Raw genomic sequence first — 55191 nt, 5'->3', positions numbered from 1 at the left:
TCGCGCTGCAATCTCTCGATGGTGTCGCTCGACAAGGTGCTGACATCCGCCGAGCAGGCCGCGAGCGTGCATCGCAAGGTGTGGCACGACGGCGAGACCGACGAGGCGCAACTCCGGAAGCTGCTGGAAGACCACCACCGCTGGACCGGAAGCAAGCGCGCGCGCGAACTTCTCGACACCTGGGCCGTGTCCCGCACGAAGTTCGTCAAGGTCTTCCCGAACGAGTACAAGCGCGCGCTGGCCGAGATCCACGACCGCGAGGTCGAGCTCACCAGCAGCGGGAACAACGCACATGCGGGCATGGAGCCGCACGCCGCAACGGCCGCCAAGCCGGTGGCAGCCGTCTGATAGCCGCAACGACAAAGAACAGAGGACAGCACGATGGGAAAAATCACCGGCTTCATGGAGCACGAGCGCGTCGAGGAGGGCTACAAGCCCGTCGAGGAGCGGGTCAAGCACTACAAGGAATTCGTCGTCGGTCTCGACGAGGCGCAGGCCAAGGTGCAGGGCGCGCGTTGCATGGACTGCGGCACGCCGTTCTGCAACAGCGGCTGCCCGGTCAACAACATCATTCCGGACTTCAACGACCTGGTTTATCGGAGTGATTGGCAGAGCGCTTTCGTCGTGCTCGACTCGACCAACAACTTCCCGGAGTTCACCGGCCGCATCTGCCCCGCGCCCTGCGAGGCTGCCTGCGTGCTCAACGTGAATGACGATGCAGTCGGCATCAAGTCGATCGAACACGCGATCATCGACCGCGCATGGGACGAAGGCTGGGTGGCAGCGCGGCCCGCGAAGCACAAGACCGGCAAGAAGGTCGCGGTCATCGGCTCCGGCCCGGCCGGCATGGCCGCGGCGCAGCAACTGGCGCGCGTCGGCCATGACGTGACGCTGTTCGAAAAGAACGACCGCATCGGCGGCCTGCTGCGCTACGGCATCCCCGACTTCAAGATGGAGAAGGTGCACATCGACCGCCGTGTGGAGCAGATGAAGGCCGAAGGCGTGACCTTCCGCACCAGCGTGATGGTCGGTGCGGCCAAGGACCCGCTGGGCAAGGGCTCCAAGGTCACGAACTTGGCCAAGGAAATCGTCACGCCCGAGCAACTCGACAAGGAGTTCGATGCAGTGCTGCTGACTGGCGGCGCCGAGCAGTCGCGTGACCTGCCTGTTCCCGGGCGGGATCTCGACGGCATCCATTTCGCGATGGAGTTCCTGCCGCAGCAGAACAAGATCAACGCCGGCGACAAGGTCAAGGGCCAACTCCGGGCCGACGGCAAGCACGTGATCGTGATCGGCGGCGGCGACACCGGCTCCGACTGCGTCGGCACCAGCAACCGCCATGGCGCCGCCAGCGTCACGCAGTTCGAGCTGCTGCCGCAGCCGCCCGAGGAAGAGAACCGCCCGCTCACCTGGCCTTACTGGCCCTACAAGCTGCGTACCAGCTCCAGCCACGAAGAAGGCTGCGAGCGCGAGTTCGCCATCTCCACCAAGGAATTCATCGGCGAGAAGGGCAAGGTCACTGGCCTGAAGACCGTCCGCGTCGAATGGAAGGACGGCAAGATGGTCGAAGTTGCTGGCAGTGAGCAGGTGCTCAAGGCGGATCTCGTGCTGCTGGCGATGGGCTTCGTGAGCCCGGTTGGCAACGTGCTGGACGCTTTCGGTGTCGACAAGGATGCACGCGGCAATGCCAAGGCGACTGTCGACTTCGTCGGCGGCTACGCAACCAACGTGCCCAAGGTTTTTGCCGCAGGCGACATCCGCCGCGGCCAGTCGCTGGTGGTCTGGGCGATCCGCGAAGGGCGCCAGGCTGCACGCTCGGTGGACGAATTCCTGATGGGGTTCAGCGACCTGCCGCGTTGAAAACAGGGAGGGCGCACCAGCCTGCACGCCCGCCGTTTCGGATTTGTCCGAAACGGACGGGGTTCGGGCTTCCCGTATCATTGTGTGTCACCGCAAGCCGGGATGCCTGAGGGCTCCCCGGCTTTTTCATTTCCATGGAACCATCTCCCGCCACTTCCCTCGTCGAATTTCACCATGTCGCCTTCGGGTATGGCGAGCGCGCGATTCTCGATGGTGTCTCCTTCGCCGTGCCGCGTGGCAAGGTGACGGCGCTGATGGGAGCTTCAGGCGGCGGCAAGACCACGGTCCTGCGCCTGATAGGCGGCCAGTTGCGCGCGCGGCGCGGCGAAGTGCTGGTCAACGGCCAGGACATCGGCCAACTGGGCGCGGATGCGCTCTATGCCGCGCGGCGCCGCATGGGCATGCTGTTCCAGTTCGGGGCGCTCTTCACCGACATGAGCGTGTTCGACAACGTCGCCTTTCCGTTGCGGGAGCACACCCAGCTTCCCGACGCGCTGATCCGCGACATCGTGCTCATGAAGCTCGATGCGGTCGGCCTGCGTGGCGCGCGACATCTGATGCCCAGCGAGGTGTCCGGTGGCATGGCGCGCCGCGTGGCGTTGGCTCGGGCGATCGCGCTCGATCCCGACCTCGTGATGTACGACGAGCCCTTTGCCGGGCTCGATCCGATTTCGCTTGGCACGGCGGCGCGGCTGATCCGGCAACTCAACGACACGCTGGGGCTCACCAGCATCGTCGTCTCGCACGACCTCGAGGAGACGTTTCGGATCGCCGATCACGTGATCATCCTCGCCAATGGCGGCATCGCCGCACAGGGCAAGCCGGATGAAGTGCGCAAGAGCACGGATCCGCTGGTGCACCAGTTCGTCAACGCACTGCCCGACGGGCCGGTGCATTTCCATTACCCAGCCGTCGGCGTCGAGGACGATTTCGGCAATGCCGAAGGGGGCCGCGCATGAGCTGGTACAAGCCTTCGGACGTCGGCTTCGCCGTGCGCAGCAAGCTCGCCGATCTCGGACTCGGCGCGCGCCTGTTCCTGCGTCTTGCATTCCGTGGCGCGCAGAGTCTGCGACGCTTCGGGCTGGTAAGGGACCAGATCCATTTCCTCGGCAACTACTCGCTCGCGATCATCGCGGTGTCGGGTCTCTTCGTGGGCTTCGTGCTCGGCCTGCAGGGCTACTACACCTTGCAGCGCTACGGTTCATCGGAAGCGCTCGGCCTGCTGGTGGCCCTGAGCCTCGTGCGCGAACTGGGGCCGGTCGTGGCGGCGCTGCTCTTCGCGGGTCGCGCCGGCACTTCGCTGACGGCGGAGATCGGGCTCATGAAGGCCGGAGAGCAGCTGAGCGCCATGGAAATGATGGCGGTCGATCCCGTCCAGCGCATCCTGGCCCCCCGCTTCTGGGCAGGCGTGATCACCATGCCACTGCTGGCGGCGGTGTTCAGCGCGGTCGGCGTGATCGGCGGCTATGTCGTCGGCGTGCTGATGCTCGGAGTCGATCCAGGCGCGTTCTGGGGTCAGATGCAGGGCGGGGTCGATGTCTGGCGCGACGTCGGCAACGGGGTCGTCAAGAGCATCGTTTTCGGCATCACGGTCACCTTCATTGCGCTGCTGCAAGGCTACGAATCGCAGCCGACGCCTGAAGGGGTGTCGCGTGCCACGACCCGAACCGTCGTCGTCGCCTCACTCGCGGTGCTCGGCCTCGACTTCCTGCTGACCGCCATGATGTTCAGCATCTAAAGAATCGATCAGGAGAGTGCAACACATGCAACGTTCCAACAATGACATCTGGGTCGGCCTGTTCGTGCTGATCGGCGCCGTGGCGCTGCTTTTTCTCGCGCTCCAGTCGGCCAATCTCTTGAGCCTGAACTTCCAGAAGACCTACGCGGTGACCGCGCGCTTCGACAACATCGGCGGGTTGAAGCCGCAGACTGCGGTCAAGAGCGCTGGCGTAGTGGTCGGGCGTGTCGAATCGATCACGTTCGACGACAAGAACTTCCAGGCCAGCGTCACGCTGGGCCTGCAAAGCCGATACAGTTTCCCGAAGGACAGTTCGCTGAAGATCCTGACCAGTGGGCTGCTCGGCGAGCAGTACATCGGCATCGAGGCGGGCGCCGACGACAAGAACCTCCAGGCCGGCGATGTCATCACGGCAACGCAATCCGCCGTCGTGCTGGAGAATCTGATCGGTCAGTTCCTCTACAGCAAGGCGAGCGAGGGCAGTACGCCTTCTGGTAACTCCAACAAGAAATGAAACCACGATCTCTTTTCGCCCCGCCGCTCATGACCATGGGTCTGCGGCGGGTTCTGGCCGTGAGCGCCTTGATCCTGATGACAGGATGCGCGACGGGCCCCAACGCCAATCCGGCAGACCCCTTCGAACCGCTCAATCGCCAGGTGGCTCGCTTCAATGACACGGTCGACGATGCCGTCCTGAAACCGGTCGCGACGGTCTATCAGCGCGTGCTGCCTTCGCCGGTTCGCACTGGCGTGAACAATTTCTTCGGCAACCTGTCGGACGTCTGGAGCTTCGCCAACAGCGTGGCGCAGCTCAAGCTGCAGGACAGCGCGCAGACCTTCATGCGCGTCAACGTCAATACCGTCTTCGGACTCGGCGGTGTCCTCGATGTCGCCACCGAAATGGGCATCGATCGCCACTCCGAAGACTTCGGCCAGACGCTGGGCCGCTGGGGCGTGCCGAGCGGGCCGTACCTGGTCCTTCCGTTGCTCGGACCTTCGACGGTGCGCGACACTGCGGCCCTCGTCGTGGATGTGCAGGGCGACCTCATCAGCGTCATCGGGGACATTCCGGTGCGGAATTCGCTGTATGCGCTTCGACTGGTGGATCTCCGGTCGAACCTTCTGCGTGCGAGTCAATTGCTGGACGATGCCGCCCTGGACAGGTATTCGTTCACGCGAGACGCCTTCCTCCAGAGAAGGCGCAATGAAGTGCACGACGGCAACTTGCCCGACGACGGAAACTAGTATCGGGCTCTTGCATTCGGTTGCAGCGGAACTTGGTATGGTGGAACCCTGCTGACGGGGCCGCCTCCAATCTTTCAAGTTGCCCGATGTGGGAACCAATTCAAGGGATTAATTCAATGAGCCAGATTCTTCAACGCCGCACCTTGGGCCGCTTCGCGCTCGCCGGCCTCTTGCTTGCCGGCGCTGCCGTGTCTTTCGTGCGGCCTGCGCACGCAGCCGATGAAACGCCCGATGCCTTGGTCAAGCGCATCTCGACCGATGTGCTGGAGACCATCAAGTCGGACAAGTCGATCAAGGCCGGTGAAATCGACAAGATCATGGTGCTGGTCGACACCAAGATCATGCCCAACGTGAATTTCCAGCGGATGACGGCATCCGCCGTGGGCCCGGCCTGGCGCCAGGCCACGCCGGAACAGCAGAAGCGCCTGGAGGCGGAGTTCAAGACCTTGCTCGTGCGCACCTATGCGGGTGCGCTGGACCAGGTGAGCGACCAGACCGTGAGCGTGCGCCCGTTCCGTGGCTCGCTCGACGACAAGGAAGTCCTCGTCCGTACCGAAGTCCGGGGCGGCGGCGATCCGGTGCAACTCGACTACCGGCTCGAAAAGACGCCGGGTGAAGCGGCCGGTTGGAAGATCTACAACATCAACGTCCTCGGCGTCTGGCTGGTCGATACCTACCGCACGCAGTTCGCACAGCAGATCAACAGCAAGGGCATCGACGGCCTGATTGCAGCGCTGGCAGCGCGCAACAAGTCCAACGGCAAGAGCTGATCCGATGCTGGTGCTGCCCCCGAAGTTGACGCACGACGAGGCGCCCGCTTGCGTCTACATGCTCCAGCAGGGGCTCGCCGGGCAGACGGATACCTCGACGGTGGTCGACGCCAGCGCGCTGGTCCAGTTCGATTCCTCGGCCCTGGCGGTGCTGCTCGAGTGCCGGCGTGAGTCGAGCGCACTGGGCCGCGGATTTGCCGTGAAGGGCTTGCCGCCTCGCTTGCGGGAACTTGCTTCGCTGTACGGCGTGGCAGGCCTTTTGCCCGCCGCGCCCTGACAAAAACACCGTCCCCGTAAAATCGAGGGTTCCCATGCCCGCGATCTCCTTCCAATCGGTCTCCAAGACCTATCCAGCCTCACGCCAGCAACGGGCCCAGGGAAAACCGGGCCTGCGAGCGGTCGACGAAGTGAGCTTCCAGATCGAAGAGGGCGAGTTTTTCGGCCTCCTCGGACCCAACGGCGCCGGCAAGACCACCCTGATCAGCATGCTCGCGGGCCTGTCGCGACCGAGTTCGGGCTCGATCAGCGTGCATGGCTTCGACGTTCAGAAGGATTACGCCCGGGCTCGCCGACAACTCGGCGTGGTGCCTCAGGAGCTTGTTTTCGATCCTTTCTTCAACGTTCGCGAGGCGTTGCGTATCCAGTCGGGCTACTTCGGCATCAAGAACAACGACGCCTGGATCGACGAATTGCTGCACAGCCTGGGCCTCGCAGACAAGGCGGGCGCCAACATGCGCCAACTCTCCGGCGGGATGAAGCGCCGCGTTCTGGTCGCGCAGGCGTTGGTGCACAAGCCTCCGGTCATCGTGCTCGACGAGCCTACGGCTGGCGTCGACGTCGAACTGCGCCAGACCTTGTGGCAGTTCGTGGCCAAGCTGAACAAGCAGGGCAGCACGGTATTGCTGACCACCCACTACCTGGAAGAAGCCGAAGCTCTTTGCCACCGCATTGCCATGCTCAAGCAGGGGCGAGTGATCGCGCTCGACCGCACGAGCGAACTGCTCCGTTCCGCCGCCAGCAACGTGCTGCGCTTCAAGACCGACGGCATGCTGCCCTGGGCGATCGCACAACATGCGCGCATCACCGGCCGCATCGTGCAACTCCCGGCGCAGAACGCGCACGAGGTCGAGCAATTGCTCGCCGCGATCCGCGAGGCGGGCCTGGACGTGGAGGACGTCGAAATGCGCAAGGCGGATCTGGAGGATGTCTTCATCGACCTGATGGCGGGTGAGCAAACGCCGCTGGAGGTTGCCAGATGATGATCAATGCGTTGGGCTGGCGTGCGCTGCTCTACAAGGAAACACTGCGCTTCTGGAAGGTCGGCTTCCAGACCGTGGGCGCGCCCGTCCTGACGGCCTTGCTCTACCTGATGGTGTTCGGCCACGTGCTCGAGGATCACGTCAAGGTCTACGGCACTGTCAGCTACACCGCGTTCCTCGTGCCCGGCCTCGTGATGATGAGCGTGCTGCAGAACGCATTCGCCAACAGTTCGTCGTCGATCATCCAGAGCAAGATCATGGGCAGCCTCGTGTTCGTGCTGCTCACGCCGCTGTCGCATTGGGGCTGGTTCTTCGCCTACGTCGGCTCGTCGATCGTGCGCGGCCTGGCCGTCGGCCTGGGCGTGTTCGTGGTCACGGCACTGTTCGCGATGCCGGGATTCGTGGCGCCGCTGTGGATCGTGGTGTTCGCATTCCTGGGCGCGGCCATCCTCGGTACGCTGGGGCTCATTGCCGGGCTCTGGGCCGAGAAATTCGACCAGATGGCCGTATTCCAGAACTTCCTGATCATGCCGATGACCTTCCTCTCGGGCGTGTTCTATTCCATCGGCTCGCTGCCGCCCTTCTGGCAGAAGGTCAGCCACCTGAACCCGTTCTTCTACATGATCGACGGCTTCCGCTACGGCTTCTTCGGCGTCAGCGACGTCTCGCCGTGGACGAGCCTTGCGATCGTCGGCAGCGCCTGGCTGGTGGTGAGCGCCATCGCGGTTCACTTGCTCCGCATCGGCTACAAAATCCGCGGGTAACCTTGCTATGACTGCTGAAGAACTTCAATCGATCATCCAGGCGGGCCTCGCCTGCGAACACATCACACTCGAGGGCGATGGCCGCCATTGGTACGCCACCATCGTCTCCGCGGAGTTCGAGGGCAAGCGCGCCATCCAGCGACATCAGCGCGTCTACGCCACCCTGGGTGCGAAAATGCACACCGACGAGGTGCACGCGCTCTCGATGAAAACCTTCACGCCCGCCGAATGGGCAGACCAGACTTCTTCGCCTTCCCGCTAGACCTCCGCTGGATTCCTCATGGACAAACTTCTGATTCGCGGCGGGCGCAAGCTTCGCGGCGAGGTACTCATTTCCGGCGCCAAGAACGCTGCACTTCCCGAGCTTTGCGCGGCGCTTCTGACCGACCAGCCCGTCACGCTGCACAACGTGCCGCGCCTGAAGGATGTGGCGACCATGCTCAAGCTGGTCCACAACATGGGCGTCACCGCGGAGCGCGACGACAACGGCACCGTGCGCATCAATGCGCGCACGCTGGAGGTGCCCGAGGCACCCTATGAACTGGTCAAGACCATGCGAGCTTCGGTGCTGGCTCTGGGCCCGCTACTGGCCCGTTTCGGCAAAGCCAAGGTGTCCTTGCCGGGCGGCTGCGCGATCGGTTCGCGGCCGGTCGATCAGCACATCAAGGGCTTGCAGGCCATGGGCGCCGACATCGTGGTCGAGCACGGCTACATGGTCGCCAGCATCGGCGGAGGACGCCGACGGCTGCACGGCGCGCGCATCACCACCGACATGGTCACCGTCACCGGTACCGAGAACTTCCTGATGGCCGCCGCGCTGGCCGAAGGCGAGACAGTGCTGGAGAACGCCGCGCAGGAGCCCGAGATCGCGGACCTGGCCGAAATGCTGATCGCAATGGGCGCGAAGATCGAAGGACACGGCACCAGCCGCATCCGCATCCATGGCGTGGAAAAGCTGAACGGCTGCACCCACCAGGTGGTGGCCGACCGCATCGAGGCGGGCACGTTCCTGTGCGCCGTGGCAGCCACGGGCGGCGATGTGATGCTGAAGCATGGGCGGGCCGATCATCTGGACGCCGTCATCGAGAAGTTGCTAGCCGCGGGGGCAGGCGTGACGGCGGTGGATGGCGGCATTCGTGTTCAGAGCGAGGGCCGCCTCAAGGCGCAGGGCTTCCGTACCACCGAGTACCCGGGCTTTCCCACGGACATGCAGGCGCAGTTCATGGCGCTCAACGTGATCTCCGAAGGAACCTCGACCGTGACCGAGACCATCTTCGAGAACCGGTTCATGCACGTCGACGAGATGCTTCGTCTGGGCGCGCGGATCCAGACCGACGGCAAGGTGGCGGTGATCGAAGGCGTCTCGCAGCTTTCGGGAGCGACCGTGATGGCAACCGACCTGCGCGCTTCGGCGAGCCTCGTCATTGCCGGCCTCGTGGCCGAGGGCGAGACGCTGGTGGACCGCATCTATCACCTCGATCGCGGCTACGACCGAATGGAAGCCAAGCTGCGCGGCCTCGGTGCCGACGTCGAGCGCGTGGCCGGCCCGGCCGAGGTGCAACCATGATCACGCTGGCACTCTCGAAGGGCCGCATCTTCGAGGAAACGTTGCCCCTGCTGGCCGCGGCGGGCATCGAGGTCACGGAGGATCCGGACAAGTCCCGCAAGCTGATCCTTGCGACCACCAAGCCCGACGTGCGCGTGGTGCTGGTTCGCGCCTCGGATGTGCCCACGTACGTGCAATACGGTGGCGCCGACCTGGGCGTCACGGGGCTCGACGTCCTGCTCGAGCATGGCAATCAGGGCCTCTACCAACCGCTGGACCTTCGCATCGCGGCCTGCCGCCTCAGCGTGGCAGTGCGGGCCGACTACGACTACGCCTCTGCCGTCAAGCAAGGTTCGCGCATCAAGGTCGCGACCAAGTACGTCGGGCTGGCGCGCGATTTCTTCGCCAGCAAGGGCGTGCACGTCGACCTGATCAAGCTCTACGGCAGCATGGAACTCGCGCCGCTGACGGGCTTGGCGGACGCGATCGTCGACCTGGTCTCGACCGGCAACACGCTCAAGGCCAATCACCTCGTCGAAGTCGAACGCATCATGGACATCAGCGCGCGCCTGGTGGTCAACCAGGCTGCGCTCAAGCTCAAGCGCGAGGCGATTCGCCACATCGTTGACGCCTTCTCGTCGGCCATTCCCTCCACGTGATCCGGCAATCACCATGAAACTGAAAGCTGCCCCCGTCCTTCTCTCGACCACCTCGGCGAGTTTCGAGGCCGACTTCAAGGCGCGCCTGCATTGGTCCGCCGAGGCGGACGCAGCGATCGAGCAAGTGGTGGCTGACATTCTGTCGGACGTGCAGCGTCGTGGCGACGCTGCCGTGCTGGAGTACACGCGCCGCTTCGATCGGCTCGACGTCGCCGGCCTGGAGGGGCTCGAACTCACGGCGAACGAACTGCGCGCCGCCTTCGAATCGCTGCCCGCCGCGCAGCGCGATGCGCTCGAAGCCGCCGCGCTCCGGGTCCGCAGCTACCACGAGGCGCAGAAGAAGGCCAGCGGCGAAAGCTGGAGCTACCGCGATGACGACGGCACCTTGCTGGGCCAGAAGGTCACGCCGCTCGACCGCGTCGGCATCTACGTGCCGGGCGGCAAGGCAGCCTATCCGTCCAGCGTGCTCATGAACGCGATCCCCGCACATGTGGCGGGTGTCGGTGAAATCATCATGGTCGTGCCGACGCCGGGCGGCGAAAAGAACCCGCTGGTGCTGGCGGCTGCGCACGTGGCCGGCGTGACGCGCGCCTTCACCATCGGCGGTGCGCAGGCCGTGGCGGCGCTTGCGTATGGCACGGCGACCATCCCGGCGGTCGACAAGATCACCGGCCCCGGCAATGCCTACGTAGCCGCCGCCAAGCGCCGCGTTTTCGGCACCGTGGGCATCGACATGATCGCGGGCCCCAGCGAAATCCTCGTGCTGGCCGACGGCACGACGCCGCCGGAGTGGGTGGCGATGGACCTGTTCAGCCAGGCCGAGCACGACGAATTGGCGCAGAGCATCCTGCTGTGCCCTGACGCCGACTACATCCAGCGCGTCCAGCAGGAAATCGACCGGCTCCTGCCCTCGATGCCGCGCGCCGAGATCATCGCGGCCTCGCTCAATGGCCGTGGCGCATTGATCCACACCCGCAGCATGGAAGAGGCCTGCGCGATCAGCAACCGCATCGCGCCCGAGCATCTGGAAGTCAGCAGCCGCGAGCCGGGCCGCTGGGAGCCGCTGCTCAAGCATGCCGGCGCGATCTTCCTGGGCGCCTACACCAGCGAGAGCCTGGGAGACTACTGCGCGGGCCCCAACCACGTGCTGCCCACGAGCGGCACGGCGCGCTTCAGCTCGCCGCTGGGCGTTTACGACTTCCAGAAGCGATCGAGCCTCATCGAGGTCAGCGAAGCCGGCGCGCAAGTGCTCGGCCGCATCGCGGTGACCCTCGCGGAAGGCGAGGGGCTTTCCGCACACGCCGAGGCCGCCCGCATGAGATTGCGCTGAGGGAATGCGGGATGGGCGCCGTGACGCGAATCCGACTTGACCGGCTCGGGCAGTTGCTGGCCTTGGCCGCGCTCGCCTGTGCCGTGAGCGCCCAGGCGATGACCATCCGCGAGTTGCGTACCCTGGAAGCCAACGAAAAGGAAGGCAAGCTCTACGCCAACTACTATCTCGTCGGTGTGATGGAAGGCCTGCGCGAGGCGAGCGACGCGGCGCAGCGCGCGGGCCAGAAGCCGCCTTTCTGCATCAACGGGCGAAAATTCGAGCCGGTAATGGCTCGCTCCCTCTACCAGTCCGAACTGACGCGCAACGCCGACAGCTACGAGGCCGACATGCCGGTCCAGTTCGTGCTCTCGGCCGCATTGCGCAACAGCTACCGCTGCAATCCTTGAATCGAATGACCTCCAAGACTGTCACCCCCGCTGCGCTCGGCCGGATCCGTGCCGACGTGCAATCCATGCATGCCTACGCGGTGCAGGATGCGCGCGGCCTGCTCAAGCTCGACGCCATGGAGAACCCCTACGGCCTGCCGCCGGAGTTGCAGGCCGCCCTTGGCCGGCGCCTCGGTACGCTCGCGCTGAACCGCTATCCGGGTGAACGCGGGGCCGAACTGCAGCGCGCCCTGGCAAGGCATGCCGCCATGCCGGAAGGCTTTGCGCTCATGCTGGGCAATGGCTCGGACGAGCTGATTTCGCTGCTCGCCATGGCCTGCGATCTCCCAGGCGCGGCGATCCTGGCGCCCGTTCCAGGTTTCGTGATGTACGCGATGAGCGCGCAACTGCAGGGCCTGCGCTTCGTGGGGGTGCCGCTGACCACCGACTTCGAGCTGGACGAAGGCGCCATGCTCGACGCCATCGCGCAGGAAAAGCCGGCCATCGTCTACCTGGCCTATCCGAACAACCCGACCGCCAACCTCTGGGACGATGCCGTGATCGAGAAGATCATCGATGCCCAGGGCGCGCAAGGCGGCCTGGTGGTCATCGACGAGGCCTACCAGCCCTTTGCCGCCAGGAGCTACATCGACCGGGTTGCCCGCCGCGACCACGTCCTCCTGATGCGCACGCTCAGCAAGTTCGGCCTCGCCGGCGTCCGCCTGGGCTACATGATGGGGCCCGCTGCCCTGATCGCCGAGGTCGACAAGGTGCGCCCGCCCTACAACATCAGCGTGCTCAACTGCGAGTGCGCGCTCTTCGCGCTGGAGCACGCCGACGTGTTCGAGCGGCAGGCCGCCGACATCCGAAGCCAGCGCGCCCGGCTCGCCGAGGGGCTGGCGCGCCTGCCGGGTGTGAAGGTTTGGCCCAGCGAAGCCAACATGATGCTGGTACGTGTCCCCGATGCCACAAAGACCTTCGAGGGTATGAAGGCGGGCGGTGTGCTGGTCAAGAACGTTTCTAAAATGCACTCCCTGCTCGCGAATTGCCTGCGCCTGACCGTCGGAACCGCCGACGAGAACACGCGGATGCTCGCGGCACTCGAAGCCTCACTATGAATACCCCCACGGCACCCGAAGCAGTCGTCGCCGCCTCCGCTCGAACGGCGGCGGTCACGCGCAACACGGCTGAAACGAAGATCACGGTCCAGGTCAACCTCGACGGCACCGGCCGCTCGAAGCTGTCGACCGGCATTGGCTTCTTCGACCACATGCTCGACCAGATCGCCCGCCACGGGCTGATCGACCTCGACATCGACTGCAAGGGCGACCTGCACATCGACGGCCACCACACGGTGGAAGACGTCGGCATCACGCTGGGACAGGCGGTCGCCAAGGCCGTGGGCGACAAGAAGGGCATTCGCCGCTATGGCCATGCCTACGTGCCGCTGGACGAGGCGCTGAGCCGCGTCGTGATCGACTTTTCCGGCCGTCCCGGCCTGGTGATGGACGTGCCCTTCACGAGCGGCATGATCGGCACCTTCGACAGCCAGCTCACGTACGAGTTCTTCCAGGGCTTCGTCAACCACGCGTTCGTGACGCTCCATATCGACAATCTCAAGGGCGTGAACGCGCACCACCAGTGCGAGACGGTCTTCAAGGCCTTCGCGCGGGCACTGCGCGCGGCGCTGGAACTCGATCCGCGCTCCGCGGGTGTCATTCCTTCGACGAAGGGTTCGCTCTGACAAGCAATACCGTTGCCGTCGTCGACTACGGCATGGGCAACCTGCGGTCCGTGTCGCAGGCCGTGCAGCATGCGGCCGATCAGGTCGGGGTGGAGGTGTTCGTCACCTCCGATCCGGACGTCGTGCGCCGGGCTACCCGCGTGGTGCTGCCAGGGCAGGGCGCCATGCCGGATTGCATGCGCGAACTTCGCGATTCGGGGCTGCTGGAACCCGTGCTCGAGGCGGCGGCCAGCAAGCCGTTGTTCGGCGTCTGCGTCGGCATGCAGATGCTCCTGTCGCACAGCGACGAGGGGCCGACCGACGGCCTGGACCTGATTCCCGGCAATGTGCGCAAGTTCGAGCTGGCGGGCCGTACCCAGCCGGATGGCAGCCGTTACAAGGTGCCGCAGATGGGCTGGAACCAGGTCCGGCAGATGCGGCCGCACCCGGTCTGGGCGGGAGTGCCCGACCAGAGCTACTTCTATTTCGTCCACAGCTTCTACGCCCGGCCGACCGACCCCAGCCACAGTGCGGGGGAGGCGGAATACGGCGAGCGCTTTACCGCCGCCGTCGCACGCGATAATATTTTTGCTACCCAGTTCCACCCGGAGAAGAGTGCGGACCATGGGTTGCAGCTCTATCGAAATTTCCTCCACTGGAATCCCTGACACCTTGAACGCATCGACCGTGCGGCTCGCGTCCGTGCCTGCGGCGCTCGCCCGATTCTGAGTACGATCGCGCTTTTCGCCACCCACTTCCGCTCGTCCGCACGATCCTTCGCGACTTCATCGTTCGTTCCACGCAATCCCGCACCATGCTCCTCATTCCTGCGATCGACCTCAAGGATGGCCACTGCGTTCGCCTCAAGCAAGGCGACATGGACCAGTCCACCACTTTCAGTGAAGACCCGGCCGCGATGGCGCGCAAGTGGCTCGAAGCCGGTGCGCGGCGGCTGCATCTGGTCGACCTCAACGGCGCTTTCGCCGGGAAGCCGCAGAACCATGCGGCGATCAAGGCGATCCTGAGGGAGGTCGGCGACGACATTCCGGTACAGCTCGGCGGCGGCATCCGCGACCTGGACACCATCGAGCGCTACATCGACGACGGCCTGCGCTACGTGATCATCGGCACCGCAGCGGTCAAGAACCCCGGGTTCCTGAAGGACGCCTGCAGCGCCTTCGGCGGCCACATCATCGTGGGCCTCGACGCCAAGGACGGCAAGGTGGCGACCGACGGCTGGAGCAAGCTTACCGGCCACGAGGTCTCCGACCTGGGCAAGAAGTTCGAGGATTACGGCGTCGAGTCGATCATCTACACCGACATCGGCCGCGACGGCATGCTGTCGGGCATCAACATCGAGGCTACGGTCAGGCTGGCCCAGGCGCTGACCATTCCGGTGATTGCTTCGGGTGGCCTTTCGAACATGGCCGATATCGACAAGCTGTGCGCCGTCGAACCCGACGGTGTAGAAGGCGTGATTTGCGGCCGCGCGATCTACTCGGGCGACCTGGACTTCGCCACAGCACAGGCCCGGGCCGACGAACTCGCAGACGCTGCCTGAACGGCTCCTGGGAGTTATTCAGATTTCACCGCCATTGTCTGGATGATGGTTTCCAGCTGAGGGCTCATCGGCAGGTTGATGCTCGTCCCCGACGGCAGCTTGCGCAGGAACCAGCGCTTGTACTGGCGCTCGATTTCTCCATCCTCCGCCAGGTCGTGAAAGGTGTTGTTGACCACCGTCGCCATCTGGGGATCGTTCTTCCGGTACATCACGCCGTACGGGTCGTACGAGAGAAAGTCGCCGACCACGTAATAGTCGCTCGGCCCCTGGGCGGTACCGCGGTCCTGCGCGATCAGGCCGTACAGGAGCACGTCGTCGGTCGCGAACGCATCGGCCTTTCCGGTCTTCACCAGCGCAAAGGACTCGGCGTGGTCGCGCGACACCAGCAGATTCAGGCCGAGCTTGAAGCGGGTGGACAGGTCCCGCATCGTCTTCTCGTTGGTGGTTCCGCTGGTCACGGCCACGTTCTTTCCCGCCAGATCGGTGAACGACTGGATCGGGGAGCCCTTCTTGACCAGCAACTTGGTGCCCGACACGAACATCGTCGGCGAGAAGCTGACGCGTTTCTGCCGTTCGAGGTTGTTCGTGGTCGAACCGCACTCGAGATCGACCTGGCCGTTCACCACCGCGTCGATGCGCGACTCGGAGGTCACCGGTACCCATTTCGTCGTGAGCGACTTGTGCACCGCTTCGCTCATCGCCTCGACCACCGCCTTGCACAGTTCGATCGAATAGCCGATGGGCTCGTTGCGCGCGGACAGGTAGGAGAACGGCACCGAGGATTCCCGGTAGCCGATGGTGACCGTTCCCGATTCGCGCACCTTGGCCAGCGTCCCGGTCAGTTCCGCCGGCGCGGCCGGAATCGGCTCGGTCTGGGCGGCCGCCGGCGACAGGCACAGGAGGCCGCCAAGCAGGGCCGCGGCGATCGACAGCTTCTGTAAGCGCGTCATGGCAGCCTCAGGCGTGCGCAGGATGGGCGAGGGTGGCCGCCAGTTCGGCGTCCATCGTCCTGGCGTTCGCCTCGGCCTCGCTTTCCGTGAGGAGTTCGCCTTCCCACTTGGCGACCACCGCCGTGGCGATGGAATTGCCGACCGCGTTGGTCGCCGAGCGGCCCATGTCCAGGAAGGTGTCGACGCCAAGAATCAGCAGCAGGCCCGCTTCAGGGATGTTGAACTGGTTCAAGGTGGCAGCGATCACCACCAGCGATGCGCGCGGAACGCCGGCCATGCCCTTCGACGTCAGCATGAGAATCAGCAGCATGGTGATCTGGGTGCCGATCGACAGCGGGATGTCGTAGGCCTGGGCGATGAACAGCACGGCGAAGGTGCAGTACATCATCGAGCCATCCAGGTTGAAGGAATAGCCCATTGGCATTACGAAGCTGGAGATCTTGCGCTTGACGCCGAAACGGTCCAGCGCGATGAGGATCTTCGGATAGGCGGCCTCCGAACTCGCCGTGGCAAAGGACAGCAGGAAGGGCTCCCGGATGAGCTTGAGCAGCTTCACGATGCGCGGCCCCAGGAAGACGAAGCCCGCGAAGGCAAGCACTCCCCAGAGGATGAACAGGCTGAGGTAGAAGCCGCCCATGAAGACCGCGAACTTGATCAGGATCTGCAGGCCATTGGTCGCCACCGTCGCGGCCATGGCAGCCATGACCGCCAGCGGGGCCAGCTTCATCACGTAGCCCGTGATCTTGAGCATGGCGTGCGACAGTTCGTCGATGGAGGCGACCAGCGTCTTGCCCTTTTCGCCCAGCGAGGCGAGCGCGACGCCGAAGAACATCGAGAACACCACGATCTGCAGGATCTCGTTGTTGGCCATGGCCTCGACGAAGGACTTGGGAACCACATGGCCGACGAAGTCCTTGAGGGTGAACTTCGAAGTCGCGAGGTTCGCCGAGGAACCGATGTCCGGCAGCGGCAGGCCGAGGTTGTGGCCGGGCTGCAGCAGGTTGGCCATCACCAGGCCCAGGATGAGCGAGATCAGCGATGCCGTGATGAACCACCCCAGCGCCTTGCCGAACACACGCCCGACCGCGGCGGCGTCCCCCATGTGGGCGATGCCGACGACCAGCGTGGAGAAGACGAGCGGCCCGATCAGCATCTTGATCAGTCGCAGGAACACGTCCGACATGATCGAGATGTAGCCTGCGATCTCCGCTGCGGACTTCTTGTCCGGGAAGCTGACGAAGACCATGTAGCCCAGAATGATCCCGATCACCATCGCTATCAGAATCCAGGCCGCTGGCGGCAGTTTCCTTCTCATGGGAGCTCCTTGCGAGTGAGTTCTGGAGAGAGTCTTCTCTGGCCGACAGCCGCATCCGGCAACCGTCTGCTGATGCGATTTCAAGCCAAATAGGCGCCGGCTGCAATGCCGACGAGCAACTGCATCTCTGGACGCCGGTCGGGGCATGCGGGCCAAACCTAGAATCGGGTCATGTCTCTCCAAGCGCTTTCCTTCCGCGGCCAGCCGGCAGTGCGCCTCGCCCTGCCCGGGGGCGATAGCTGCACCGTCGCGCTGCATGGCGCCCATGTGCTGTCCTGGACCACGGCCGACGGGGTGGAACGCCTCTATCTGAGCCCCGATGCACACTTCGACGGCCAGAGCGCCATCCGCGGCGGCGTGCCGATCTGCTGGCCGCAGTTCAATATGCGGGGACCCTTGCCCAAGCACGGTTTCGTTCGCAACGTGGCCTGGCAGGCCGAGTCGGAGGAGGAGGACGGCAAGCGCCGGACCGTCGTGTTTTCGCTGCGGTCCAACGATGCCACGCGGGCGATCTGGCCGCATTCCTTCCACGCCCGGCTGGCAGTGACGCTGGCGCCGCACATGCTGCGCATCGCCCTGACGATCGACAACTCCGGCAGCGGACCCTGGTCGTTCGCAGCGGCCCTGCACAGCTACTTGCGGGTGGATGAGGTCACCGACGCCCGGCTCGAAGGCCTGCAAGGAGCCAACCGGTGGGACGCGGTGCGAGACGATCGCCATGTCGAATTGGCGCCCTCGCTGGGTTTCGGGGCCGAATTCGACAGCGTCTACGCCTCGCCCGCCAAGCCGCTGCGCCTGGTGCAGCCGTCCGGCACGCTTGAAATCTCGCAAAGCGCGAGTTGCAGCGAGACCGTCGTTTGGAACCCGGGCCCGTTGCTGAGCGCCAAGCTCGAGGACCTGCCCGATGATGGCTGGCGCCACATGCTCTGCGTCGAGGCCGCGCGTATCGACGAGCCTGTCCTGCTGGCGCCCGGCGCCCAATGGCAGGGCTGGCAGCAACTCCACGTCCTTTGAATTCCTGTCCGAACGAATCCATGCTTGCCAAACGCATCATTCCCTGCCTCGACGTCACCGGCGGCCGTGTCGTCAAGGGCGTCAACTTCGTCGAACTGCGCGATGCCGGCGACCCGGTCGAGATCGCTGCGCGCTACAACGCGCAAGGCGCCGACGAACTGACCTTCCTGGACATCACCGCGACCAGCGACGGGCGCGACCTCATCCTGCCCATCATCGAAGCCGTAGCGTCTCAGGTGTTCATTCCCCTGACCGTGGGCGGGGGCGTGCGGACGGTCGCAGACGTGCGCCGCCTGCTCAATGCCGGGGCGGACAAGACCAGCTTCAATTCAGCCGCGATCGCCAATCCCCAGGTCATCGAGGACGCTGCCGGCAAGTACGGCGCGCAGTGCATCGTGGTGGCCATCGACGCCAAGCGTCGCAGCCCCGAGGATGCCGCGACGCGTGGCCCCGGCTGGGACGTCTATAGCCACGGTGGCCGCAAGAACACGGGCCTCGATGCCGTGCAATGGGCTGTCGAAATGGCGCGGCGCGGTGCCGGCGAGATCCTGCTGACCAGCATGGACCGCGACGGCACCAAGAGCGGGTTCGACCTCGAACTCACGCGCGCCGTGAGCGATGCGGTCAGCGTGCCGGTGATTGCCTCGGGCGGCGTCGGCAGCCTGGAGCACCTGGCGGACGGCATCCAGACAGGGGGGGCCGATGCGGTTCTGGCGGCCAGCATCTTCCACTACGGCGAATTCACCGTGGGCGAAGCCAAGCAGCGCATGGCCGCACGCGGCATTCCGGTCCGGCTGTGACCGACAATAGCCCGATGAACTGGCTGGACGAAGTGAAATGGGACGCGAACGGCCTGGTGCCGGTGATCGCTCAGGAACAGGGCAGCAACGACGTGTTGATGTTTGCCTGGATGAACCGCGAAGCGCTCGCGAAGACCGCTGAAATCGGCCGTGCCGTGTATTTCAGCAGGTCACGCGGCAAGCTGTGGTTCAAGGGCGAGGAGTCCGGCCACGTCCAGACGGTGCACGAAATCCGTCTCGATTGCGACAACGATGTCGTGCTTCTCAAGGTCACGCAGCTCGGCCATGAACCGGGGATCGCCTGCCACACGGGGCGTCACAGCTGCTTCTTCAGCAAATATGAGAACGGGCAGTGGACCGTGGCGGAGCCGGTCTTGAAAGACCCCGCATCGATCTACACATCGTCCCCAAGATGAGCACTACTGAACGCAACGCGGAAGACGCGCTGGCGCGCCTGGCCGCCGTGATCGAAAGCCGACTGCCCGCGCGTGGCGGCGACCCCGACAAGAGCTACGTCGCGCGCCTCCTGCACCGCGGTCCGGACGCCTTTCTCAAGAAGATCGGCGAGGAAGCCACCGAAGTCGTGATGGCCGCGAAGGATGCCGACCACGGCGGCGACCGCGCGAAGCTGGTGAACGAAGTGGCCGACCTGTGGTTCCACAGCATGATCGCACTGGCGCACTACGGCTTTTCGCCGCGCGACGTGGTGGCGGAACTGGAGCGCCGCGAAGGCACCAGCGGCATCGAGGAAAAGGCCCTGCGCAAGGCGCAGGATCGCGAAGCTTCCAACGACTGAGAGGACGCGCCATGCCCAACGACATCGTGACCGTCGAGCCCGACGACTCGCTCAAGACCTGGGGCTGGATCAGTTACATCCTGCATCTGGTGGTCGCCGTGGGTGCCGTGCTGCCGGGCGCGCAGGCTTCCATCGGCCTGCTGCTGATCGCGCTGGTGATCGACCTGGTCAAGCGCGACGATGCCGCGGGCACCTGGCAGGCGTCGCACTTCAGCTGGCGCATCCGATCGGTGCTGTGGGCGGGCGTGCTGTACGTGCTGACCTCATGGCTCTGGCTGCTGTTTCTCGTGCCGGGCTGGATCGCCTGGGCGCTGATCTCCCTCTGGTTCCTCTATCGCATCGTCAAGGGGATGGTGCGCATGAATGCGGGCCGGTCCATGGAGCCTTCCAATGTCGTCTGACCCGAACTGCGTCTTCTGCAAGATCATCGAAGGGAAGATTCCCTCCCGCAAGGTGTACGAGGACGACGAGCTTTTTGTCTTCCACGACATCGCCCCCTGGGCGCCGGTGCACTTCATGATCGTGCCGAAGCGCCACATTCCGTCGATGGCCCAGGTCACTGGCGACGATGCGGCGCTGCTGGGAAGGATCATGACGCTGGCGCCCAAGCTCGCCGTCGAGCAAGGTTGCAGGCCTTATCCGGCGGGAGGCTTTCGCATCGTCGTGAATACAGGCGCGGAGGGCGGGCAGGAAGTTCACCATCTCCACGTGCACGTCATGGGTGGTCCAAGGCCCTGGCTCAAAGGCTGACTCGCGATTCGGGCTTCCGCGCGGTTTCCGAAGTCTGCGCGTTCGGGAAAACAGATAGCCATCGTTTTCGGCCGGTCAATTCCGCCGACTAAAATCGTTCACATTCTTCAGGAGTAATCCATGGGTTCACTTTCCATCTGGCACTGGCTGATCGTGCTGCTTGTCGTCGTGATGATCTTCGGCACCAAGAAGCTCCGCAACATGGGCTCCGACCTCGGCGGCGCCGTCAAGGGTTTCAAGGACGGCATGAAAGACGGCGCAGCACCCGAGACGCCGGCCGGTCCGAACGCGCAGGTCACGGGCAACACCACCGCCGACAAGTCGACGATCGACGTCGAGGCGCGTCAAAAGTCCTGAGCTGAGCATCCGTGATCGACCTCGGCATCTCGAAACTCGCGCTGATCGGCGCAGTTGCGCTGATCGTCATCGGACCCGAAAAGCTGCCGCGCGTGGCCCGCACCGTCGGAACCCTGCTCGGCAAGGCGCAGCGTTACGTGAATGACGTCAAGGCCGAGGTCAATCGCTCGATGGACCTCGACGAGCTGCGCAAGATGAAGGACACCGTGCAGGACGCTGCCCGCGATGTCGAGCACAGCATCCAGTCGGGCGCCAGCGACTTCGAAAAGCAGTTCTCCGAAAGCGGCCAGACCCTCTCCGAGCTGGCAGAGCCGACGCCTTCCTATCCCGAATACAAGCACCCGCGCAAGAATTGGCGCCTGAAGCAGGGCGCCACCCCGCAGTGGTACAAGGCGCGCAACGGCGTGCGCACCAAGGCGCTCTCAGGCGCAGCGCGCGTGGCCCGTTACCGTCCCCACAAAATCAACTAGCCGCACCGCCGATCCGGTTGCGCCCAGCGCGCACCGATTTCCTGCCCGCAGCGTCCTCACATGGCCGACCCCACCGACAAGAACAAAGAAGACGAACTGGCCGGCACCGAGCAGCCTTTCGTCCAGCACCTGATGGAGCTGCGGGATCGCCTGCTCTACTGCGTCTATGGCCTCGTCGTGGCCGGCATCCTGCTCGCCATCTGGCCCGGCCCCGCCGGACTGATCGACATGATCGCCGTGCCGATCCGCGCCCACATGCCGCCCGATGCGAAGTTGATCGCCATCGGCGTGTTCTCGCCGTTCTTCGTGCCGCTGAAGGTGCTGGGCATGACGGCCGTGCTGCTCGCGCTGCCCTGGCTCATGTACCAGTGCTGGATGTTCGTGGCGCCGGGCCTCTACAGCCACGAAAAGAAGTTCGCGTTGCCGTTGATCTTCTTCGGTAGCCTGCTGGCCTATGGCGGCATCGCCTTCGTGCAGTTCTTCGTGCTGGACAAGATGTTCGGCTTCATACAGAAGTTCACACCACCGTCGGTGAATGCCACGCCTGATATCTCGTCCTACGTGGAAGCGATCTTGTCGCTGTACATCGCGTTCGGCGTGGCCTTCCAGGTGCCGATCGTCGTGATGCTGCTCGTGCGTTTCGAGATGGTCACCATCGAGAAGCTGAAATCATTCCGCGGCTATTTCATCGTGGTCGCATTCGTCGTGGCTGCGGTGCTGACGCCGCCGGACGTTGTCTCGCAACTCGCCCTGGCGATTCCGATGTGCCTGCTGTACGAGGTCGGCATCATCGGTGCGCGTTACTTCGCGAAGAACACCAAGGCGCCGGAAGAAAGCGCGGATTCCGCGCAATCCTGAGCGCGCCCTTCCCCGAGGGCGCCCTCTATTCGGTCGGGTTCGGTGCTCGCCGCACCTGCGACCGGGGCCGCAGGCCCGGTGTCACATCCAGTTCCAGCTTGTCGCTGCCGCGCTGCAACGCAAAGCGCGCCGCTTGGCCCGGCTTGAGTCCTGCCACGGCGGTCCGGAGCTCCTGCACGTTTCCGATACTTTTATCGCCCACGCTGCTGATGACATCGCCCGGGCGAACGCCGGCCTTGGCCGCCGGGCCGTTTTGCAGCACGCCCGTGATAATCACGCCGGCATCGGCCTTGACGCCGAAGGTTTCCGCGAGTTCGGGAGAAAGGTCGTTGAGCTCCACGCCGATCCAGCCGCGAGTGACCTTCCCGGCCTTCACGATGTCTTCGAGCACCTGCTTGGCGGTCGAGACCGGAATGGCAAAGCCGATGCCCATGCTGCCGCCTGAGCGGGAAAAGAACGCGGTGTTGATGCCTTCGAGGTTGCCGTTCACGTCGACCAGTGCGCCGCCCGAATTGCCCGGGTTGATCGCCGCATCGGTCTGGATGAAGTTCTCGAAAGTGTTGACGTCGAGCTGGTTGCGCCCGAGCGCCGACACGATGCCGCTCGTCACGGTCTGGCCGACGCCGAAGGGATTGCCGATGGCGAGCACCTGGTCGCCGACCTGGAGCGTGTCGGAATTGCCCAGCACGATCACCGGCAGCTTGTCGAGTTCGATCTTGAGCACGGCCAGATCGGTGTCCGGATCGGTGCCGATCACCTTGCCGCGCGCGTGCCGGCCGTCATTGAGGGTGACGTCGATCTCGTCGGCGCCCTCCACGACGTGGTTATTGGTGAGGATGTAGCCGTCGGCGCTCACGATCACGCCGCTGCCCAGCCCGACCTGGGGCTGGTCCGCGCCCTGGTCCCCGAAGAAGAAGCGAAACCACGGATCGTTGCTGCGCGGAGAAAGCTGCGCCGCCTTGCTGGTGTTGATGCTGACCACGGCCGGCGACGCCTTCTTGGCGGCCGCGCTCAGGCTTCCCGGGGCAATCGTGGCCGGGCCGGAGGCAGGCGCCTCGATGACCGCGACGACGCCGCCGAGCGAGCCTCGACGGTTGAGCCACTCGGGCTTGAGGGTCGCGACGACGAAATAGGCCGCGAGCAGGACCGTTACGGCTTGGGCAAACAGCAGCCAGGTGCGTTTCATGAAGAGGTGAAGAGAACGTTGAGCGAAAGCGCGCCGGGGAGGTGGGGCGTCGAAGACCCGATTGTCCCTCAACGCTTCCGAGGAGCCTTTCGCCGGCCCCCGATGACTGTGTGGGGCCTTGCTCCGCGCAAGGACGTGAAATTGGGGAAAACCCTTAAAATTGGAGGACTTGCAGCCGGACGCTCTACAGGGCCTTCTCCGGTGTGGCGCGCACGAGACCCGCAGCGACAGGCCGCTTACGCAAGAGCCCACGGGCTTCGGTTCGCCGAAGCGCCTCGTCCCATCGTTTCGCTTTTACGTTTGCCCATGACTGCACCAGCCCTTGGCGATGGCGTTTCCGTGCCATCGACGCCCACGCGCACGCTCGGCGCCCGAGACTACAAGACCCTCGCCTTGTCAGCCCTTGGGGGAACGCTCGAGTTCTACGACTTTGTCATCTACGTGTTCTTTGCAACGGTGCTCGGGGCACTGTTCTTCCCGGCAGACATGCCCGACTGGCTGCGGCAACTGCAGACCTTCGGCATCTTCGCGGCGGGCTACCTGGCGCGGCCCCTGGGCGGCATCGTGATCGCGCATTTCGGCGACCTGCTCGGTCGCAAGCGCATGTTCACGCTGTCGATCTTCCTGATGGCCGCACCCACGCTGGTGATCGGCCTGCTTCCGACCTACGCCAGCATCGGCGTCGCGGCGCCGCTGCTTCTGCTGGCCATGCGCGTGCTGCAGGGCGCGGCGATCGGCGGCGAGATGCCCGGCGCCTGGGTGTTCGTGGCCGAACACGTGCCGTCGCGCCGCTACGGATTCGGCGTCGGCACGCTGACTTCGGGCATCACGGGCGGCATCCTGCTGGGTTCGCTGGTCGCCATGGCGATCAACCAGCACTACACGCCGGTCGAGGTCAGTGACTTTGCGTGGCGCATCCCCTTCATCCTCGGCGGCGTATTCGGCCTGGTGTCGGTCTATCTGCGCCGCTTCTTGCACGAGACGCCGGTGTTCCAGGAACTGGCGGATCGCCGCAACGTGGCGCGCGAACTTCCGCTCAAGACCATCCTGCGCGAGCACCGCGGCGCCAGCGCGTTCGTCGGGCTGCTGACCTGGGTGCTCTCGGCCGCGATCGTGGTGGTCGTTCTTTTCACGCCGACCTATCTGCAGAAGGTGCACCACATTCCGGCGGCCCTCGCACTGGAGGCAAACGCGGTGGCGACACTGATGCTGACGTTGGGATGCATCCTGGTGGGCTGGGCCTGCGACCGCATCGGTACTCGCGCGGTAATGCTGGTCGGCTGGGGTGGCCTGGTTGTCACTACCTATCTCTTCTATTCGAGCCTGCCCGGAACGTCCGCTTCGCTGGTCTGGCACTACGGCCTGGTCGGGCTGTTCGTCGGCACCATCGCCACCGTGCCGATCGCCGGCGTCCGTGCGTTCCCTGCGCCGGTGCGCTTCTCGGGGCTTTCGTTTGCCTACAACATGTCGTACGCCATCTTCGGCGGTCTTACCCCCATCATCCTCACGCTATGGCTGCAGAAGGATCCGATGGCGCCGGCGCACTACGTCGCGGCGCTCGCCGGACTCGGCTTCGTGCTCGGCCTGTTGCCCCTCGCGTCGCGCGGCCATGCCATGCGGGCGGCCGCGGCCAGGTCCACAATGGCGTGATGAGCACGACCCGCCACGAACTTCTTCACGCGTTCGACCTGCTGCTCGCTCCCGAGCGTTTCAAGGACTACGGACCCAACGGCTTGCAGGTGGAAGGCCGCACGAAGGTGCGCAAGATCGTCTCCGGCGTCACGGCAAGCCGTGCGCTGATCGAGGCGGCCATCCGCGCCGAAGCCGATGCGATCTTCGTCCACCACGGCTTGTTCTGGCGTGGCCAGGACGGTCGGGTCACAGGGTGGATGCGCCAGCGCCTGGGCCTGCTGCTGGGCGACGACGTCAATCTCTTCGCATACCACTTGCCGCTCGATGCGCATCCCGAACTTGGCAACAACGCGCAGCTTGGCGCGCACTTGGGGCTTGTGGCGCGCCCGGGCTCTGCCGGCCGCTTCGGCGAGCAGGAACTCGGATTCATGGGCGCGCGCGAGAACGGCGAGGGCTTCGCGAGCGCCAAGGCGCTGGCCACCCATGTGGAGAAAGCACTCGGCAAGGCCGTGACGCTTGTGGAGGGCACGTCCCGGCAGATCCGGAGCGTTGCATGGTGCACAGGCGGTGCGCAGAGCTACTTCGAGGCCGCCATCGCGGCTGGTGCGGATGCCTTCATCACCGGCGAAATCTCCGAGCCCCAGGCTCACTACGCCCGCGAAACGGGCGTTGCCTTCCTGGCTTGCGGGCACCACGCCACCGAACGCTATGGCGCGCCGGCGGTGGCCGGCCATGTGGCCGCGCAGCTTGGGCTGGCGCACGAATTCATCGATATCGACAACCCGGCGTGAGCAGCGTTCAGCGTCCCGTCGCCATCACGATCGGCGACCCGGCGGGCATAGGGCCCGAGATCATCGTCAAGGCATTTCGCGACGCACCTGACGTGATGCCGGGGTGCTTCGTAGCGGGCGACGTGGGCACGGTGAGACGTGCCGCCCAGGCGCTCGCGGTACCCGGCGTGCTCGCACCGCCTGTGGCGGTCATCGAGATGCCGGGAGACGTTGTGGGCGTTCCGCCGGGATGCATCCCCGTGCTGCAGGCCATCGAGCCTCCCGAGATCGCGATCGCCGTCGGCCAGATCAGCGCCCTCGCGGGACGCATGGCCGGCGACTGCGTCGTATGGGCTGCACGCGCGGCACTGCGCGGCGAGATCGCGGCGATCGTGACCGCGCCATTGCACAAGGAAGCGTTGTCGGCCGCGGGATTCTCCTTCCCGGGCCACACCGAACTGCTGCAGGCAGAGGCCGCTGCATACCTGGGCCGTCCGATCGCGAAAGTGCCGGTGCGCATGATGCTGGCCAACGATGAGCTTCGAACCGTGCTCGTCAGCATTCACATGTCGCTGCGCGATGCCATCGAGGCCGTGACCTTCGATGGCGTGCTCGAAACGCTGCGGATCACGCAGACCGCGCTCACCGCGGTGTTGGGCAGGGCGCCGCGAATCGGCGTGGCAGGCCTCAATCCGCATGCGGGGGAGGGTGGCCTGTTCGGATCGGAAGAGCGCGACATCATCGTGCCGGCCATTTCGGCGGCGCAGTCAGAGGGCATCGACGCAGACGGGCCTCATGCCCCCGACACGATCTTCATGCGGGCTCGCGCCAAGGCAAACGGAGCCGGCGAGTTCGATGTCGTGATCGCGATGTACCACGATCAGGGCCTCATCCCGGTCAAGTACCTCGGTGTGGAGAAGGGCGTGAACGTCACGCTCGGCCTGCCGCTGGTGCGCACCAGTCCCGATCACGGGACCGCGTTCGACATCGCAGGCATGGGGCGGGCCGATCCGTCCAGCCTCGTCGAGGCCGTCAGGATGGCGAAGTCGCTGTCAGGCGCCGTCAGGGACGCTTGAGGCTGTCTCGAATCTCGCGCAGCAGCACGACATCCTCGGGTGGAGCAGGCGGAGGGGCTGCCTCCTGCGACTTCTTCAGCTTGTTGATCTGCTTGACCATCAGAAAAATGATGAAGGCCAGGATCACGAAGTTCACGGCGATGGTGATGAAATTGCCGTATGCCAGCACCGGTGCTCCGGACTTCTTGAGATCGGCCAGGTTGTTGGCAACCCCTGCAGGCGTTGGACCCAGCACGACGTAGAGGTTCGAGAAATCGAGCTTGCCGAACACCAGGCCGACAATCGGCATGATGATGTCGCTCACCAGCGAGTCGACGATCTTCGCAAAGGCAGCGCCGATGATCACGCCGACCGCGAGGTCGATCACGTTGCCCTTGACGGCAAATTCGCGAAACTCCTTCAGAAAGCTCATGGTCGGGTACCCCCTCTGCAGTTGTTGAACGCGGTCGAGTATAGAGGCCGGACTCGCCGCAGCAGCCTTGCGGATCGCCTGCGGCAAGGGCTGCGTCGCGTTGAATTCACTTCTTACGCTCCGCTACAATCGTTGGTTGACCCAAGACCCTAGCGAAGAACATTGAGGATCCCCATGAGTGACAGCACCGCCGGCCGCCCCCGGATCGACACCAGCAAGCGGACGTGGTTGATCGCATCAGGTTGTGCGGGCGCAGTGGGCGGGGTGGCGGTGGCCGTCCCGTTCGTGAGCTCCTTTCAGCCCTCGGAAAAAGCCAAGGCGGCCGGTGCGCCGGTCGAAGCCGACATCAGCGCCCTGCAAGTGGGCGAGAAGATGACGGTCGAATGGCGCGGCAAGCCCGTGTGGATCCTGAAGCGCTCTCCCGCCCAGGTCGCCGAGCTCCCCAATCTCAACCCCCAGCTCGCCGATCCGCTGTCCAAGCGCAACCCCGAGGAGTTCACGCCCGAATACGCTCGCAACGAGCACCGTTCGATCAAGCCTGAAGTCCTCGTGGTCGTCGGTATCTGCACTCACCTCGGTTGCTCGCCGACGGACAAGTTCCAGGCCGGTCCGCAGCCCTCGCTGCCCGACAACTGGGAAGGCGGCTTTCTTTGCCCCTGCCACGGATCGACCTTCGATCTGGCTGGCCGCGTCTTCAAGAACAAGCCCGCGCCGGACAACCTGCCGGTGCCTCCGCACATGTACCTCTCCGACACGCGCCTCCTGATCGGCGACGACAAGAAGGCTTGAGGAGAAGGACGACATGGCTGAATTCAAGGAAATCTCCCCCAACGCACCCGCCAGCGAGAAGGCACTCAACTGGGTCGACAACCGTTTCCCGCTGACCAAGCTGTGGAACGAACAGTGGGGCAAGTACTACGCGCCCAAGAACTTCAACTTCTGGTACATCTTCGGCTCGCTCGCGATGCTGGTTCTCGTGATCCAGATCGTGACCGGCATCTTCCTCGTGATGCACTACAAGCCAGATGCCTCGCTGGCGTTCGCGTCGGTCGAGTACATCATGCGCGACGTGCCCTGGGGCTGGCTGATCCGCTACATGCACTCGACGGGGGCCTCCGCGTTCTTCATCGTGGTGTACCTGCACATGTTCCGCGGGTTGATCTACGGCAGCTACCGCAAGCCACGCGAGCTGATCTGGATCTTCGGCTGCGCGATCTTCCTGTGCCTGATGGCCGAGGCCTTCATGGGCTACCTGCTGCCCTGGGGCCAGATGAGCTACTGGGGCGCCCAGGTGATCGTGAACCTGTTCTCCGCCATCCCCTTCGTGGGCCCGGACCTCGCCCTCCTGATCCGCGGTGATTACGTGGTGAGCGACGCCACGCTGAACCGCTTCTTCAGCTTCCACGTGATCGCCGTGCCGCTCGTGCTGCTCGGCCTGGTCGTCGCGCACCTGATCGCGCTGCACGAAGTGGGCTCGAACAATCCCGACGGCATCGAGATCAAGGCCAATCGCGGTCCCGACGGCCATCCGGTGGACGGCATCCCTTCGCATCCGTACTACACGGTGCACGACATCTTCGGCGTCGTGGTGTTCCTCACGATCTTCTCGGCCGTGATCTTCTTCGCGCCAGAAGCTGGTGGGTACTTCCTGGAATACAACAACTTCATCCCGGCCGACTCGCTGAAGACGCCGAACCACATCGCACCGGTCTGGTACTTCACGCCCTTCTATTCGATGCTGCGTGCAATCACCAGCGAGATGATGTATGCGCTCATTGCCTGCGTGGTGGGCGCTGCGGCGTTCGGTGTCTGGAAGGCGCGCGTGCCCTCGCTCATCAAGGGCGTAATCGTGATCGCCGCGGTCGTCGTTGCAGCGATGATGCTGTCGATCGACGCCAAGTTCTGGGGCGTGGTCGTCATGGGCGGCGCCGTCATCATCCTGTTCTTCCTGCCCTGGCTGGATCACAGCCCGGTCAAGTCGATCCGCTATCGTCCAGGCTGGCACAAGTACCTGTACGGCGTGTTCGTCGTGAACTTCGTGGTCCTGGCCTATCTGGGCGTCCAGCCACCGTCGCCGGTCGGCGAGCGCGTGTCGCAAATCGGTACTCTGTTCTATTTCGGTTTCTTCCTGTTGATGCCGTGGTGGAGCCGCCTCGGTGAATTCAAGCCGGTCCCTGAGCGCGTGACCTTCGCAGCGCACTGACCGGGAGAGCACAAGAATGAAGAAACTGATCCTCACGTTGATCGCAGCGCTTGGCATCGTTACCGGCGCACACGCCGCCGAAGGCGGGATTCCATGGGACAAGGCGCCGAACAGGACGAACGACCTGGCTTCCCTGCAGAACGGCGCCAAGCTCTTCGTCAACTACTGCCTGAACTGTCACTCGGCGGCGTTCATGCGCTACAACCGACTGCAGGACATCGGTATCTCGGAACAGCAGATCAAGGACAATCTGCTGTTCACGACCGACAAGGTCGGCGAAACCATGAAGGCGAACATCGATCCGCGCCAGGCCAAGGAATGGTTCGGCACCGTACCGCCCGACCTGACCCTGGTTGCGCGTTCGCGTGCCGGCCATGGCGGTACCGGCGCCGACTATCTCTACACCTACATGCGCACTTTCTACCGTGACGACACGAAGGCGACGGGGTGGAACAACCTGGCGTTCCCGGCTGTCGCCATGCCGCACGTCTTGTGGGAGTTGCAGGGTGAGCGCCGTCCGATCTTCGACAAGGTCGAGTCGCACGGCCACGAAACCGAGGTCTTCAAGGGTTGGGAGCAACTCAGTCCCGGTACCATGACGCCGATGCAATATGACCAGGCGATGGGCGACCTCGTGAGCTATTTGCAGTGGATGGCAGAGCCGGCGCAGAACACCCGCATCCGCGTGGGCGTCTGGGTGCTGCTGTTCCTTGTCATGGCAGTGGTCTTTGTATGGCGCTTGAATGCCTCTTACTGGAAAGACGTCAAGTAATTCGATGCCGATCGGGCGCCTCGGGCGTCCGGTCCCGCAGAGTGGGTTGCCAACGCGATCCACTCTTTTTGATTTTTAGGAGCCTTTCGCCATGATGGTCTTGTATTCGGGAACGACCTGCCCTTTTTCACATCGCTGCCGCTTCGTGCTGTTCGAGAAAGGCATGGATTTTGAAATTCGCGATGTCGATCTCTACAACAAGCCTGAAGACATCAGCGTGATGAACCCGTACGGCCAGGTGCCGATCCTGGTCGAACGCGACCTGATCCTGTACGAGTCGAACATCATCAACGAGTACATCGACGAGCGCTTTCCGCATCCGCAACTGATGCCCGGCGACCCTGTCGACCGCGCGCGCGTTCGCCTGTTCCTGCTGAATTTCGAGAAGGAACTGTTCGTGCATGTTTCCACGCTGGAAAACCGCACGTCCAAGGGCAACGAAAAGGCGCTCGAAAAGGCGCGTTCGCATATCCGCGATCGCCTGACGCAACTCGCGCCGGTGTTCCTCAAGAACAAGTACATGCTGGGCGACAACTTCTCGATGCTCGACGTCGCGATCGCTCCGTTGCTCTGGCGCCTGGACTACTACGGCATCGATCTGAGCAAGAACGCCGCGCCGCTTCTGAAGTACGCCGAACGCATCTTCTCGCGCCCTGCCTACATCGAAGCGCTGACGCCTTCCGAAAAGGTCATGCGCAAGTGAGTCTCCGCAGCCGGCCATGATCAACGCGCTCGAGTCGTCATCCACCCGCCCGTACCTCATCCGGGCGCTGTATGAATGGTGCACGGACAACGGCTTCACGCCGTATGTCGCCGTGCAGGTCGACGACACCGTCCAGGTGCCGCGCGAGTACGTCAAGAACGGCGAAATCGTGTTGAACATCAGCTTCGATGCGACGAGCTCGCTCAAGCTGGGCAACGATTTCATCGAGTTCAAGGCGCGTTTCGCCGGCACGGCCCGGGAGATCAGCGTGCCCGTGGGCCGCGTGATCGCGATCTATGCGCGAGAGAACGGGCAGGGCATGGCCTTTCCCGCGCCCGCCCCGGCGCAGCCTGACAGTGGCTCGGCGCCCTCTGCGGCGACGTCTCCGCCCTCCGTGTCGCGCACACCGCTGCGCGATGCGTCTCGGGGCACCGAAGGCGACGCGAGCAGGATCGTTCATCTCGTGACCGGTGAAGGCGCTGAAGAAGCCGTGGAGACCAGCAATACGCCTGTGGATCCCGAGGATCCGCCACGTCCGCCGGCCGGTGGTGGGTCGCGACCCTCGCTCAAGCGGATCAAATGAGCAATGCGGCCGATGCCGCCCCGCTAAAATTCCCTCTCCCGCCGCTTTAGCTCAGTTGGTAGAGCAACCGCCTTGTAAGCGGTAGGTCGTCAGTTCGATTCCGACAAGCGGCACCATTCTGATATGTGACCGGGCACCGTCATTTCGACGGTGCCCGGCTTCCAGCGCGACGGCGCAGAGGCCAGTTGCCCGTTGGTTCCGCGGATCTCGCCACCTGTCGGCAGCACGCGAATTTCGCTCACGATTGATTTCAGATAAGCCTTCGCGTGAGGACTATCCCTATCGAGGACTACTTTCGCGAAGGAGCGACAGAAGTCGTTAATCTGGTTGCTGCCGATTTTCTTCAACGGCACCTGCCGCTGCTTTTCCAGGTCACGCAGTTCCTCGGTTAGGAAAGCGTGACGGCGGCTGAAGTCATTCAGACGAGCGCGAAGCGTCTCCGTCAGCGGTTCGCCTTCTTCGATCTTTCCGTACCACATGTTGATCTTTTGCGTGATCGCTGCATGCTCGCGCTGAAGCGAAAGCTGTTTCAAACGAAGGGGTTCCTGCATCTGCAAGAACTCTTGCTGGAAATCGGCGATCGCCTTCGCAAGGCGTTCCGGTCGAACCACCTTGTCGATCACTACATTGAGGACCTCTGTTTCAAGCATCTCCCGCGGGATATTGGGCGCGTCGCAGGTCGACGAGCCCTGATACTGCCGCCGAGCGCAACGATAGTAGTCGTAAGAGCCGCTCTTGCCCGACATCAACACCAGTCCTGCGCCGCAGCGACACTTTGCTATGCCCGTCAATAATGTCGGACTGGCATCAGCTCGGTATTGGAAGTCCTCGCACTTCATGGGCGCACGTTCGGCGCGAAGCGCCGCGCACTTGTCCCATACGTCAGGTGAAACGATAGGAGGCACGTCGACGGAAATCTGCTCTGAAATGTCACGCTTTTTTCCAGTGCGACCTTCGACGCAGTTGTACAGGTAGGTTCCTTTGTAGGTCGTCGAACTCAGAATGTACCAAACGGTTTGAATGCCCCATGGGCTCCCGCGCATGGTTAGTCCGCGGCGGTTAAGCTCGGTAGCAATCTTCTTCACTCCGAGGCCTTCGCCTCCCATTGCGTATATCTCCTTGACGATCACAGCTTCTTCGTCATTGATTGCAAGCTTACGCTTGAAACCGCTGCGTCCTTTCACGTCCGTCTCGACAGCCTCGTAGCCGAACGGGGGTCGGGCCCCGTTGAAATATCCTTGGCGAGCGTTCTCGAGCATTGAGCGCTGGGTGTTCTTTCCGTTTTCTCTGCTCACGTATTCGTCGTAAAGAGCGAGTGTGCCGCGATAGATAATCGCGGCGCTGTCATTGCCGACAGGCTGTGTGGTGCTAATCAAGTCGATGTCGTGCTTTTTCAGAAGTCTTTCATACGACGCCAATCCGTAGGAATCACGAAAAAATCGTGATTGCGTGTGGACGACAATGGCGTCAACTGGGTGATCTTCGGAAAGCGCATACCTGATCATTTGCTGGAAGACCGGACGGTTGTCATCGGTGGCCGATCTGCCATTTTCAATAAAGTCTTTGCAGACTTTGTGACCTTCACGCTTCGCCCAATCTGTAGTGAGTTTGACTTGCGCCTCGATGCTCAGGCCTTCCTCGGCCTGCCGACCAGTGCTCACTCGTGCGTAGATTGCGACATTCATACTGATCCCTCATCACTCTGCGGCGTGGTGGGCTCACCCACCGCGTCAATGCGAATGCCGGCTAGTTCCTCGATCAGGGCGCGCATAGCGGGGGCTAGCGACTTCAACTCAGACGGATCCGGTCGATTCTTGGAAAAGGTCGGCCGGAAAACTACTTCCAGCATCTGAAATCGCTGGTGCTTGCTGCCCTCGGCATCGCGCAGACGTACCAACAACGTCTTCACCATGATTGACACCTCTTCCACCGCACGGCCGTGGGTTGCAGCAAGAAAGCGTAGCGCTGTGACGAGATTGTGTCAATATTTGCTCCACGTATGGTTCGAATGATAGGGTGAAGCTTCTTGGTTTAACGATGAAAAAAGAATGATTTAGTCTTGGCGATTGAGACAATGTTAGATCTCACATGCCGGGTCTGCGGGCGTTGAACCACAACATCCGCTCCTGGCTACGGCTCAATGGTCGTACTCTGCGCAGCGAAGCCGTATGTAAGTCTGGGCGAGGTAGGGCTGGTTTCGTCCAAGCCCGCCGACGCTCGAAAGACGTGGCTGGCCATACTGTTTTCGGGCGCCTTGCTCACCATCCTCTCGAAGTCGTGGGTAGATCCTGAACTGACAGCCGCCGCTGGGGGCTATCGTCGCGGACGGCGTGGACCTTGATCGCCTGCACATTGATGCCGCCGTCTTTGATGCTCGCTTTCAGTTCCTCATGATCTTTCGCAGCATACGACTGGGGGGTGTCGATTCGCCCATCGCGATGGGCGAATCGCTTGTGGAATAGTTGCTGGACGGAAGGTTCGCTGCTGCCGATTTGATCCTCTGCATCGAGTCGGGTTTCATCCGTTTCTGCTCGAGGCTCGCTGCAATTGCCGGAGGCCATTTGCTGTGAAGGCCTGAGAATTGAAAGTCGTAGCCGTGTCATCGGGCTTCGAACTAGCCCTTGAGGAAGACTCAGTATCTGGGGGTTCCTCGCAATTCGCTTGGCGGGTCCGACCCGATGCGGTTCGACTCCCTCCGGTTCCGCCATCTTCCCTCGAAGGGTGCCCCAGAAATGGGGCACCCTTTGTTTTTGGGGCCGCGCCTTCGAGCGGGCGTGGCACCCCGTCGCCCTTGCGGCCGGGGCGGCGCGAGAGGGTACGCAAAAACCGCTCGGGGTACGCGCCCAGGCAGAACCGCGTTGCGAGGGCGCCTTGCGCACCATCGCGCGATTTGTGGGTGTCTTTGTGCGGCGGCCCCAGGCCAACCCGGTGCCGTGATGTGTGCGGCGCCCATAGTCTGATTATCTGACCACGTCGGCCTGCGCGCTGGCGTGCGGTCCCGCATGGGCGTTGAACAATTCAACAGGCCGACGGCGAGCACGGGTCGCATTCGCTCGCGCTGCCAAATGGCGCTTGCCTCGCTGCGACTGCTCCCGTTCCTCCAAATGCGCGATCTTTGTGCCCATACGCCGAATATTCGGCGGTGCCTAAGGTCGAGCTCGTCCGGACACCTCCCTTCCTTCCTCAACTGTCAAGGAGTTAGACCATGGACGAGGACCCACGTCAGTTGCCTGAACTGCCCGCGATTGCCCCGCGGCGGGGGCCGGAGAAACTGCTCACCGACGACATCATCAAGGATTGGCCGGGGTGCACCGATCCCGAGCACCCGGCCAAGCTGAGCGATGGAGGCGCCCTGTACATGATTCAGCGCGCACCCGCAGGCCAACGGATCTGGCGGGTGCGCGTGAAGGTTGCCAAAATCCCTGTTGGGCTCGATCACCCCGCAGCGGGCGATGACCAGGACGAGCGCGATGATCAAGACCAGCGCGATGAGCAAGCACAAGCGCGCCCGCGTGTCAGCGAGGTCACCCTCGGCGCGTACCCTGAGCTGGGGCTGGAGGCGGCCCGCACGGCGGCGGCTGCTGCCCGTCAGCTCGCCCACTTGGGGATCCACGGGACGGCCCACAAGGCCGCGGCGCTGGCAAAAGAGCGCCGTGACAACCAGGCCGCCACGTTCGGCTATGCGTGCGAGGCCTGGTGGGCCGCCAACCATGAAGCCGGCCCTGGGGACCGAAAAGTACGCGCGCGAGATGAAGAGCATCTACGAGCGCTGGCTGAGGCCCCGGGCGTTGTGGAACGCGCGCCTGAACGAGATCATTGTTCCGATGGCCGTGGGCGCGCTGACGGCGTGCGTCAAGCAGTCGGTGAGCACCGGGAAGAAACTGCGCATGATCATTCAAGGCGTCGCCAGGTATGCGCTGGGCGTCGGCCTGGTAGAGCACACTGAACTGGCCGCGCTGGCCGAAACGCCCAAGCTGCGGGCCTATCGCCGGGCCAGCGACAACGGTGAACGCCACCGCCCTGCCATGCTGGACCTGGCCGACGCGGGGCAGATCCTGCGTGACAACGACAATGTCAATGCGGAATGGCAATTGGTGCGCGCTTCGCTGATGTGCGCGCTGCTGGCGCGGCAACATTGTGGCGATGCGGTGGGAGGACCTGAACCCGGACTGCACGGTGTGGAGCATCCCGCGCAAGCGCGGGATCATGAAGACGACCGATCGCAGCGGCGGGCATGGCGACATGAACTTTTGCTCCCATCACATCGTGCCCTTGCCCCGGCAAGCGACGGAGTTGCTCAAGAGCCTGGATCGGCACAGCGAGTGGGTCTTCTTCAGTCCGCTCGATACCGCCAGCCACATTACCGAAAACACCCTGGTGCGTCACTATGCGTACCGCCTGGGGCAGGGGTGCATTGTCCCCACGGCTGGCGCAGCACCTTTTTCACCTGGGCCAACGATCAAACGACGCCGAAGGGGGAGCGCCAGTACTCTCGTGACGAGATCGAGTTGATCCTGGACCACAAGGTCGGCTCTGCGGTGTACCGCGTCTACAACCGGAAGGTGGCCATCCCGCGCTTGCGTCCGATCCTGCAGGCGTGGGCCGACGCGCTGTACCACGCCTGGCACAAGGCCACACCGTCGCGCGCGCGCCGTAAGGTCTGTTGGGGGTCCTTGCGGGTCCGTCGCGTCGCGGGCGCGTCCCCCGCGGTAGCGACGCCTGTTGGGGGAGGGAGCGCCGGGCCATGTCCCGGCGCTGGTCGTTCTGCGTCCACGAACACGCCCGACAGCGAAGCGAGGCGGCTCGGCAACGCCTGGGCGCGGGGGACAGGCGCTTCTTTTCACCGACTTCAGGGCGTAAATTTGTAGCAAATGAGTAACTGCCATCCCGCCTGGGCGGGGGGCGCGGGCTGCCTCGATGGGCGCTGCGGCAGGGGTGCGCTGGGGTCGCACTCCGCTCCAGCGCCGCTACTCGTTGAGCAATTTCTCCAGCGACGTTCGCAGTCTCATGACCAGGGCCTCGCTCAACCGCCGGTCAAACCAGATGGCCAGCCGCCCGCGACGATCGATCTTGAAGGCGGCATGCGCCTGCTTGCCGCACACCTCCTGCGCATCCTCCCCCCGCCCACCCGCTTCACTCACGAGCATCTGGAAGATCCGGCTGGGGCTGACCGAGGCGGCGCTGTTCTGCGCCTTCAGGCGCATGGCGCTGTCGATGGTGCGCTGCAAAGCCGCGGCGCAAGCGGCTTTCAATGGACGTGCCCATCGGTACTGGATGTCGTTCGGCGACGAGAACGCCTGATGCACCGGCTCAGGCAGGCTTGCGATGGCGATCGCCTTGCTCACCAGGCTCACGTCAATGGTCAGCTCCTGCGCCAAGCGTCGCACCGACGCGAACAGGCCTGCGTCCAGTGCGCGCTTGAACATCTGTCCCTGTTCGAACGGCGACAGCGCCCGGTGCGCCCGGTTCTCGCGGTCCATCTCGGCGAACAGCTGCAGGTCATCCATCGACGCCACGATCGCATTAACAGGGACGCCCAGTTCCAGACAGGCCCGATGGCGGCGGTGACCGAACACGATCTCGAACCGCATCGCGCCCTGCGCGGCCACCGCGCTCGCCTGCACCGAAGGCGGGATCGGCCGAACCTTGATCGGCTGCACGTTGCCACCTGCGCGCTGGATGCTGGCCTTGAGCTCCTGAAATTCGGGCGTGTCCGCGTCTTCGTGGATGCGATTGGCCCACTTCGAGTGGCCAATCAATCGGGCATCGATGCGACGCAGGGCGGCCGATGGTGTTGGCGCCATCTCGGGCTCAGGTGCAGCGATGCTGGATGGGCTGGTGGTGATGGGTGCACGGCTGGCGAGTGGTGCCGGACATGCCTCGCCCGGTTCAGCCGACAAGGCCTGGCTCGACGCCGCTTGCGCAAGAGGCCGACGGCGGGGCGCTGGTGCGGCCTGCTTAGCACGTCCAAGTGGAGCCTTCCCGCTGGCGCGTGGGGCCCGTCCCTTTGCGGAGACCTTTGCGGCGGAGACCTTGGCGCTGACTTTGCTGGAATTGTGTGGGGCGGGCATAGGAGCGTCTCTTTCCTCTTCACTGCTGCCGACGATCAGGACCGCGTGGCCAACGATGCGCGGCTTCGCTCAGGAGGATTGAACGACTCCCCCGCATGGCTTGCCCGTTGTCGTCCGACCGGCGCGTTGCGCGGACGAGCCTTTCATCCAGGAATGGATGTCGAGATCGACCGTGGCAACTCGACCTCGTTGGAGGTTGAATAGTCAACTATAGACTAGTCTGAATGAGAGTACAGCGTTGAGTTTACGGATTCGAGGGGCTCCTCCCTGGGGCCGCTTGATCGCGCCTGACCCGCAGAGGTTGTGCTCGCGTAGTCGCAGCTCCTGAAGATCGCACGAGGTTCATTGCGTATGTGCTGTGCCGCAGAGGTAGAGAGAGTCGATGCAGCTTTTCAAGCTTCGATTTGACGGGCCCAGAAAGTCCCTGCTGCGCGAGCCCTCGCCCGAAGAGCGGGGGACGAAAGCTGCCAACGCGCGAAGCGCGAAAGGAGGCCCCTTCAGTGGTGCATGAAGGAAGCGTCGGGGCAAGAAAATGGATCAGGGCGAGAACGCGCCGACTGGCCCCCCTGAACGCCGCCTTGCTCGCCCGATGCTTCACCCACAGGCGAGCCGCAAAGGGGACCCAAGGAGCGACCGAGCGTCGTCGTTCTTTTGTGGTCCTTCAGCGCAACTTCTGACGCTTTAGTCTCAGGCCTCCTTTGGGCGACGGCGCCGCGATGCCCAGGCGTTGGAGACGGTCCTGGAATTCCAACTCGAGCGCGATCATGTCCGTGTTCAAGGCCGCGACCCAGTGGCGCAACTCCACATGGCCCATCAGGCGCGCGCAGCGCTCCACCTTGGAGACGTCGGTCTGACGCCACTTCAGGCTCTCGGCCAATTGCTCCTGTGTGAGGCCGGCGACGCCACGCATGTCCTTGAGAAGCGCGGCCAGCACCTGATGCTCGCGATTGAATGGGGAAGTCTTGGAAGTCTTCATGGATGCCACTTGTTGAGGTGGCCCAGACCTTGTATGCTTCAATCAACTAGTCGAAACAGAACTGGTCCAAATCGACTAATGCGGGTACAGGGGGACAGGCGTTCGACCCGGCCGCCATGACCGGACCGACTCAATTATTGGCGGAAAGACAGTAAATAGCCGCGACTGTGGCCCCCTCCCGAAAGCGCGGCAAAGGAAGGCGACCATGCCAACGAGACCTGAAGCGAAGGCGACGCCGTGATAGAGGGCCGCGCTGGGCCGGCAGAGGCCCTCGAAAGCCAAAGGGTGATGAGGCCAGACATGAACCAGTGCTTTGCAGCGAACGAGATTGCCACGAACGCGCCGCTGGTGGACGCAGGCGAATTCGGTGGCGTCGGCCGCGCGGTTGCAGGTGACTGGGACCACGGGTCTCGGGAACTGCATTCGCCTGTTGCCATGCAGCGTACGGTCGGTCCGACCCAACGGGGAAGGGGCCTTCGAGGTGAACTCGGTCAAGGAAATCGAACATGACATCAAGACGTGAATGGAAGGCTAGAGCGATGCTTGTTTCAAACTGCCTGGAAGAGTTGGCCCAGCTTTCTGAACCTGGGTCCGATACCGATGAAGCGACCGGCGACGCTCATCGCCAAATGCGAAGACTCCGACCAAGTTGGCCTCAGAGAATGGCCGATCCCCGGTTCAGCGACTTCGGCAAATCGTGAAAAGTGCGATTGATCTCTTTCGAACCGTCTGGCGATGGGACGACTGCGCAGACCTTTGCTGGGCCCTCTGCCAAGGAGTCTCTGAGTTGAAGGAGGTCAAGGATGGCGACAGCACCACGACCGCAGGCTTCGCGGCGTGCTGGTTCGGTACGCACAAAGACGGGCGCCAGCCCTTTGAGATTCTTCTTCCCACTTGCATTGCTGCGGCGGTCGAGGAGGAAGTGCGCCACAGTGAAGCACAGGCACGCGAGCGGGAGCGCGCATTGCTCGCCGCAGAACGCAAGCGCGATGCGGAGCAGCGAAAGGCTTCCGAGGTGAAAAAGGAAGATGCGGGCGACTTCGAAGAGGCCGCATTCATTGCGGAATTTGACCGTCTCCCTGCGGACTACGACCCGTCCTCCATGCACAGAGTTCTTCGCGGGCCGGAGCTTCTGGCCGCCGTCGCAAGAGCGCGCGCAGCCCGAGACAGCGAACTTCGAAAGCACGATGCCGACTTGTTCGACGCGTTGATCAAACGGAAGGCACTCCGGACGATCGCCAACCCGGGACGTGATCCGGACCGATGGGCTCGCGATCTGGCCTTCCTGATCGAAGCGCATCCGCACTTTGCACAGGTGACCGAGTTCGTCGCGAGCCGAGTCGCCCTGTCCGTGCAAAGTCAAGGTCCGCTGGTGATCCCTCCCATCCACTTGAGTGGCCCGCCAGGTGTCGGCAAGACCCACTACGCCATGGACCTCGCCCGGGCGTTGGGCGCGCCGATCCGCATCCAATCCATGGAGAACGCTCAATCGCCCGCCTTGTGGCTTGGGACGGAGCGCCACTGGGCCACGGCATCACATGGCATCGTCTTCGAGCAGATCGTCAATGGTCCTGTGGCGAACCCGATTTTCCTGATCGATGAGATCGACAAGGCGTCGCAGGAGGGGCGCTACAACCCGCAGGCAGCCCTGCATTCCTTGCTGGAGCCGGTGACCGCGTGCGCGGTGCGAGACGCGGGCCTGGACATCACTTTCGACGCGAGCCTCGTCATCTACATCGCCACATCGAATGACCCGAGAAAGATGTCGGAATCGCTGCGCACGCGATTCCGCGAGTTTGCGATCCTGCCTCCTCGCGGTGAGCAAGCACTGCGAGCCGCCCACGTGGTGGCCACCGCTGCCGCCCGGAAGTTGAGCGTACCTAACTTTGAGCCTCCTGAACCTGCGCTTTCGCACAAGCTCGCCCATCTGAGCGCGCGCGAGGTCTATCAAGCGGTGCAGGACGGTGTGGCGGGCGCCGTCCAAGGCGGCAGACTGCGCTTGATAGTCTCTGACCTACCTGCGGAGGTGGTCGGTGACGACGACGAGATGTCCCCGATGTTGCATTGACGAGTTGCTGTTCCGCGGATATTGAACCCCTGTTTCGAGGACTCCACACATGGCCATGCCACAACAACGAATGGATGCGTTCATCCGAGCCGGGGAGATCCTTTGGAGCATCGCCAAGACTAACGAGCACATCAAGGAATGGGGCGCTGCGCTGCCAGAGAGCCTCGTAGACGAAGCCCGAACGACACTATGCGACTACCCAAGTTCCCAGGAGCTCGAGTGGTGGACGGCGGATGGGCAAGGGACCATGCACACATGGATGGCCGGGGAGATTCGGGGCATCGAGCAACAGGACAGTGTGTTTGCGCGCTTGAAAGTGGCCGTCGGGCAAGTCGTCGCAGAGATGGCATCCGACGGCTCGCCATTCGACGGCGACGCGTTTGTGCACGCATGGCTTACTACCCGGCACCCCGCGCTCGGCTATCACAAGCCGGCTGAGCTCTTGGACCCTGAAATGTTCGTCCGGCTCATCTTGGCCGAACTGTCCGTGTCACGCGAAGCAAGACGAGTCTTCCAAAGCGAAGAGAAGGCCTATCGGTGGCTTCGCAGAGTCAATCGCTCGCTATGGGCCATCCCGCTTGAGATGCTCGGCACCGACGATGGGCAGCGTCTGGTCATGGAAAAGTTGCGTCAGATAGCCCGTTCCGAGTCGGCGAATTGATGCAACCCGGGTGCGTCTGCATTTGATACCTCAAGGCGAGGACGTCACTAGACACCACTCGAACAACCCAAGGCGCTCATTTCCCCAGGTGCTCGACGACGAGAGCATCAGCCTTGCGACAAGAGCGATCCGCGGGTCGCCTGCCTGTTGAGACGCTAAATGATCACGCTGTCTGAAAGGAAAATCAGCATGACGATGGCACACGAAAGGCGCGGGGCCCCCGAATGGGCTGGCGAGTTGATGAGGGAGCTCGCCCTTTCACCCGAAAAGCACGAGGAGCTTTGGGGAGGGCAGGTGCCGCCCAGGCTGCGGCAACTCGCCCTCCGTATCCTGAGGCATTACCCGGGGCCGTGGCAACTTGAAGCGGCGCCCAAGAACTGTGGACCTCTTAGTTGGTGGATCGGCGATGAGCGCCGCGATAGGTTCGGCGCTTCAATCGAACCGCTCTCCCGCAACGCGAGGAAGGGGCCGGAAATGGTGACTGGGTACACGTTCCACGACTACTTGAGCCTCGCACTGCACAGGGCGGCGGTGCAGATGTTGATCGAGGATCCTTCGCTTGTCGCCACGGCGCAGGCGACGCTCGAGCGTTGGATCCAGAGGGGCGATCCGCACACGCTTGTGCTTTGGGAAGAGTGGAGAGTTATCTTGAAGGAGAGCGATTGGATGCGCGCCCTCGCGGAGACAGAGAGGGGACAGCAGTTGCGTAGCGCGTCTCCCTTGCCGACGCTGCTTCCCAAAGCCATTCGCCTCGATGTCCTGGCGCTGGCGCAGGCGCGGCGCGACGCAAGGAAGTAGGACGGTTTGGGGCCAACTTCTGAGATGTACGAATCAGAGCTGAAACCCTGGGGCGCGACGTCCGCATAAAAGGAAGTTCATGGATCCCGTTGAACAACTGAAAGCCCGGTTTCCCTACATGTTCATGGGCAAGACCGTGAGCCTGGAGTTTCACGACGGCTGGCTTCCGACGTTCGCAGAGACCTGCGAGCAGATCGACAAGCTGCTGGGCGAGAACAAGCGAGAGTTCCGTTGGGTACAGGTGAAGGAAAAGTTCGGGTCCGCCCGGTTCTACTTTCGGCTTGGCAAGTCGAAGCGCGTCGTCATTGACGTGATCGACCCTCAAGAGAAAGAGGGCCATGCCCTGATCAAGAACGCCACCAGGATCGGGGACGCAGTTGCATCTCGCATCGACGCCATCGTTGACGAGGCGGAGGCAAAGACACAGATGATCTGCATGCTGTGCGGAGCAGACGCGCAGACGCGACCGTTCGATGGCTATTACTGGACGCTGTGCGCGGCGCATGCGCCACCCGTTAAACCGATCAATCGTCCGGGCGAGCCGTGATGGGTGCCGCTGCAAGCGGCGGGCCGGACCTCGACGAACATCGGGTCTCTTCGCTGAACAGACGCCAGTCAATGCAGAAGCCAAGGACACAGGGCACAGTCTATCGAAGTGGGATCAACCGCGATGGTCGGAGGCGTTGACAGCCAGCCATGAAACGCAGATTGTTCAAAGATGCGTCGTACTAAAAGCTTCCAGTTGTCGGACAAGGCGCGCGTCAGCAATGATCGCTTTGAATCTGGCAGCCTCGGCTCAGAGGACCAGAGCGAGCAGGCAATTCAGCGCGTTCGCGGACTGATCAAGACTGGCCTCGCTTCGGGACGAGGTCGAGAAGACTCTGACGGGGACCATCGAGAGTTGCTCGCGATTGCCCGCGGTCAGATCGACTAGAAAAGGCTTTGAGCACAAGGGGCGAGCAAAGCGTTGCTGTTTAGCGCGCTGCTACTGCGGAACGAACGGCCACGTGGCCTCAACGGGAGTCCTTTCATGCACTCGGCAAAGAGCGTACGCTGGCGCACATGGCGATGCTCAAACTCAGTCTCATGCTAACCGTGATGGTGCTTTCAAGCGTCGTCGGTATCAGGATGCTCATCGATAGGGCCGATGCAAAGGCTCGGCAGCATGCCAGAGCGGGCGAGCCGTCTTCCGAATGTTGAAAGGCCGCCACCAAGATCGACCGGCGCTGGACCTACCTGAAATCTCGACTTGGGAGTTGCAGTTCATCGAGCAGGGCGATGTGGTTCCACCGATGCGTGGCGATCAGTTCAAGCCTTTCTCGCTCGGAGAGGTGCTCTGCACCGTGAGCAGCGGCGACTACCGCAGCGGCGAGAATGCGGTGCCACACCTCGTTGAATTGGTGTGCCTGGGTTGGGAGGTCGAGGCAACGATCGGCGGTTCGGCAGCGAGAAAGCTTGTGCATTAAACGCGCGGATGGAAAGGGACTTCCATGAAGATGAGAAAGCGCTCGAGAGCGAAGTTGAAACGTCAGACGTCCGGCAGTGGAACAGCGGTGGTTGGCCGTCTTTCACGGGGTACATCGATCCTCAAACTGATCCCGTTGGATTCGGACTTCGGCTCCGCCTTCTTGAACGTCGAGCTGTTGACTGTTGGATCGGCGCGTATCTGTTTGGCAAGGTTGATCCGTGAGTCCACGAAGCACGGGCGGGCTTTTCTGATTCAGAAGGCCACTAGCGCCGGAGCGCCGTCCGCGTTGCTGATAGATCCGGATGTTCTGAACGAACGGCTCAAGCAGATGACGAGGCCAACGCGAACAGGCGCCCAGATCCTGGAGAGCCTGCCATTCAGGCGTCGTGGTTCGCCTCGACTGACAGTTGAGATCGAGGACGACGTCTCTCCGGCGCTGATCGTCAGGACGCGAGGCGGTGCGGTGATCGTGTCGCCCGAGGGTGGCGGAGATTAGGCGGCCTCTTGACCATTCTCCTATCGACCCCGACCGGTGGGTCGCTCGACGAGCCGCTCAGTTTGCGAAAGGTCGGGTCGACAGCCAGGGAAAAGTACAACCTGTCGGCGCCGGCTGAACTTTGACCCGGGGATGGAAGCCGGCATCGTGGCTGCCGGCTGCGGATAACTTTAGCTCTTTCCTCCTTTCTTGCTTTGCTTGTTGATACTCGCTCGATGGCTCCAAGTGGGCGCGGAGGGCGAAGCCCGAAGCGCCTTGTCCCTTCGTGCGGTTGATCAGGCGAGGTCTACGGGCGGCGCTTTGGCGTCTTTGCGTTCCTGCTCGCGAGCCCGGATGCGCTTCCTCGTGTCGGCCTTGGCGTGCGTAGTGCGTCATTGCGCCGAACTTGAGCTATTGTTTCTTCTCAGCCTCTCTTGAATTTCGAGTGGGTAGTATTTCGGCTGGCTTAACTCTTCGAGGAGTCGGGCATGAGGGCACGCACCCCGTGCACGACACGATGGCGAAGATCCGCATCGACGTCATTGGCTGGCCACCGAACGGATCGGCATGCGCGCCGGCGCTGTGGTCTCCGAGATCGGACCTCTTCTCAAGACAGCCATAGTGTTCCAAAATCGTCACCGTGACCTCCAATACGCCTTTCGACTTTCCGCGTGAGATCGGAGGTGCGGTGCCAGGCGCTCAACCCAAGTTGCTTGTCCGAAAGATGGGCGACAAATACGTTTCGCAAGGGAGCGAAGAGGAACGTGCTGAGCGCTACGAGATCTGCGTCGACATGGTGGAGCAGTTGAGGCCGCACGCCCAACGACATCACGATGCACATCCCGAGTGGGGACGTCAGGGTGTTCAGCAGCGGCTGCACGCGGCAATACGCGCAAAGGGCTGGGATTTCACCGAAGCAGAGATTCAATGGATCGTCAGAAGCGCGTGCCTCACACTTTGATGCTGCGGGCCCTCGCGGATCGACGCGCCATGCCTCCCGTCCCAGATCCTGAAGTGCCTTGCCCGCGAGCCCTCTACATAGGGCCGGCGGACAAGGCGCTATCGCCTGTGCTCGACGATGGCGAGATCGTCTTGCGATTCAAGTCGCGCCTCCGTTTCGTGGCTGGTCCCCGTCGGGGAATCGGCGTAGGCTTCGCTACATGGCGATGCTCATTCTCAGTCTGATGCTTACCTTGTTGGTGATCTCAAGCGTCGTGGGCGTCAGACTCATGATAGACAGGTCTCAGAAAAAGTCGGAGAGGCGCAGCAGGAAAGGCGACCAGCCCGCGGACCCTCAGTGAAAGTCCCTCGACGCTGTCGCCAGCCTGCCCAGCATCGGCGTCAGGTCCTCGAGCCGCTCCGCGACCAGGCTGCGCAGTTCGCCCACCCGCTGCCAGGTCCCGTGCACAGCCAGCAGCCTCGCATTGAGCAACTCCTGGCGCTGCGTCTCCCGCAAGCTCCGCCACGCGATGACCTGCACGACCCCGGTCTCGTCCTCGAGCGAGACGAAGATGACGCCCTTAGCTGTGTCCGGCTGCTGCCGCAGGGTCACGAGTCCGCAATAGCTGACCTCGTCACCATTGGGCCGGTCGTGCAAGTCAGCCGCCGACATCAGTCCCCGTTTCAATAGCGCCGGCCGGAGCAAGGCCAGCGGATGCCGGCGCAACGTCAGTCCGGTCGCTGCATAGTCGAACATGATCTCCTCGCCCTCCGGCGCTGGCGCAAGTTCGAGGATGTCTTCATCGACCGGCGCATCCCGCAGCAGGCGCGGCGTTGCACGCAGCGCCGACGCGTCCCACACCGCATTCCTGCGATGCCCGCTCAGGCTCCTCAGCGCATCCGCGCTGGCCAGCAGCTTCATCTCGTGGAGCTCGAGTCCGGCCCGACGCGCGAGATCCTCGGCGTTGTCGAACAGGTTCTCGCCGCGGGCCTCGACGATCCGCTGCACCGATTCCCAGCGCAACCCGGAGAGCATGCGCAGGCCCAGGCGCACGGCCGGGCGATGCGGCATGTTCTCCAGCGTGCAGTCGAGGTCGCTGTGCAGGACGTCGGCCGGGCGGACCTCGACGCCGTGGCGCTTGGCGTCCTGCACGAGCTGGCTCGGGCTGTAAAAGCCGAGCGGCTGCGAGTTGAGCATGGCCGCGAGGAACTCCGCCGGATGGTGACACTTGATCCAGCAACTGGCGTAGACGAGCAACGCGAACGAAGCCGCGTGGCTCTCGGGAAACCCGTATTCCGAGAACCCCTTGATCTGTTCGAAGATCTGTTCGGCGAACGCCTTCTCGTAGCCGCGCTCGGTCATGCCATTGACGATCTTGGTGTAGTAGCGCTCGAGGCCTCCCTTGCGTTTCCACGCCGCCATGGCGCGCCGCAAGCCGTCCGCCTCGCCCGGCGTAAATCCGGCCGCCAGCATGGCAATCTGCATCACCTGCTCCTGGAACACCGGCACGCCGAGCGTGCGGCCCAGCGCTTTCTTCAGCGCCTCGCTGGGGTAGGTCACGGGCTCCAGGCCCTGCCGCCGGCGCAGGTAGGGATGCACCATCCCGCCGACGATCGGCCCGGGCCGTACTAGAGCGACCTCGACCACGAGGTCGTAGAAGCATTGGGGCTTGAGCCGGGGCAGCATGCTCATCTGCGCGCGGCTCTCGATCTGGAACACCCCGACCGTGTCCGCGCGCGAGATCATCTCGTAGGTGACCGGGTCCTCGGCGGGGATGTCCTGCATCCCGAAGTCGTAGCCCTTGCGCAGGCCGATGAACGCCAGGGACTTGCGGATGGCAGTCAGCATGCCCAGCGCCAGGCAGTCCACTTTCAGGAAGCCGAGCGCATCCAGGTCGTCCTTGTCCCATTCCAGCACGGTGCGGTCGCGCATGCTGGCGTTTTCGATGGGGATCATGCGCGACAGTGGCCCCCGCGTGAGGACGAAACCCCCCGTGTGCTGGCTCAGGTGGCGGGGGAAGCCGAGCAGTTGGCCGGTGAGCAGCATCAGCTGCCGTACCTTCAGGTCGTCGAGCGACAGCCCGATCTCGACCAGCCGCTCGGGCATGACGGTCTTGCCGTCAAACCACTTGTGGTCCTTGGCCAGTTGCTCCACGACCTCGAGTTCGAAGCCCAAGGCCTTTCCGACATCGCGGATGGCGCTCTTCGGGCGATAGCTGATGACGACGCCGGTGATGGCCGCCCGGTCCCGTCCGTAGCGCTGGTAGAGGTACTGGAGGACTTCTTCCCGACGCTCGTGCTCGAAATCGATGTCGATGTCCGGGGGCTCGTTCCGCTCCTTGGAAATGAAACGCTCGAACAGGACGCTCATGCGTGCAGGATCCACCTCGGTGACGCCCACGCAGTAGCAGACCACGCTGTTGGCGGCGCTGCCGCGGCCCTGGCACAGGATATGGCGCGAGCGCGCGAACTGGACGATGTCGGCGACGGTCAGGAAGTAGTGCTCGTACTGGAGGTCGGCGATGAGGTCGAGTTCGTACTCGATCTGCAGCTGCACCTTCGCCGGCATCCCCTCTGGCCAGCGCCGCCCCGCACCCTCATAGGTGATGCGGCGCAGGTACGACGCCGGCGTTTCACCGGCCGGGACGACCTCGTCCGGGTACTGGTAGCGCAGCTCCTCGAGGCTGAACTGGCAGCGGGCGGCGACATTGAGCGTCTCGGCGAGCAGGTCGTCGGGGTAGGTCTGCGCGAGGCGAAGGCGCGTTCGCAGATGCCGCTCCGCGTTGGGCTGGAGGTCCAGGCCGCATTCGGTCAACGGCCGGCCGACGCGCGTGGCCGTCAGGACGTCGTGCAACGGCTTGCGTGACCGCACGTGGAACTGCACGTCACCGGCGGCGACCAGGGGAATCGCCGTGTGCTCGCTGAGCTGTCGCAGCCGGTAGAGCCACATCTCATCATCGATGAAGCGCAGCAGGTCGACGCCGAGCCAGCACCGCCCGCGGAACTGAGCGAGCAGCCAGAGGCCGATCGACTCGAGTTGGGCGGGCGAGGACATCCGCTTCGGACAGGCGACGACCACGCAGTCCTCGAGCGCTGAGGCGGACAGGTCGGCAAAGGAAAGTTCGTAGGTGCCCTTGGCCGATCGGCGCCGCAGTTTCGTGATGAACTCGCACAGGTTGCCGTAGCCATTCAGGTTGCAGGCGTAGACGACGAGCGTGAATGGGTGATCGCAGTCGACCTGGAACTGGCTGCCGACCAGCAGCTTCAGGCCGTGCTCTTTGGCTGCCACGTGGGCGCGGACGATGCCGGCCAGGCTGCATTCGTCCGTGAGCGCCAGGCCTTGGTAGCCGAGCTTGGAGGCCCGCTCGACCAGTTCGTCCGGCTGACTGGCGCCGCGAAGGAAGGTGAAGTTCGAGATGCAGCGCAGCTCGACGTAGTCGGGGAGAGCGGCCATGGGTCAGGCAAAGACGCCGTGGAGGAACCAGGCGCTCTCTTCATTGGCGAGGCGGGTCTGGAAAATCCATAGCACGCCGGCGTGCTCGCTCAGGGCGACAAAATAGTCGCGCGAGACATGTCGCGTTTCGGACGACGCTGAGGGTGCCGCGTCGCTTTGCCGGTCACAGGGTCGCTCGCCCACGCGGTCGAACCAGCCGTACTCGATGCGGTGAGGGCCCGCCAGGAGCTGCAGCGGCCCCTGATAGAGCGGATGGGATTCCCGGCACGCCAGACGCAGCGGCTTGGGCAGGATGAACGTGGGCTGCGGGCAATCCAGGCTGCGCGCCATCTGTCGTGGGCGCTTCTCGGGCGCTGGCTGCCAGTGGCACATCCATTCCGGGCGATGGTCTTCTGCCACGATGGGCCGGAGGACTCTCTCAGGGCCCAACCTCGCGGCGATGCGTTCGAGCACCAGCGCCAGCCCTTCGCCATCAGGCAGTGTCTCCGGCAGCAACGAGTAGCTGGCCTCTTCGAGCGGGCGAACGTCGTCCGCGGTCATGGCCAGGTCGCCGACCGGCGCGAGCAGTTCGACCTTGGCCAGGTTCTCGGCCAACAACCTGCTCAGGTGCTCGATGTTCCGTGTTGGCTCCGCGGTGCGGACCGTCAGCTCGCCGCCATCGCCGGCTGTCTTGGCCCGCATGGCGTCGTGGCACCACTTGAGCGTGAAGGCTGTGACCCCGGAGCGCCGGGCCGCCAGCCAGGCGCACAGCTGCAAAAGCAGCCGGCGCGCACCGAACAGCATCGCCGGCGCGAGTTCGACGCGCGACATCAGCTCGAGCTTGGTTTCGAAGCGGTCGGGCAGGGTGGCCCAGGCGTGCGCTTCAGGCTTCAGCCCATAGGCCTGGTCGAGCGCACCGACCAACGCCTTGTTGAACCGTCGACTCAGACCGCCGCGGGGCAGGGCGCGCACCTGGCCCAGCGTCCGGCAGCCCACGCGCGCGAGGATGGCGGCATGCGCTGCGACCGGTGCCAGCACCTCAACGGGCAGGTCGTCGAGGAGTGCCTCAAGAGGTTTGGCAAAGCCGTTCGATTGACCGTTGCGGGCCACGGCCACTGCCGCCAGGCTGGTCGGGGCCCAGGCCAGCTGGCCAACGCCCAGGTCCTGGGTTTCCACTTTCACCCGCTCCACGAGTTTTCGCTTGCCGCCGAACAGGCGCACGCTCGCCTCGAGCTCCATCACGACCGCCGAAGACAGTAAAGCCGCGTCGATGACGCTGACGCGCGGCGTGAACTGGAGGCACCAGATCGACAGACCGCGAATGGCTTCAATGCGCTGGGAGTCGGTGAGCAGGCGGTCGGGAAGTAGCGCTGCCCAGAACATGGGAAGTCTCTGCTGCGGTGGCGCGCGGTTTGCGCGCGGCCAGGAGCACGCTCGGCTTCGAAAGCCGGGGCGTGATGAGCGGCGCGAGGCCGCGGGGAATGGAGGGAAGGTGGAGTACGCCGTCATGCACGCCGCCCTTGCGCTTCAGCAGATGGACCCGTAGTTCCCAATCGACGCCCAGACTGACCTGCACCCGCAGCGGCGCCGCGGACGGTTCGTGCTCCGCGGCCGCCGGGCGGCAGAGGAAGACGGGGCTGTCGCAGCTTTGCGCGCACACCTGCAGCCGGCGGATCTGTTCCTGGCGCGCCTGCGGCAGCCAGGACACGACGATGCCGGCCGCGTTGGCCTTCACCAGTTGCTCCGTGACCCAGAGCCGCTCTGCCGGTGTTGACGCCTGGATCCAGACCAGGCGGCGCTCGTCGATGCCTTCGTCACGCAGGCCGGGCAGGTGCGGGGCCTTCGGGGGGCCGATGATGACGATGTCTTCACGCTTTTCGACCACCTGGCGCATGGCCGGCGCCAGGAGCCGCCACTCGAGCACGGTTGGCTGGGCTTGGAGCACCTCGGTGAGGGACCGAGCGGGCCAACCCCCACCGGGGAGTTCCCCGTCCAGCGAGGGATAGCCGGTGGCCACCACCTGCGTGACCGGCGAGCCCAGCTGATCGCCGCGCCAGAGGGCGGCTTCGACGGACGCGGGGAGCTCGCCGGATCGAAGAACGAGCTTTGAAAGAAGGGGCGGCGGAGCCGGCGCGTCGTCGTCGTCGGCCCACTCCAGAAGGGCGGCCATTGCGGGCTCCGGATACTGTATGGACATCCAGTATGCCGCAAGTCAGGCTCCGCAGGGACCGCCCCCTCATCGAAGTCGGATTTAGCCGGCGGGCGGGGAAGCAACCGACGGCTCAATGACGGGCTGCCGCCGTGGCCGGATGCAGTGGCAGCGCGCAACCGACGCATCGGACTCCCGCAAAATGCGCTGATGTGCAGCCATTACCAAGCCGAGAAGCGCCGCAAGCTGATCGAGAAACACTTCGGTATCCAACTGCCGCCGAGCTGGGAGCCGCCGCCGGGTGGCCTGCACATCTACCCGACGCAGATGGCGCCCTTCATTCGCCGGCCGCCCGAGCGCGAGTCGGGCGACGAGGCGGTGCCGGACTTCGAGCTGGCGGAGGGCCATTTTGGGTTGTTGCCTGGCTTCGCCAAAGAGGCGAAGTACGGCCTGCAGACCTACAACGCCCGCACCGAGACCGTCGGCGAACTGGCCAGCTTCAAGCACGCGTGGGCCAAGCCGCGGCACTGCATCGTGCCGTGCGAGGCAATTTACGAGCCGGACTGGCGCACAGGCAAGTTCATCCCGACGCGGTTCACCGCGGCGAACGACGAAACCCTGGGCGTGGCCGGCCTGTGGTCTCCTTGGAAGAACCCGGAGACCAGCGAGTGGGAGCTGAGCTTCACGATGCTCACGATCAACGCGGACGCGCATCCCCACTTCAGGCTGATGCATCGGCCCGATCCGAAACGTCCTCCCGAGATGCAGGACAAGCGCATGGTCGTGATCCTGCCTGAGGCGCAGTACGGCGAGTGGCTCGACGCGCCGCCGGAGCGCTCGATGGACTTCATGGTGCAGTTCCCGGCCGAGCGGCTCGCGATGACGGCGGAGGCCGTGCCGCCGAAGGAGCCCAAGGCGAAGCTAGCTCGTGCCACGAAGGCACCGCCTGAAGAGCCGACGCTTTTTTGATGCCTGTGAACGCGCGGTAACCCTCTTTTATCGACCCTGAACGGAGGCCGTCGATGAGCCCCGAACCCGCCGGCGTCCGAGCGGCGCCTCCGATGCCCCCGACCCCCGTGGCCCGCCGCCGCGGCCCACGGGGCGTGCAGGCTGAAGAGGTGCGCAGGCGGCCGACGCGCTGCTCGCGCGCGGCCTTAAACCCACCATCGAGCGGCTGCGATTGGAACTCCGCGGGACTTGGTCTCCGGCGCCGCTGCCGTCACGGTGTCGATCCGCGAGGGCAAGCCGTTCGGCCGTGCCCAGCGTCCAGTTGCATAGCGTCTGGCGCGAGCGCCGCACGCCGTTGCTGCGCGCCGAGCGGCGGAGCGAGAAGCATGCGACGGGTGTCAAGATGTCACTCGTCGCTGCGGCGTATCAATGCCAGCTCGCTCTTGGAAATCTGGTCGAGGCGGCCCGGGCATCGGTGACATTGCGCCAACGCGGGAGGCAGGGTCCTGATGGCGCTTGACCTTTAGTGCCCCGTTATGTTTCGCACGGCGCGCATCGCCTGCTCCCAGCTTGCACGAAATCCACGTCACGGCTGCGCCGCCGTACAGGCATAGCTGTCGACTCGCAATCGGTCGCCGCCGATGTAGCGCGGGTAGGCCGGATGCCGGCACAGCGGCCGGCCGGCGCGAACAGCAAACGGCGGCGCCGCGGCTCGGTCGGTCTGCACCAGCACATCGGGCGGCGGCTGGCCGCTCGTGACCCAGCGGTCCAGCGGATCGAGAAGGTCGACCATGGTCGGTACGGGCTGCTGGTCGAGCACGCTGCGCGCATTGCCGCTGTGGGTGGAGGCAGGCGAGACGTACAGCCGCATCGCGCCCTCCGCTGTGGAGACTCCGAGCCGCGCGACCACGGCCTGGTGGTAGGCGATGCCCATCAGCGCGCTCTGCGCCCGGTCACCGGCGTTCTCGCGCATGATCAGCTTGCCGCCACGTGCGAAGAAGGGCGCCAGGTTCGGGTCGCTCGCGTCTATAAGTTCGGAGGTCTGCTGCACCCGGGCCTGAAACGCAGCCGGCTCGTAGTTGCGCACATCGAAGGCAGCGTCGCGCGCGATGGCGTATCTGATCCAGTTGCTCCCATAGAGCCATTGCGTGGCATTGGTGGCGGCGTCGGGGGGAACCGCGGGAGCTGTGCTCCCGCCGACCCAGCGCACCAGGTTCAGCGCGCGGTGGCGCCGTCCAGGCTGTATTCGTGCCCCCACAGCCAGGGCGGGTAGCTGTCGAGGCCGTTGGCCAGCGCAAATGCGAAGCGATAGGGCGTGTGCACGGCCTGCAGCGCGCGGATCTGCCCGTCCGACAGGCAGGAGGCGCCGCTGTCGTTGCCCCCGGGGCAGCGCAGAAGCTGCAGGTCGCCCCGCCCTTGGCACGCCTTCCAGTGGTTGACCACGCCGTCGGCCAGACCGTCGAGCCCGTCGCAGGCGTCGTTGACGGCGCGCGCCACCAGCGGCGCCTTGGCCGGCGGCAGCCAGTCGACGAACTGCGGCCGCTGGTTGCGCACGAAGGCGTGGAATAGGCCGGTCCAGTTGAGCACCGGCACCACGCTGACGACGCCGTCGTAGTCGGCCGGAAAGCGCTGCGCCATCATCAGGCCCTCGCGCCCGCCTTCGGAACCGCCGAAGTAATACACGCGCTGCGGTGGGCGGCCGTAAAAGATCTGCGATACCGCCACCGCGACGTCGCGTACCTTCTTGTACGAAGCAAAGGCAAAGTTGGCGAGCATCTCGTTGTCGAGCGCAAAGGCGCCGGGCTCGCTGGCCGGCCAGGCCGAGGCCTGGTGGCCTGAGTCTGTGCCGTACGTCAAATAGCCCCGCTCGATCGGAAGCGGATCTCCCGGGGCCGCGTCGCGCAGTGGTGTCATGCCGGTGACCAGCGTTCCATTGAAGCCGCCGCCGCCGTACTGCAGCGCCTTGCCGTTCCAGCCGTCCAGCGGCAGGTTGAGCTGGAAGTGGATGCGCTGCGCCGTTCCGCCGCGCGGCGCGATGCTGCCTAGTGCGCGGCAATGCGTGGGCACAGCCGGGGGGCCGGCACTGGCGCCGACCACCGTGGTCGAGGTGATGAACGCGTCGCCGCTGGGCAAGCCGATCGAGGCGGCGGGGATTACCCGGCCGGTCAGCGCCGAGCAGCCGGGCTCCAGTTGAGTCGGTGCGGGAGTTCGAGAAGCACAACCGGCGGCCAAAGGCGCTGCCATGAGGCCGAGAGTACAGAGGTTTCCGAAGCGGATGTTCTTCATGAGGGTTGCCTCAAAGAGCAGCGGATCACCCCCTTGCGTCGTCGGCGCAAGGGGCTCGGGCCTAACGAACTTGCGAAGTTTAAAGTGCGACGCCGGCGATTCTGGAATCGACGCGCTGTGCGATCACTGCGAAGTTGCAGCCCGGAGTGAGTGGAAAGCGCCCATCACAACCTTAGCGTAGAGGTCGGTAAAGAGCTCACAACGGTCCGAATAAAAACGCTCAATTCCGATTCGTCGTCAACACGTCGATTCATGATGACAGGCGTTGTCAATCCTTCATCGCTCAGAGACACGTATACAACGCCCGCTCGGTCGAGCGCCTGCACTGACTGGGGCACAAGCGCGTACCCGATCCCAGCGACCACCAATCCGATGGCCGTCTGCACCTCATTGGCCTCCAGCGCCACCGTTGGCTTAAGGCCACGCGAATGGAACATGTCTAGTACTTGATCTGCATAGCTGGGTCTCGGTTTCGCGGGATACAGCAGCAAAGGCTCAGCAGCCAGCTTGGCCAGACTGATGCTCTTGTGTTTTAGCAACCGATGGTTTTTTGGCAGCGCGGCGACTACTCCCTCTTCTCGAACCAGTTCGCCAACGATGTCTGGATCTTCGATTCGCAGTCGCCCGAATCCGACGTCGATTCGACCGGCCTTCAGGGCATCGATTTGTTCGACCGTGGTCATTTCAAACAAGCTCAGTTCCACGTCGGTCTGTTCGTCTCGAAAGCGCCGAATAACCTCGGGCAACGCGCCGTATAGGGTGGATGGGACGAAGCCCAGGCCAAACCACTTGCGCCCGCCGCTCGCGATGCGCGCGGCTGCATCCGTGGCTTCCTTCATGCGATCCAGAATTTGCTGCGCCTGAAGTTGGAAGAACCGCCCCGCAGGCGTGAGTTTCAATGGACGTGAGCTGCGATCGAGCAAGCGAGCTCCGATTTCTTCTTCCAGTGTCTGGATTTGCCTACTCAAAGGTGGCTGGGCGATGTGGAGGTGCTCGGCCGCGCGGCTGAAGTTCAACTCACGGGCAACAGCGACGAAGTAGCGTAAATGGCGCAACTCAAGGTTCATAAAAAGTCCCGGAAAAGGGCATGTCGCGATGCAAAAGTTGCAGTCGGTAAAAACCCTAGTACACCATACCTTGAAGGTATTTTGACAGACTTCATCGATATTGGACCTGCCGTCTCTTCGCAACGAAGATCCTATCCAGCCCGAAGCCCTACCGTTAACCGATGACGCGGCGACGGAGCGATTCATCCCGCTTAGCGATGTCCTTTTTTGTCGAGCCAAACCCCGTACGGAGACCGCATGATCCCGATCTACCCCGCCGATTCGGCGACGAGCCTAGCCAAGCTTGATGCGATGCTGCAGGACGACCCTGAGAAGCATTTGTATCGTCTGGATCGGGCGGTGTTCACAGACGAGCAGTTGTTCGAGCTGGAGATGAAGCACA

The 55191-nt window shown here is 63.9% G+C and carries 60 protein-coding genes, 1 tRNA gene and 1 pseudogene (1 of these 62 only partly in view); 47 read left to right on the top strand and 15 right to left on the bottom strand.

Annotation, left to right across the window (positions count from 1 at the left end; all coding sequences use genetic code 11):
• The 19 genes from QTH97_RS08170 to hisA form a co-directional block, all read left to right on the top strand.
• A protein-coding gene (locus QTH97_RS08170; protein WP_286567633.1) for a glutamate synthase-related protein crosses the window boundary here: on the top strand, positions 1–348 show its final stretch. Its footprint begins 4401 nt before the window's first position; only the last 348 of its 4749 coding nucleotides appear in the window; the start codon falls outside the window, past its left edge; its stop codon occupies positions 346–348.
• 33 nt (positions 349–381) lie between these two features.
• Positions 382–1860, top strand: coding sequence for a glutamate synthase subunit beta (locus tag QTH97_RS08165; protein WP_286567632.1), 1479 nt, complete (start codon positions 382–384; stop codon positions 1858–1860).
• Between the two features lie 134 nt (positions 1861–1994).
• Positions 1995–2819, top strand: a complete 825-nt coding sequence (locus QTH97_RS08160; protein ID WP_286567631.1) for an ABC transporter ATP-binding protein — start codon at positions 1995–1997, stop codon at positions 2817–2819.
• Positions 2816–3598, top strand: a complete 783-nt coding sequence (gene mlaE / locus QTH97_RS08155; RefSeq protein WP_286567630.1) for a lipid asymmetry maintenance ABC transporter permease subunit MlaE — start codon at positions 2816–2818, stop codon at positions 3596–3598. The genes QTH97_RS08160 and mlaE overlap by 4 nt, the downstream gene beginning before the upstream one ends.
• A 25-nt stretch (positions 3599–3623) precedes the next feature.
• Positions 3624–4112 carry an outer membrane lipid asymmetry maintenance protein MlaD gene (gene mlaD / locus QTH97_RS08150; RefSeq protein WP_286567629.1) on the top strand — a complete coding sequence of 163 codons (489 nt, stop codon included), beginning with the start codon at positions 3624–3626 and terminating at the stop codon, positions 4110–4112.
• Positions 4113–4141: 29 nt separating this feature from the next.
• Positions 4142–4843 carry an MlaA family lipoprotein gene (locus QTH97_RS08145; RefSeq protein WP_286567950.1) on the top strand — a complete coding sequence of 234 codons (702 nt, stop codon included), beginning with the start codon at positions 4142–4144 and terminating at the stop codon, positions 4841–4843.
• Positions 4844–4959: 116 nt separating this feature from the next.
• The gene (locus QTH97_RS08140; protein ID WP_286567627.1) at positions 4960–5613 is read left to right on the top strand and encodes an MlaC/ttg2D family ABC transporter substrate-binding protein; all 654 of its coding nucleotides are present in this window, start codon (positions 4960–4962) and stop codon (positions 5611–5613) included.
• A 4-nt stretch (positions 5614–5617) separates the two neighbouring features.
• Complete coding sequence (locus QTH97_RS08135) at positions 5618–5890, top strand: STAS domain-containing protein (protein ID WP_286567626.1); 273 nt, start codon at positions 5618–5620, stop codon at positions 5888–5890.
• 34 nt (positions 5891–5924) lie between these two features.
• Positions 5925–6872 (top strand): ABC transporter ATP-binding protein, encoded by a 948-nt coding sequence (locus QTH97_RS08130; RefSeq protein WP_286567625.1) that lies wholly within the window; start codon positions 5925–5927, stop codon positions 6870–6872.
• A complete protein-coding gene (locus tag QTH97_RS08125) occupies positions 6872–7636 on the top strand; it encodes an ABC transporter permease (RefSeq protein ID WP_286567949.1) in 765 nt (254 codons plus the stop codon). The genes QTH97_RS08130 and QTH97_RS08125 overlap by 1 nt, the downstream gene beginning before the upstream one ends.
• A 7-nt stretch (positions 7637–7643) precedes the next feature.
• Positions 7644–7898, top strand: a complete 255-nt coding sequence (locus QTH97_RS08120) for a BolA family protein (protein WP_286567624.1) — start codon at positions 7644–7646, stop codon at positions 7896–7898.
• Positions 7899–7916: 18 nt separating this feature from the next.
• Positions 7917–9203 carry a UDP-N-acetylglucosamine 1-carboxyvinyltransferase gene (gene murA / locus QTH97_RS08115; RefSeq protein ID WP_286567623.1) on the top strand — a complete coding sequence of 429 codons (1287 nt, stop codon included), beginning with the start codon at positions 7917–7919 and terminating at the stop codon, positions 9201–9203.
• Positions 9200–9841 carry an ATP phosphoribosyltransferase gene (hisG, locus tag QTH97_RS08110; protein WP_286567622.1) on the top strand — a complete coding sequence of 214 codons (642 nt, stop codon included), beginning with the start codon at positions 9200–9202 and terminating at the stop codon, positions 9839–9841. The genes murA and hisG overlap by 4 nt, the downstream gene beginning before the upstream one ends.
• Positions 9842–9854: 13 nt before the next feature.
• Entirely contained in the window at positions 9855–11171 is a 1317-nt protein-coding gene (hisD, locus tag QTH97_RS08105; RefSeq protein ID WP_286567621.1) for a histidinol dehydrogenase, read from the top strand.
• A 20-nt stretch (positions 11172–11191) separates the two neighbouring features.
• A complete protein-coding gene (locus QTH97_RS08100; protein ID WP_286567620.1) occupies positions 11192–11560 on the top strand; it encodes a hypothetical protein in 369 nt (122 codons plus the stop codon).
• A gap of 5 nt (positions 11561–11565) precedes the next feature.
• Positions 11566–12657, top strand: a complete 1092-nt coding sequence (gene hisC, locus QTH97_RS08095) for a histidinol-phosphate transaminase (RefSeq protein WP_286567619.1) — start codon at positions 11566–11568, stop codon at positions 12655–12657.
• Positions 12654–13283 (top strand): imidazoleglycerol-phosphate dehydratase HisB, encoded by a 630-nt coding sequence (hisB, locus tag QTH97_RS08090; RefSeq protein WP_286567618.1) that lies wholly within the window; start codon positions 12654–12656, stop codon positions 13281–13283. The genes hisC and hisB overlap by 4 nt, the downstream gene beginning before the upstream one ends.
• Positions 13280–13930 (top strand): imidazole glycerol phosphate synthase subunit HisH, encoded by a 651-nt coding sequence (gene hisH, locus QTH97_RS08085; protein WP_286567948.1) that lies wholly within the window; start codon positions 13280–13282, stop codon positions 13928–13930. The genes hisB and hisH overlap by 4 nt, the downstream gene beginning before the upstream one ends.
• 146 nt (positions 13931–14076) lie before the next feature.
• Positions 14077–14823 carry a 1-(5-phosphoribosyl)-5-[(5-phosphoribosylamino)methylideneamino]imidazole-4-carboxamide isomerase gene (hisA, locus tag QTH97_RS08080; protein WP_286567617.1) on the top strand — a complete coding sequence of 249 codons (747 nt, stop codon included), beginning with the start codon at positions 14077–14079 and terminating at the stop codon, positions 14821–14823.
• Between the two features lie 14 nt (positions 14824–14837).
• On the opposite strand, the gene QTH97_RS08075 is transcribed toward hisA, so the two are convergent.
• Both QTH97_RS08075 and QTH97_RS08070 read right to left on the bottom strand, forming a co-directional pair.
• Positions 14838–15773 (bottom strand): amino acid ABC transporter substrate-binding protein, encoded by a 936-nt coding sequence (locus QTH97_RS08075; protein WP_286567616.1) that lies wholly within the window; start codon positions 15771–15773, stop codon positions 14838–14840.
• A 7-nt stretch (positions 15774–15780) separates the two neighbouring features.
• Positions 15781–17088, bottom strand: coding sequence for a dicarboxylate/amino acid:cation symporter (locus tag QTH97_RS08070; protein WP_286567614.1), 1308 nt, complete (start codon positions 17086–17088; stop codon positions 15781–15783).
• A 171-nt stretch (positions 17089–17259) separates the two neighbouring features.
• Between QTH97_RS08070 and QTH97_RS08065 the strand changes: the two genes are divergently transcribed.
• The 9 genes from QTH97_RS08065 to tatC all read left to right on the top strand — a co-directional run bounded on the left by QTH97_RS08065 (position 17260) and on the right by tatC (position 22133).
• Positions 17260–18102: a D-hexose-6-phosphate mutarotase gene (locus QTH97_RS08065; RefSeq protein ID WP_286567613.1), complete on the top strand. Its 843-nt coding sequence runs from the start codon at positions 17260–17262 to the stop codon at positions 18100–18102.
• A 20-nt stretch (positions 18103–18122) separates the two neighbouring features.
• Positions 18123–18902 (top strand): imidazole glycerol phosphate synthase subunit HisF, encoded by a 780-nt coding sequence (gene hisF / locus QTH97_RS08060; protein ID WP_286567612.1) that lies wholly within the window; start codon positions 18123–18125, stop codon positions 18900–18902.
• A 14-nt stretch (positions 18903–18916) separates the two neighbouring features.
• The gene (gene hisI, locus QTH97_RS08055; RefSeq protein WP_286567611.1) at positions 18917–19318 is read left to right on the top strand and encodes a phosphoribosyl-AMP cyclohydrolase; all 402 of its coding nucleotides are present in this window, start codon (positions 18917–18919) and stop codon (positions 19316–19318) included.
• Positions 19315–19698, top strand: a complete 384-nt coding sequence (locus QTH97_RS08050; protein WP_286567610.1) for a phosphoribosyl-ATP diphosphatase — start codon at positions 19315–19317, stop codon at positions 19696–19698. Before hisI ends, QTH97_RS08050 begins: the two co-directional genes overlap by 4 nt.
• A gap of 11 nt (positions 19699–19709) precedes the next feature.
• Complete coding sequence (locus tag QTH97_RS08045; RefSeq protein ID WP_286567609.1) at positions 19710–20099, top strand: DUF4870 family protein; 390 nt, start codon at positions 19710–19712, stop codon at positions 20097–20099.
• Positions 20089–20448 carry a histidine triad nucleotide-binding protein gene (locus QTH97_RS08040; protein WP_286567608.1) on the top strand — a complete coding sequence of 120 codons (360 nt, stop codon included), beginning with the start codon at positions 20089–20091 and terminating at the stop codon, positions 20446–20448. Before QTH97_RS08045 ends, QTH97_RS08040 begins: the two co-directional genes overlap by 11 nt.
• 120 nt (positions 20449–20568) lie before the next feature.
• Positions 20569–20805 (top strand): Sec-independent protein translocase subunit TatA, encoded by a 237-nt coding sequence (gene tatA, locus QTH97_RS08035; protein ID WP_286567607.1) that lies wholly within the window; start codon positions 20569–20571, stop codon positions 20803–20805.
• Positions 20806–20816: 11 nt separating this feature from the next.
• Positions 20817–21275, top strand: a complete 459-nt coding sequence (gene tatB / locus QTH97_RS08030) for a Sec-independent protein translocase protein TatB (protein WP_286567606.1) — start codon at positions 20817–20819, stop codon at positions 21273–21275.
• A gap of 60 nt (positions 21276–21335) precedes the next feature.
• Complete coding sequence (tatC, locus tag QTH97_RS08025) at positions 21336–22133, top strand: twin-arginine translocase subunit TatC (RefSeq protein ID WP_286567605.1); 798 nt, start codon at positions 21336–21338, stop codon at positions 22131–22133.
• 25 nt (positions 22134–22158) lie between these two features.
• Here the strand turns inward: tatC and QTH97_RS08020 are convergent, their stop codons facing one another.
• Complete coding sequence (locus tag QTH97_RS08020; protein ID WP_286567604.1) at positions 22159–23319, bottom strand: S1C family serine protease; 1161 nt, start codon at positions 23317–23319, stop codon at positions 22159–22161.
• Between the two features lie 306 nt (positions 23320–23625).
• Here QTH97_RS08020 and QTH97_RS08015 point away from each other — a divergent pair, with 306 nt between their 5' ends.
• The 3 genes from QTH97_RS08015 to pdxA are packed head-to-tail and all read left to right on the top strand — an operon-like array spanning position 23626 to position 26797.
• Positions 23626–24969, top strand: a complete 1344-nt coding sequence (locus QTH97_RS08015; protein WP_286567603.1) for an MFS transporter — start codon at positions 23626–23628, stop codon at positions 24967–24969.
• Positions 24969–25742 (top strand): Nif3-like dinuclear metal center hexameric protein, encoded by a 774-nt coding sequence (locus tag QTH97_RS08010; protein ID WP_286567602.1) that lies wholly within the window; start codon positions 24969–24971, stop codon positions 25740–25742. The genes QTH97_RS08015 and QTH97_RS08010 overlap by 1 nt, the downstream gene beginning before the upstream one ends.
• On the top strand, positions 25739–26797 hold the full coding sequence (pdxA, locus tag QTH97_RS08005; RefSeq protein WP_286567601.1) for a 4-hydroxythreonine-4-phosphate dehydrogenase PdxA: 1059 nt from the start codon (positions 25739–25741) through the stop codon (positions 26795–26797). Before QTH97_RS08010 ends, pdxA begins: the two co-directional genes overlap by 4 nt.
• Here pdxA and mscL read toward each other — a convergent pair.
• On the bottom strand, positions 26784–27209 hold the full coding sequence (mscL, locus tag QTH97_RS08000) for a large conductance mechanosensitive channel protein MscL (RefSeq protein WP_286567947.1): 426 nt from the start codon (positions 27207–27209) through the stop codon (positions 26784–26786). The genes pdxA and mscL overlap by 14 nt on opposite strands.
• A gap of 174 nt (positions 27210–27383) precedes the next feature.
• On the opposite strand from mscL, the gene petA reads away from it, so the two are divergent.
• From petA to QTH97_RS07970, 6 genes are all read left to right on the top strand, one after another.
• On the top strand, positions 27384–27998 hold the full coding sequence (petA, locus tag QTH97_RS07995) for a ubiquinol-cytochrome c reductase iron-sulfur subunit (protein ID WP_286567600.1): 615 nt from the start codon (positions 27384–27386) through the stop codon (positions 27996–27998).
• A gap of 13 nt (positions 27999–28011) precedes the next feature.
• Positions 28012–29412: a cytochrome b gene (locus QTH97_RS07990; protein ID WP_286567599.1), complete on the top strand. Its 1401-nt coding sequence runs from the start codon at positions 28012–28014 to the stop codon at positions 29410–29412.
• A 16-nt stretch (positions 29413–29428) separates the two neighbouring features.
• A complete protein-coding gene (locus QTH97_RS07985) occupies positions 29429–30184 on the top strand; it encodes a cytochrome c1 (protein WP_286567598.1) in 756 nt (251 codons plus the stop codon).
• Between the two features lie 91 nt (positions 30185–30275).
• A complete protein-coding gene (locus QTH97_RS07980) occupies positions 30276–30887 on the top strand; it encodes a glutathione S-transferase N-terminal domain-containing protein (protein ID WP_286567597.1) in 612 nt (203 codons plus the stop codon).
• A 16-nt stretch (positions 30888–30903) separates the two neighbouring features.
• On the top strand, positions 30904–31470 hold the full coding sequence (locus tag QTH97_RS07975) for a ClpXP protease specificity-enhancing factor (protein WP_286567596.1): 567 nt from the start codon (positions 30904–30906) through the stop codon (positions 31468–31470).
• 40 nt (positions 31471–31510) lie between these two features.
• Positions 31511–31586: transfer RNA gene (locus QTH97_RS07970), tRNA-Thr, on the top strand.
• Here the strand turns inward: QTH97_RS07970 and QTH97_RS07965 are convergent.
• From QTH97_RS07965 to QTH97_RS07955, 3 genes are all read right to left on the bottom strand, one after another.
• On the bottom strand, positions 31560–33155 hold the full coding sequence (locus tag QTH97_RS07965; protein WP_286567595.1) for a recombinase family protein: 1596 nt from the start codon (positions 33153–33155) through the stop codon (positions 31560–31562). The two genes, QTH97_RS07970 and QTH97_RS07965, sit on opposite strands and share 27 nt — an antisense overlap.
• Positions 33152–33382 carry a hypothetical protein gene (locus QTH97_RS07960; RefSeq protein WP_286567594.1) on the bottom strand — a complete coding sequence of 77 codons (231 nt, stop codon included), beginning with the start codon at positions 33380–33382 and terminating at the stop codon, positions 33152–33154. Before QTH97_RS07960 ends, QTH97_RS07965 begins: the two co-directional genes overlap by 4 nt.
• A gap of 346 nt (positions 33383–33728) precedes the next feature.
• Positions 33729–34031, bottom strand: a complete 303-nt coding sequence (locus QTH97_RS07955; protein WP_286567593.1) for a hypothetical protein — start codon at positions 34029–34031, stop codon at positions 33729–33731.
• Positions 34032–34675: 644 nt separating this feature from the next.
• On the opposite strand from QTH97_RS07955, the pseudogene QTH97_RS36955 reads away from it, so the two are divergent.
• Both QTH97_RS36955 and QTH97_RS07945 read left to right on the top strand, forming a co-directional pair.
• Positions 34676–35044, top strand: a pseudogene (locus QTH97_RS36955) (hypothetical protein); the annotation flags it as partial.
• A 136-nt stretch (positions 35045–35180) separates the two neighbouring features.
• Positions 35181–36338 (top strand): hypothetical protein, encoded by a 1158-nt coding sequence (locus QTH97_RS07945; protein ID WP_286567591.1) that lies wholly within the window; start codon positions 35181–35183, stop codon positions 36336–36338.
• A gap of 99 nt (positions 36339–36437) precedes the next feature.
• Here QTH97_RS07945 and QTH97_RS07940 read toward each other — a convergent pair whose 3' ends face one another.
• Together QTH97_RS07940 and QTH97_RS07935 are read right to left on the bottom strand one after the other, a co-directional pair.
• On the bottom strand, positions 36438–37274 hold the full coding sequence (locus tag QTH97_RS07940) for a ParB/RepB/Spo0J family partition protein (protein WP_286567590.1): 837 nt from the start codon (positions 37272–37274) through the stop codon (positions 36438–36440).
• 928 nt (positions 37275–38202) lie between these two features.
• Positions 38203–38517: a helix-turn-helix domain-containing protein gene (locus QTH97_RS07935; protein ID WP_286567588.1), complete on the bottom strand. Its 315-nt coding sequence runs from the start codon at positions 38515–38517 to the stop codon at positions 38203–38205.
• A 787-nt stretch (positions 38518–39304) separates the two neighbouring features.
• Between QTH97_RS07935 and QTH97_RS07930 the strand changes: the two genes are divergently transcribed.
• The 7 genes from QTH97_RS07930 (at position 39305) to QTH97_RS07900 (ending at position 44948) form a co-directional block, all read left to right on the top strand.
• Positions 39305–40585: an AAA family ATPase gene (locus QTH97_RS07930; protein ID WP_286567587.1), complete on the top strand. Its 1281-nt coding sequence runs from the start codon at positions 39305–39307 to the stop codon at positions 40583–40585.
• A gap of 49 nt (positions 40586–40634) precedes the next feature.
• Positions 40635–41246 (top strand): Y4oB family protein, encoded by a 612-nt coding sequence (locus QTH97_RS07925; protein ID WP_286567586.1) that lies wholly within the window; start codon positions 40635–40637, stop codon positions 41244–41246.
• 159 nt (positions 41247–41405) lie between these two features.
• Positions 41406–42044 carry a BPSL0761 family protein gene (locus QTH97_RS07920; protein WP_286567585.1) on the top strand — a complete coding sequence of 213 codons (639 nt, stop codon included), beginning with the start codon at positions 41406–41408 and terminating at the stop codon, positions 42042–42044.
• Positions 42045–42162: 118 nt separating this feature from the next.
• Positions 42163–42591, top strand: a complete 429-nt coding sequence (locus QTH97_RS07915) for a hypothetical protein (RefSeq protein ID WP_286567584.1) — start codon at positions 42163–42165, stop codon at positions 42589–42591.
• Between the two features lie 646 nt (positions 42592–43237).
• Positions 43238–43510, top strand: coding sequence for a hypothetical protein (locus QTH97_RS07910; RefSeq protein WP_286567583.1), 273 nt, complete (start codon positions 43238–43240; stop codon positions 43508–43510).
• A 24-nt stretch (positions 43511–43534) separates the two neighbouring features.
• Entirely contained in the window at positions 43535–44008 is a 474-nt protein-coding gene (locus tag QTH97_RS07905) for a hypothetical protein (protein WP_286567582.1), read from the top strand.
• 619 nt (positions 44009–44627) lie between these two features.
• Entirely contained in the window at positions 44628–44948 is a 321-nt protein-coding gene (locus tag QTH97_RS07900; RefSeq protein WP_286567581.1) for a hypothetical protein, read from the top strand.
• Between the two features lie 333 nt (positions 44949–45281).
• On the opposite strand, the gene QTH97_RS07895 is transcribed toward QTH97_RS07900, so the two are convergent.
• Genes QTH97_RS07895 through imuA form a run of 3 tightly spaced genes read right to left on the bottom strand, consistent with a single transcriptional unit; the run spans position 45282 to position 50529 of the window.
• A complete protein-coding gene (locus tag QTH97_RS07895) occupies positions 45282–48380 on the bottom strand; it encodes an error-prone DNA polymerase (protein ID WP_286567580.1) in 3099 nt (1032 codons plus the stop codon).
• Between the two features lie 3 nt (positions 48381–48383).
• On the bottom strand, positions 48384–49742 hold the full coding sequence (locus tag QTH97_RS07890) for a Y-family DNA polymerase (RefSeq protein ID WP_286567579.1): 1359 nt from the start codon (positions 49740–49742) through the stop codon (positions 48384–48386).
• A complete protein-coding gene (gene imuA, locus QTH97_RS07885) occupies positions 49687–50529 on the bottom strand; it encodes a translesion DNA synthesis-associated protein ImuA (protein ID WP_286567578.1) in 843 nt (280 codons plus the stop codon). The genes QTH97_RS07890 and imuA overlap by 56 nt, the downstream gene beginning before the upstream one ends.
• 189 nt (positions 50530–50718) lie before the next feature.
• Here imuA and QTH97_RS07880 point away from each other — a divergent pair, with 189 nt between their 5' ends.
• Positions 50719–51477: an SOS response-associated peptidase gene (locus QTH97_RS07880; RefSeq protein WP_286567577.1), complete on the top strand. Its 759-nt coding sequence runs from the start codon at positions 50719–50721 to the stop codon at positions 51475–51477.
• Between the two features lie 565 nt (positions 51478–52042).
• Here QTH97_RS07880 and QTH97_RS07875 read toward each other — a convergent pair.
• The 3 genes from QTH97_RS07875 to QTH97_RS07865 form a co-directional block, all read right to left on the bottom strand.
• The gene (locus tag QTH97_RS07875) at positions 52043–52666 is read right to left on the bottom strand and encodes a tannase/feruloyl esterase family alpha/beta hydrolase (RefSeq protein ID WP_286567576.1); all 624 of its coding nucleotides are present in this window, start codon (positions 52664–52666) and stop codon (positions 52043–52045) included.
• Positions 52667–52671: 5 nt separating this feature from the next.
• Positions 52672–53742 carry a tannase/feruloyl esterase family alpha/beta hydrolase gene (locus QTH97_RS07870; RefSeq protein ID WP_286567574.1) on the bottom strand — a complete coding sequence of 357 codons (1071 nt, stop codon included), beginning with the start codon at positions 53740–53742 and terminating at the stop codon, positions 52672–52674.
• Positions 53743–53906: 164 nt separating this feature from the next.
• A complete protein-coding gene (locus QTH97_RS07865; RefSeq protein ID WP_286567573.1) occupies positions 53907–54809 on the bottom strand; it encodes a LysR family transcriptional regulator in 903 nt (300 codons plus the stop codon).
• Positions 54810–55191: the final 382 nt, after the last annotated feature.

Source organism: Variovorax gracilis (assembly GCF_030317115.1).
Taxonomy (GTDB): Bacteria; Pseudomonadota; Gammaproteobacteria; order Burkholderiales; family Burkholderiaceae_C; genus Variovorax; species Variovorax gracilis.
The sequence above is the reverse complement of the archived record's forward strand: the minus strand, read 5'-3'. Positions and strand labels throughout refer to the sequence as shown.

Excerpts from the sequence above, each read along its gene's own strand:
- tatA (WP_286567607.1), top strand. The coding sequence starts at position 20,569 with ATGGGTTCACTTTCCATCTGGCACTGGCTGATCGTGCTGCTTGTCGTC.
- QTH97_RS07945 (WP_286567591.1), top strand. The coding sequence starts at position 35,181 with ATGAAGCCGGCCCTGGGGACCGAAAAGTACGCGCGCGAGATGAAGAGC.
- QTH97_RS08135 (WP_286567626.1), top strand. The coding sequence starts at position 5,618 with ATGCTGGTGCTGCCCCCGAAGTTGACGCACGACGAGGCGCCCGCTTGC.
- imuA (WP_286567578.1), bottom strand. The coding sequence starts at position 50,529 with ATGGCCGCCCTTCTGGAGTGGGCCGACGACGACGACGCGCCGGCTCCG.
- QTH97_RS07895 (WP_286567580.1), bottom strand. The coding sequence starts at position 48,380 with ATGGCCGCTCTCCCCGACTACGTCGAGCTGCGCTGCATCTCGAACTTC.
- QTH97_RS07865 (WP_286567573.1), bottom strand. The coding sequence starts at position 54,809 with ATGAACCTTGAGTTGCGCCATTTACGCTACTTCGTCGCTGTTGCCCGT.
- QTH97_RS08165 (WP_286567632.1), top strand. The coding sequence starts at position 382 with ATGGGAAAAATCACCGGCTTCATGGAGCACGAGCGCGTCGAGGAGGGC.
- mlaD (WP_286567629.1), top strand. The coding sequence starts at position 3,624 with ATGCAACGTTCCAACAATGACATCTGGGTCGGCCTGTTCGTGCTGATC.
- hisA (WP_286567617.1), top strand. The coding sequence starts at position 14,077 with ATGCTCCTCATTCCTGCGATCGACCTCAAGGATGGCCACTGCGTTCGC.
- QTH97_RS07925 (WP_286567586.1), top strand. The coding sequence starts at position 40,635 with ATGGCCATGCCACAACAACGAATGGATGCGTTCATCCGAGCCGGGGAG.
- QTH97_RS07890 (WP_286567579.1), bottom strand. The coding sequence starts at position 49,742 with ATGTTCTGGGCAGCGCTACTTCCCGACCGCCTGCTCACCGACTCCCAG.
- QTH97_RS07965 (WP_286567595.1), bottom strand. The coding sequence starts at position 33,155 with ATGAATGTCGCAATCTACGCACGAGTGAGCACTGGTCGGCAGGCCGAG.
- QTH97_RS08050 (WP_286567610.1), top strand. The coding sequence starts at position 19,315 with ATGAGCACTACTGAACGCAACGCGGAAGACGCGCTGGCGCGCCTGGCC.
- QTH97_RS08010 (WP_286567602.1), top strand. The coding sequence starts at position 24,969 with ATGAGCACGACCCGCCACGAACTTCTTCACGCGTTCGACCTGCTGCTC.
- QTH97_RS07955 (WP_286567593.1), bottom strand. The coding sequence starts at position 34,031 with ATGGCCTCCGGCAATTGCAGCGAGCCTCGAGCAGAAACGGATGAAACC.
- QTH97_RS07915 (WP_286567584.1), top strand. The coding sequence starts at position 42,163 with ATGTTCATGGGCAAGACCGTGAGCCTGGAGTTTCACGACGGCTGGCTT.
- QTH97_RS07940 (WP_286567590.1), bottom strand. The coding sequence starts at position 37,274 with ATGGCGCCAACACCATCGGCCGCCCTGCGTCGCATCGATGCCCGATTG.
- QTH97_RS08070 (WP_286567614.1), bottom strand. The coding sequence starts at position 17,088 with ATGAGAAGGAAACTGCCGCCAGCGGCCTGGATTCTGATAGCGATGGTG.
- tatC (WP_286567605.1), top strand. The coding sequence starts at position 21,336 with ATGGCCGACCCCACCGACAAGAACAAAGAAGACGAACTGGCCGGCACC.
- hisG (WP_286567622.1), top strand. The coding sequence starts at position 9,200 with ATGATCACGCTGGCACTCTCGAAGGGCCGCATCTTCGAGGAAACGTTG.
- murA (WP_286567623.1), top strand. The coding sequence starts at position 7,917 with ATGGACAAACTTCTGATTCGCGGCGGGCGCAAGCTTCGCGGCGAGGTA.
- QTH97_RS07960 (WP_286567594.1), bottom strand. The coding sequence starts at position 33,382 with ATGGTGAAGACGTTGTTGGTACGTCTGCGCGATGCCGAGGGCAGCAAG.
- QTH97_RS07990 (WP_286567599.1), top strand. The coding sequence starts at position 28,012 with ATGGCTGAATTCAAGGAAATCTCCCCCAACGCACCCGCCAGCGAGAAG.
- QTH97_RS08075 (WP_286567616.1), bottom strand. The coding sequence starts at position 15,773 with ATGACGCGCTTACAGAAGCTGTCGATCGCCGCGGCCCTGCTTGGCGGC.
- hisB (WP_286567618.1), top strand. The coding sequence starts at position 12,654 with ATGAATACCCCCACGGCACCCGAAGCAGTCGTCGCCGCCTCCGCTCGA.
- QTH97_RS08140 (WP_286567627.1), top strand. The coding sequence starts at position 4,960 with ATGAGCCAGATTCTTCAACGCCGCACCTTGGGCCGCTTCGCGCTCGCC.
- QTH97_RS08130 (WP_286567625.1), top strand. The coding sequence starts at position 5,925 with ATGCCCGCGATCTCCTTCCAATCGGTCTCCAAGACCTATCCAGCCTCA.
- QTH97_RS07935 (WP_286567588.1), bottom strand. The coding sequence starts at position 38,517 with ATGAAGACTTCCAAGACTTCCCCATTCAATCGCGAGCATCAGGTGCTG.
- hisF (WP_286567612.1), top strand. The coding sequence starts at position 18,123 with ATGCTTGCCAAACGCATCATTCCCTGCCTCGACGTCACCGGCGGCCGT.
- QTH97_RS07910 (WP_286567583.1), top strand. The coding sequence starts at position 43,238 with ATGTTGAAAGGCCGCCACCAAGATCGACCGGCGCTGGACCTACCTGAA.
- petA (WP_286567600.1), top strand. The coding sequence starts at position 27,384 with ATGAGTGACAGCACCGCCGGCCGCCCCCGGATCGACACCAGCAAGCGG.
- QTH97_RS07880 (WP_286567577.1), top strand. The coding sequence starts at position 50,719 with ATGTGCAGCCATTACCAAGCCGAGAAGCGCCGCAAGCTGATCGAGAAA.
- QTH97_RS08040 (WP_286567608.1), top strand. The coding sequence starts at position 20,089 with ATGTCGTCTGACCCGAACTGCGTCTTCTGCAAGATCATCGAAGGGAAG.
- QTH97_RS07980 (WP_286567597.1), top strand. The coding sequence starts at position 30,276 with ATGATGGTCTTGTATTCGGGAACGACCTGCCCTTTTTCACATCGCTGC.
- QTH97_RS08160 (WP_286567631.1), top strand. The coding sequence starts at position 1,995 with ATGGAACCATCTCCCGCCACTTCCCTCGTCGAATTTCACCATGTCGCC.
- QTH97_RS08125 (WP_286567949.1), top strand. The coding sequence starts at position 6,872 with ATGATCAATGCGTTGGGCTGGCGTGCGCTGCTCTACAAGGAAACACTG.
- mlaE (WP_286567630.1), top strand. The coding sequence starts at position 2,816 with ATGAGCTGGTACAAGCCTTCGGACGTCGGCTTCGCCGTGCGCAGCAAG.
- QTH97_RS07905 (WP_286567582.1), top strand. The coding sequence starts at position 43,535 with ATGAAGATGAGAAAGCGCTCGAGAGCGAAGTTGAAACGTCAGACGTCC.
- QTH97_RS08145 (WP_286567950.1), top strand. The coding sequence starts at position 4,142 with ATGACCATGGGTCTGCGGCGGGTTCTGGCCGTGAGCGCCTTGATCCTG.
- QTH97_RS08065 (WP_286567613.1), top strand. The coding sequence starts at position 17,260 with ATGTCTCTCCAAGCGCTTTCCTTCCGCGGCCAGCCGGCAGTGCGCCTC.
- hisI (WP_286567611.1), top strand. The coding sequence starts at position 18,917 with ATGAACTGGCTGGACGAAGTGAAATGGGACGCGAACGGCCTGGTGCCG.
- QTH97_RS08120 (WP_286567624.1), top strand. The coding sequence starts at position 7,644 with ATGACTGCTGAAGAACTTCAATCGATCATCCAGGCGGGCCTCGCCTGC.
- QTH97_RS07920 (WP_286567585.1), top strand. The coding sequence starts at position 41,406 with ATGATCACGCTGTCTGAAAGGAAAATCAGCATGACGATGGCACACGAA.
- QTH97_RS08020 (WP_286567604.1), bottom strand. The coding sequence starts at position 23,319 with ATGAAACGCACCTGGCTGCTGTTTGCCCAAGCCGTAACGGTCCTGCTC.
- hisD (WP_286567621.1), top strand. The coding sequence starts at position 9,855 with ATGAAACTGAAAGCTGCCCCCGTCCTTCTCTCGACCACCTCGGCGAGT.
- mscL (WP_286567947.1), bottom strand. The coding sequence starts at position 27,209 with ATGAGCTTTCTGAAGGAGTTTCGCGAATTTGCCGTCAAGGGCAACGTG.
- hisC (WP_286567619.1), top strand. The coding sequence starts at position 11,566 with ATGACCTCCAAGACTGTCACCCCCGCTGCGCTCGGCCGGATCCGTGCC.
- QTH97_RS08015 (WP_286567603.1), top strand. The coding sequence starts at position 23,626 with ATGACTGCACCAGCCCTTGGCGATGGCGTTTCCGTGCCATCGACGCCC.
- QTH97_RS07870 (WP_286567574.1), bottom strand. The coding sequence starts at position 53,742 with ATGAAGAACATCCGCTTCGGAAACCTCTGTACTCTCGGCCTCATGGCA.
- QTH97_RS07985 (WP_286567598.1), top strand. The coding sequence starts at position 29,429 with ATGAAGAAACTGATCCTCACGTTGATCGCAGCGCTTGGCATCGTTACC.
- QTH97_RS07975 (WP_286567596.1), top strand. The coding sequence starts at position 30,904 with ATGATCAACGCGCTCGAGTCGTCATCCACCCGCCCGTACCTCATCCGG.
- QTH97_RS08045 (WP_286567609.1), top strand. The coding sequence starts at position 19,710 with ATGCCCAACGACATCGTGACCGTCGAGCCCGACGACTCGCTCAAGACC.